The sequence below is a fragment of the Mesorhizobium sp. LSHC420B00 genome, from assembly GCF_000503055.1.
GTDB lineage: Bacteria > Pseudomonadota > Alphaproteobacteria > Rhizobiales > Rhizobiaceae > Mesorhizobium.
Genome location: NZ_AYVY01000002.1, coordinates 342393 through 397037 on the forward strand (window position 1 = coordinate 342393; position 54645 = coordinate 397037).

59 protein-coding genes, 1 tRNA gene and 1 pseudogene (1 of these 61 cut by a window edge) are annotated in these 54645 nt (G+C 63.0%); 27 read left to right on the top strand and 34 right to left on the bottom strand.

The window, feature by feature from the left end; translation table 11 throughout:
- Positions 1 to 229 precede the first annotated feature (229 nt).
- Positions 230 to 1297 (top strand): aldo/keto reductase, encoded by a 1068-nt coding sequence (locus tag X760_RS45500; protein ID WP_023717412.1) that lies wholly within the window; start codon positions 230 to 232, stop codon positions 1295 to 1297.
- Between the two features lie 48 nt (positions 1298 to 1345).
- Positions 1346 to 2610, top strand: a pseudogene (locus X760_RS45505) (cysteine desulfurase-like protein).
- Positions 2611 to 2628: 18 nt separating this feature from the next.
- On the opposite strand, the gene X760_RS45510 reads toward X760_RS45505, so the two are convergent.
- From X760_RS45510 to X760_RS45530, 5 genes are all read right to left on the bottom strand, one after another.
- Positions 2629 to 3660 carry a histone deacetylase family protein gene (locus tag X760_RS45510; protein WP_023717413.1) on the bottom strand — a complete coding sequence of 344 codons (1032 nt, stop codon included), beginning with the start codon at positions 3658 to 3660 and terminating at the stop codon, positions 2629 to 2631.
- A complete protein-coding gene (locus X760_RS45515; protein WP_031193521.1) occupies positions 3657 to 4166 on the bottom strand; it encodes a GNAT family N-acetyltransferase in 510 nt (169 codons plus the stop codon). Before X760_RS45515 ends, X760_RS45510 begins: the two co-directional genes overlap by 4 nt.
- Before the next feature lie 193 nt (positions 4167 to 4359).
- Complete coding sequence (locus tag X760_RS45520; protein WP_023717415.1) at positions 4360 to 5289, bottom strand: 3-keto-5-aminohexanoate cleavage protein; 930 nt, start codon at positions 5287 to 5289, stop codon at positions 4360 to 4362.
- A gap of 10 nt (positions 5290 to 5299) precedes the next feature.
- Entirely contained in the window at positions 5300 to 6667 is a 1368-nt protein-coding gene (locus X760_RS45525) for an aspartate aminotransferase family protein (protein WP_023717416.1), read from the bottom strand.
- Between the two features lies 1 nt (position 6668).
- Positions 6669 to 8309, bottom strand: coding sequence for a N,N-dimethylformamidase beta subunit family domain-containing protein (locus X760_RS45530; protein WP_023717417.1), 1641 nt, complete (start codon positions 8307 to 8309; stop codon positions 6669 to 6671).
- A gap of 156 nt (positions 8310 to 8465) precedes the next feature.
- Between X760_RS45530 and X760_RS45535 the strand changes: the two genes are divergently transcribed.
- The 5 genes from X760_RS45535 (at position 8466) to X760_RS45555 (ending at position 11229) form a co-directional block, all read left to right on the top strand.
- Positions 8466 to 8714: a ParB N-terminal domain-containing protein gene (locus tag X760_RS45535; RefSeq protein ID WP_023717418.1), complete on the top strand. Its 249-nt coding sequence runs from the start codon at positions 8466 to 8468 to the stop codon at positions 8712 to 8714.
- A gap of 123 nt (positions 8715 to 8837) precedes the next feature.
- A complete protein-coding gene (locus X760_RS45540; protein ID WP_023717419.1) occupies positions 8838 to 9323 on the top strand; it encodes an SRPBCC family protein in 486 nt (161 codons plus the stop codon).
- A 24-nt stretch (positions 9324 to 9347) separates the two neighbouring features.
- A complete protein-coding gene (locus X760_RS45545) occupies positions 9348 to 10304 on the top strand; it encodes an alpha/beta hydrolase (protein ID WP_023717420.1) in 957 nt (318 codons plus the stop codon).
- A gap of 195 nt (positions 10305 to 10499) precedes the next feature.
- The gene (locus X760_RS45550) at positions 10500 to 10898 is read left to right on the top strand and encodes a GFA family protein (RefSeq protein ID WP_023717421.1); all 399 of its coding nucleotides are present in this window, start codon (positions 10500 to 10502) and stop codon (positions 10896 to 10898) included.
- A 118-nt stretch (positions 10899 to 11016) separates the two neighbouring features.
- Complete coding sequence (locus X760_RS45555; RefSeq protein ID WP_023717422.1) at positions 11017 to 11229, top strand: hypothetical protein; 213 nt, start codon at positions 11017 to 11019, stop codon at positions 11227 to 11229.
- 13 nt (positions 11230 to 11242) lie between these two features.
- Here X760_RS45555 and X760_RS45560 read toward each other — a convergent pair whose 3' ends face one another.
- Positions 11243 to 12157, bottom strand: a complete 915-nt coding sequence (locus tag X760_RS45560; RefSeq protein ID WP_023717423.1) for a hypothetical protein — start codon at positions 12155 to 12157, stop codon at positions 11243 to 11245.
- 251 nt (positions 12158 to 12408) lie between these two features.
- Between X760_RS45560 and X760_RS45565 the strand changes: the two genes are divergently transcribed.
- Entirely contained in the window at positions 12409 to 13428 is a 1020-nt protein-coding gene (locus X760_RS45565; RefSeq protein WP_023717424.1) for a GH25 family lysozyme, read from the top strand.
- An 88-nt stretch (positions 13429 to 13516) separates the two neighbouring features.
- Positions 13517 to 14503: an IS5 family transposase gene (locus X760_RS45570; protein ID WP_023717425.1), complete on the top strand. Its 987-nt coding sequence runs from the start codon at positions 13517 to 13519 to the stop codon at positions 14501 to 14503.
- Positions 14504 to 14672: 169 nt separating this feature from the next.
- Here the strand turns inward: X760_RS45570 and X760_RS45575 are convergent, their stop codons facing one another.
- From X760_RS45575 to X760_RS45605, 7 genes are all read right to left on the bottom strand, one after another.
- Positions 14673 to 14879 (bottom strand): type II toxin-antitoxin system HicB family antitoxin, encoded by a 207-nt coding sequence (locus X760_RS45575; RefSeq protein ID WP_023717426.1) that lies wholly within the window; start codon positions 14877 to 14879, stop codon positions 14673 to 14675.
- 1 nt (position 14880) lies between these two features.
- The gene (locus tag X760_RS45580) at positions 14881 to 15084 is read right to left on the bottom strand and encodes a type II toxin-antitoxin system HicA family toxin (RefSeq protein WP_031193524.1); all 204 of its coding nucleotides are present in this window, start codon (positions 15082 to 15084) and stop codon (positions 14881 to 14883) included.
- Positions 15085 to 15090: 6 nt separating this feature from the next.
- Positions 15091 to 18855 (bottom strand): vitamin B12-dependent ribonucleotide reductase, encoded by a 3765-nt coding sequence (locus tag X760_RS45585; RefSeq protein WP_023717428.1) that lies wholly within the window; start codon positions 18853 to 18855, stop codon positions 15091 to 15093.
- A gap of 657 nt (positions 18856 to 19512) precedes the next feature.
- Positions 19513 to 20001 carry an NUDIX hydrolase gene (locus X760_RS45590; protein WP_023717429.1) on the bottom strand — a complete coding sequence of 163 codons (489 nt, stop codon included), beginning with the start codon at positions 19999 to 20001 and terminating at the stop codon, positions 19513 to 19515.
- Between the two features lie 200 nt (positions 20002 to 20201).
- The gene (gene gpt, locus X760_RS45595; RefSeq protein ID WP_023674762.1) at positions 20202 to 20702 is read right to left on the bottom strand and encodes a xanthine phosphoribosyltransferase; all 501 of its coding nucleotides are present in this window, start codon (positions 20700 to 20702) and stop codon (positions 20202 to 20204) included.
- 127 nt (positions 20703 to 20829) lie between these two features.
- Entirely contained in the window at positions 20830 to 21663 is an 834-nt protein-coding gene (locus X760_RS45600) for a universal stress protein (RefSeq protein ID WP_023717430.1), read from the bottom strand.
- 95 nt (positions 21664 to 21758) lie between these two features.
- Positions 21759 to 22490 (bottom strand): competence/damage-inducible protein A, encoded by a 732-nt coding sequence (locus X760_RS45605; protein WP_023717431.1) that lies wholly within the window; start codon positions 22488 to 22490, stop codon positions 21759 to 21761.
- 146 nt (positions 22491 to 22636) lie between these two features.
- Between X760_RS45605 and X760_RS45610 the strand changes: the two genes are divergently transcribed.
- Positions 22637 to 23623: an alpha/beta hydrolase gene (locus X760_RS45610; RefSeq protein ID WP_023717432.1), complete on the top strand. Its 987-nt coding sequence runs from the start codon at positions 22637 to 22639 to the stop codon at positions 23621 to 23623.
- A 97-nt stretch (positions 23624 to 23720) separates the two neighbouring features.
- Here X760_RS45610 and X760_RS45615 read toward each other — a convergent pair whose 3' ends face one another.
- From X760_RS45615 to X760_RS45650, 8 genes are all read right to left on the bottom strand, one after another.
- The gene (locus tag X760_RS45615; RefSeq protein ID WP_023717433.1) at positions 23721 to 24614 is read right to left on the bottom strand and encodes a carbohydrate ABC transporter permease; all 894 of its coding nucleotides are present in this window, start codon (positions 24612 to 24614) and stop codon (positions 23721 to 23723) included.
- A gap of 1 nt (position 24615) precedes the next feature.
- Positions 24616 to 25566, bottom strand: coding sequence for a sugar ABC transporter permease (locus X760_RS45620; protein ID WP_023717434.1), 951 nt, complete (start codon positions 25564 to 25566; stop codon positions 24616 to 24618).
- Between the two features lie 86 nt (positions 25567 to 25652).
- Entirely contained in the window at positions 25653 to 26978 is a 1326-nt protein-coding gene (locus tag X760_RS45625) for an ABC transporter substrate-binding protein (RefSeq protein WP_023717435.1), read from the bottom strand.
- A gap of 33 nt (positions 26979 to 27011) precedes the next feature.
- Positions 27012 to 28097 (bottom strand): sn-glycerol-3-phosphate ABC transporter ATP-binding protein UgpC, encoded by a 1086-nt coding sequence (gene ugpC / locus X760_RS45630; RefSeq protein ID WP_023717436.1) that lies wholly within the window; start codon positions 28095 to 28097, stop codon positions 27012 to 27014.
- Between the two features lie 164 nt (positions 28098 to 28261).
- The gene (locus tag X760_RS45635) at positions 28262 to 28501 is read right to left on the bottom strand and encodes a DUF2188 domain-containing protein (protein ID WP_023674770.1); all 240 of its coding nucleotides are present in this window, start codon (positions 28499 to 28501) and stop codon (positions 28262 to 28264) included.
- Positions 28502 to 28529: 28 nt separating this feature from the next.
- Positions 28530 to 28823 (bottom strand): DUF982 domain-containing protein, encoded by a 294-nt coding sequence (locus X760_RS45640; RefSeq protein ID WP_031193527.1) that lies wholly within the window; start codon positions 28821 to 28823, stop codon positions 28530 to 28532.
- Positions 28824 to 28885: 62 nt separating this feature from the next.
- Entirely contained in the window at positions 28886 to 29203 is a 318-nt protein-coding gene (locus tag X760_RS45645) for an SH3 domain-containing protein (RefSeq protein WP_023717438.1), read from the bottom strand.
- 112 nt (positions 29204 to 29315) lie between these two features.
- The gene (locus X760_RS45650) at positions 29316 to 30419 is read right to left on the bottom strand and encodes an NADH:flavin oxidoreductase/NADH oxidase (protein WP_023717439.1); all 1104 of its coding nucleotides are present in this window, start codon (positions 30417 to 30419) and stop codon (positions 29316 to 29318) included.
- A 153-nt stretch (positions 30420 to 30572) separates the two neighbouring features.
- Between X760_RS45650 and X760_RS45655 the strand changes: the two genes are divergently transcribed.
- On the top strand, positions 30573 to 31151 hold the full coding sequence (locus X760_RS45655) for an NUDIX domain-containing protein (RefSeq protein WP_023717440.1): 579 nt from the start codon (positions 30573 to 30575) through the stop codon (positions 31149 to 31151).
- 64 nt (positions 31152 to 31215) lie between these two features.
- Here X760_RS45655 and X760_RS45660 read toward each other — a convergent pair.
- A tRNA-Leu gene (locus X760_RS45660) sits at positions 31216 to 31301 on the bottom strand.
- A gap of 279 nt (positions 31302 to 31580) precedes the next feature.
- Here X760_RS45660 and X760_RS45665 point away from each other — a divergent pair.
- Positions 31581 to 32033 carry a cupin domain-containing protein gene (locus tag X760_RS45665; protein ID WP_023717441.1) on the top strand — a complete coding sequence of 151 codons (453 nt, stop codon included), beginning with the start codon at positions 31581 to 31583 and terminating at the stop codon, positions 32031 to 32033.
- Positions 32034 to 32120: 87 nt separating this feature from the next.
- Here the strand turns inward: X760_RS45665 and X760_RS76175 are convergent, their stop codons facing one another.
- A complete protein-coding gene (locus tag X760_RS76175; protein ID WP_156948018.1) occupies positions 32121 to 32336 on the bottom strand; it encodes a hypothetical protein in 216 nt (71 codons plus the stop codon).
- Positions 32337 to 32593: 257 nt separating this feature from the next.
- On the opposite strand from X760_RS76175, the gene ade reads away from it, so the two are divergent.
- A complete protein-coding gene (gene ade, locus X760_RS45670) occupies positions 32594 to 34405 on the top strand; it encodes an adenine deaminase (RefSeq protein ID WP_031193529.1) in 1812 nt (603 codons plus the stop codon).
- Between the two features lie 261 nt (positions 34406 to 34666).
- On the opposite strand, the gene X760_RS45675 is transcribed toward ade, so the two are convergent.
- From X760_RS45675 to X760_RS45685, 3 genes are all read right to left on the bottom strand, one after another.
- Positions 34667 to 35830 carry an alpha/beta hydrolase gene (locus X760_RS45675; RefSeq protein ID WP_023717443.1) on the bottom strand — a complete coding sequence of 388 codons (1164 nt, stop codon included), beginning with the start codon at positions 35828 to 35830 and terminating at the stop codon, positions 34667 to 34669.
- A gap of 132 nt (positions 35831 to 35962) precedes the next feature.
- Complete coding sequence (locus tag X760_RS45680; RefSeq protein WP_023717444.1) at positions 35963 to 37036, bottom strand: alpha/beta hydrolase; 1074 nt, start codon at positions 37034 to 37036, stop codon at positions 35963 to 35965.
- A gap of 103 nt (positions 37037 to 37139) precedes the next feature.
- Positions 37140 to 38534: a hypothetical protein gene (locus X760_RS45685; protein WP_031193531.1), complete on the bottom strand. Its 1395-nt coding sequence runs from the start codon at positions 38532 to 38534 to the stop codon at positions 37140 to 37142.
- A 126-nt stretch (positions 38535 to 38660) separates the two neighbouring features.
- Between X760_RS45685 and ilvA the strand changes: the two genes are divergently transcribed.
- A complete protein-coding gene (ilvA, locus tag X760_RS45690; protein WP_023717446.1) occupies positions 38661 to 39917 on the top strand; it encodes a threonine ammonia-lyase IlvA in 1257 nt (418 codons plus the stop codon).
- Positions 39914 to 40486 (top strand): DUF1697 domain-containing protein, encoded by a 573-nt coding sequence (locus X760_RS45695; RefSeq protein ID WP_023717447.1) that lies wholly within the window; start codon positions 39914 to 39916, stop codon positions 40484 to 40486. The genes ilvA and X760_RS45695 overlap by 4 nt, the downstream gene beginning before the upstream one ends.
- Positions 40487 to 40494: 8 nt before the next feature.
- Here the strand turns inward: X760_RS45695 and X760_RS45700 are convergent, their stop codons facing one another.
- Positions 40495 to 40788: a DUF2218 domain-containing protein gene (locus X760_RS45700; RefSeq protein ID WP_023717448.1), complete on the bottom strand. Its 294-nt coding sequence runs from the start codon at positions 40786 to 40788 to the stop codon at positions 40495 to 40497.
- Between the two features lie 77 nt (positions 40789 to 40865).
- On the bottom strand, positions 40866 to 41306 hold the full coding sequence (gene gloA, locus X760_RS45705) for a lactoylglutathione lyase (RefSeq protein ID WP_023717449.1): 441 nt from the start codon (positions 41304 to 41306) through the stop codon (positions 40866 to 40868).
- A gap of 237 nt (positions 41307 to 41543) precedes the next feature.
- Here gloA and X760_RS0137115 point away from each other — a divergent pair, with 237 nt between their 5' ends.
- From X760_RS0137115 to X760_RS45725, 5 genes are all read left to right on the top strand, one after another.
- Entirely contained in the window at positions 41544 to 42119 is a 576-nt protein-coding gene (locus tag X760_RS0137115) for a cold-shock protein (protein ID WP_348633207.1), read from the top strand.
- Positions 42120 to 42138: 19 nt separating this feature from the next.
- On the top strand, positions 42139 to 42702 hold the full coding sequence (locus X760_RS45710) for a DUF192 domain-containing protein (RefSeq protein WP_023717450.1): 564 nt from the start codon (positions 42139 to 42141) through the stop codon (positions 42700 to 42702).
- A gap of 20 nt (positions 42703 to 42722) precedes the next feature.
- Positions 42723 to 43490, top strand: a complete 768-nt coding sequence (locus X760_RS45715; protein ID WP_023717451.1) for an alpha/beta hydrolase — start codon at positions 42723 to 42725, stop codon at positions 43488 to 43490.
- Positions 43491 to 43623: 133 nt separating this feature from the next.
- A complete protein-coding gene (locus tag X760_RS45720; RefSeq protein WP_156948019.1) occupies positions 43624 to 43995 on the top strand; it encodes a hypothetical protein in 372 nt (123 codons plus the stop codon).
- Between the two features lie 67 nt (positions 43996 to 44062).
- Entirely contained in the window at positions 44063 to 44563 is a 501-nt protein-coding gene (locus tag X760_RS45725) for a GNAT family N-acetyltransferase (protein WP_023717453.1), read from the top strand.
- On the opposite strand, the gene X760_RS45730 is transcribed toward X760_RS45725, so the two are convergent.
- Complete coding sequence (locus X760_RS45730) at positions 44560 to 45180, bottom strand: hypothetical protein (RefSeq protein WP_023717454.1); 621 nt, start codon at positions 45178 to 45180, stop codon at positions 44560 to 44562. The genes X760_RS45725 and X760_RS45730 overlap by 4 nt on opposite strands.
- A 161-nt stretch (positions 45181 to 45341) precedes the next feature.
- On the opposite strand from X760_RS45730, the gene cysE reads away from it, so the two are divergent.
- On the top strand, positions 45342 to 46190 hold the full coding sequence (gene cysE / locus X760_RS45735) for a serine O-acetyltransferase (protein ID WP_023717455.1): 849 nt from the start codon (positions 45342 to 45344) through the stop codon (positions 46188 to 46190).
- A 213-nt stretch (positions 46191 to 46403) separates the two neighbouring features.
- Entirely contained in the window at positions 46404 to 46607 is a 204-nt protein-coding gene (locus X760_RS45740) for a DUF3126 family protein (RefSeq protein WP_023674799.1), read from the top strand.
- Positions 46608 to 46830: 223 nt separating this feature from the next.
- On the opposite strand, the gene X760_RS45745 is transcribed toward X760_RS45740, so the two are convergent.
- Positions 46831 to 47118 carry a GIY-YIG nuclease family protein gene (locus tag X760_RS45745; protein WP_023717456.1) on the bottom strand — a complete coding sequence of 96 codons (288 nt, stop codon included), beginning with the start codon at positions 47116 to 47118 and terminating at the stop codon, positions 46831 to 46833.
- A 237-nt stretch (positions 47119 to 47355) separates the two neighbouring features.
- Positions 47356 to 48087 carry a hypothetical protein gene (locus X760_RS45750; RefSeq protein ID WP_023717457.1) on the bottom strand — a complete coding sequence of 244 codons (732 nt, stop codon included), beginning with the start codon at positions 48085 to 48087 and terminating at the stop codon, positions 47356 to 47358.
- 117 nt (positions 48088 to 48204) lie between these two features.
- On the opposite strand from X760_RS45750, the gene X760_RS45755 reads away from it, so the two are divergent.
- Entirely contained in the window at positions 48205 to 48549 is a 345-nt protein-coding gene (locus tag X760_RS45755; protein WP_023717458.1) for a hypothetical protein, read from the top strand.
- 18 nt (positions 48550 to 48567) lie between these two features.
- A complete protein-coding gene (locus X760_RS45760) occupies positions 48568 to 49095 on the top strand; it encodes a gamma carbonic anhydrase family protein (RefSeq protein ID WP_023717459.1) in 528 nt (175 codons plus the stop codon).
- Positions 49096 to 49225: 130 nt separating this feature from the next.
- Here X760_RS45760 and X760_RS45765 read toward each other — a convergent pair whose 3' ends face one another.
- The 3 genes from X760_RS45765 to X760_RS45775 all read right to left on the bottom strand — a co-directional run bounded on the left by X760_RS45765 (position 49226) and on the right by X760_RS45775 (position 51426).
- Positions 49226 to 49831, bottom strand: coding sequence for a transglutaminase-like cysteine peptidase (locus X760_RS45765; protein WP_023717460.1), 606 nt, complete (start codon positions 49829 to 49831; stop codon positions 49226 to 49228).
- A 222-nt stretch (positions 49832 to 50053) separates the two neighbouring features.
- Positions 50054 to 50671: a PilZ domain-containing protein gene (locus X760_RS45770; protein ID WP_023717461.1), complete on the bottom strand. Its 618-nt coding sequence runs from the start codon at positions 50669 to 50671 to the stop codon at positions 50054 to 50056.
- Positions 50672 to 50787: 116 nt separating this feature from the next.
- Entirely contained in the window at positions 50788 to 51426 is a 639-nt protein-coding gene (locus tag X760_RS45775; RefSeq protein ID WP_023717462.1) for a PAS domain-containing protein, read from the bottom strand.
- Between the two features lie 392 nt (positions 51427 to 51818).
- On the opposite strand from X760_RS45775, the gene X760_RS45780 reads away from it, so the two are divergent.
- The 3 genes from X760_RS45780 to gatB form a co-directional block, all read left to right on the top strand.
- Positions 51819 to 52589: a rhomboid family intramembrane serine protease gene (locus X760_RS45780; RefSeq protein ID WP_023717463.1), complete on the top strand. Its 771-nt coding sequence runs from the start codon at positions 51819 to 51821 to the stop codon at positions 52587 to 52589.
- Positions 52590 to 52683: 94 nt separating this feature from the next.
- On the top strand, positions 52684 to 53115 hold the full coding sequence (locus X760_RS45785; protein ID WP_023717464.1) for a CBS domain-containing protein: 432 nt from the start codon (positions 52684 to 52686) through the stop codon (positions 53113 to 53115).
- A gap of 190 nt (positions 53116 to 53305) precedes the next feature.
- Positions 53306 to 54645, top strand: partial view of an Asp-tRNA(Asn)/Glu-tRNA(Gln) amidotransferase subunit GatB gene (gene gatB / locus X760_RS45790; protein ID WP_023717465.1) — the 5' portion only. It continues 160 nt past the right edge of the window; only the first 1340 of its 1500 coding nucleotides appear in the window; its start codon is at positions 53306 to 53308; its stop codon lies beyond the right edge, outside the window.

The following is a 54645-nucleotide window of genomic DNA, read 5'->3' on the forward strand; positions in this document are numbered from 1 at the left end:
CGTCAGTGCCGGCATTTGGCCGGTTTTTCCTCGCCATTCCTGGCGAACTTCCGGACTGCATGCACATGCAGTCCGGCTTTTTATTGGCCGTGGGGATAAACCCCGTTCGCCGGCATCCTGGGAAAGTCGCCTGGCCTGCCGGCGGCGGGCTTGGAAGCGGCCGGCGCTTTCCTGTATGCTATTGCTTCCTCCTCGCGCAGCCGCGCAAAATTCCCGCCGGAGAACCTCCATGCACAAACGCCGCCTCGGCCAGACCGATCTTTTCGTGTCGCAGATCTGCCTCGGCTCGATGACCTGGGGCCAGCAGAACACCGAGGCGGACGGTCACGCTCAGATGGATTTGGCGTTTGCGCGCGGCGTCAATTTCATCGACACCGCCGAACTCTATCCGATCCCGCCCAAGGCCGAGACGCAGGGCCGCACCGAGACAATCATCGGCAACTGGATGAAGGAGAAGCGCAATCGCGGCCAGGTGATCATCGCCTCGAAAGTGGTTGGCCGCACCGCCAACACCTGGTTTCGCGGCGACCGCCCGTCGAAGCTGGTGCGCGCCGACATCTTCGACGCTATTGATAAGTCACTCGCCAGGCTCAACACCGATTACATCGATCTCTACCAGATCCATTGGCCGGAACGCGACGTACCGTGGGGCGCCAATCCGAACCGCATCGGCGCCGTGCCGCGACGCTCCGATGCCGCCGGCGTGCCGGAGGGCGAGACGCCGATCGCCGAGACGCTTGGTGTGTTCGACGAGCTGGTGAAGGCCGGCAAGATCCGCCACTTCGGCCTGTCGAACGAGAATTCCTGGGGCGTCATGCGTTTCATTGCCGAAGCCGACAAGGGCCTCGGCCCGCGCGTCGTCTCGTTGCAGAACGCCTATAATTTCGTCAACCGCACCTTCGAGGTGAACCTTGCCGAAGTCTGCGAGCGCGAGCAGGTGTCGCTGCTTGCCTATTCGCCGCTGGCGCAAGGCTATTTGACCGGCAAATACGATCATGGCGCGCGGCCGCAGGGCTCGCGCTCGCAGTTGTTCAACCGCGGCCAGCGCTACGAGACGCCGAATGCTGCCGAAGTGCAGCTCGAATACAACCGGTTGGCGCGCACCTTCGGCATGGAGCCGGCCCTGTTTGCCAATGCCTATGTCTCGAACCGGCCCTTGGTCACTTCGAACATCATCGGTGCCACCACCATTTCGCAACTCGAAATGGCGCTCTCTTCCGCCAACGTGGTCTGGACCGAGGACATGCAGAAAGCCGTCGATGCGATCCACCAGCGCGTCGGCAATCCGTGCCCGTGAGGCGTCGAGACGTGATCGTCCGATGATCATAAGGGGAGGGGAACAGCCATGGACTTCCGGATCGACGCGGTGCGCGCAAAATTTCCGGCCTTGTCGCTGACCGACAAGGGCCGCAGGCGCATCTATCTCGACAATCCTGCCGGCACGCAGGTGCCGCAGGCGGTGGCGGACGCGGTGTCACGCTGCCTGCTGACCACCAATGCCAATCTCGGCGGCTTCTTCGAGACCACCATCGCGGCACAAGACATCGTCGACGAGGCCCATCTGGCGATGGCGGATTTCCTTGGCGCGGCAAGTCCGCGGGAAATCATCATCGGCGCCAACATGACGACGTTGACCTACCACATGTCGCGAACGCTTGGCCGTACGATGAAACCCGGCGACGAGATCATCCTCACCCGCATGGACCATGAGGGCAACATCTCACCCTGGCTGCAACTGGCTGAAGACCTTGGCCTTGTCGTGCGCTGGCTACCTTTCGACCAGCAGAGCTGGCAGATCGAGGAGGCGGCGCTCGCCGCGCTGCTTTCCGAGAGGACGCGGCTCATCGCGCTCAACTACGCCAGCAATCTCACCGGGGTCGATCAACCGGGTGAAGGCGTTGACCCGCACTGCCAGGCAGGCCGGTGCGTTGGTCTACGTTGATGCCGTGCAGTTCGCCCCGCATGGCCTGATCGACGTCCAAAATCTCGGCTGTGATTTCCTGATCTGCTCGGCCTACAAGTTCTTCGGCCCACATATGGGAATTTTGTGGGGCAGGCTGGACGTCGTCGATGCGCTGAAGCCGTACAAATGCCGTTGCTCGTCCAATGCCTTGCCGGAGCGCTTCGAGCTCGGCACGCCGCAAATTGAATTGATGGCCGGCCTGTCGGCGGCGGTCGATTATCTTGCCGAGCTGGGCGCGGCGGCCGGCGATCAAGCATCGCGCCGCCAGAAAATAACCAAGGCCTTCGAATTGTCGATCGCTTACGAGAACCCGCTGGCGCAACGGCTGATCGACGGTCTGTCGGATATTGCCGGCCTGACCATCCACGGCATCACCGATCCGAAGCGGATCAATGAGCGCGTGCCGACGGTGTCCTTCACCGTCCAAGGCATCGTGCCGGAGGCGATCGTGCGGCAGATGAATGCGGAAAACATCCCTATGGTCCGGCCACAACTACGCCTGGGAGATTGTGCACCAGCTCGGCATTCCGGCCGACCAGGGCGTCGTGCGCATAGGCATCGCTCATTACAACACTTCAGCCGAGATCGACGAGACGCTGGAGAGTGTGCACCGCGTTGTCGCCATGCTGAGGCAGGAACGATCCTGAGCGCGCCTCGCGGGCCGATCATCGCTTGTGGGCGCCGCCAAAACCGGTGAGGAAGGCGGTGAGATTGTCGCCGAGCTCGTCGCAGAGATAGCCGCCTTCCTGGACGATGACTGTCGATAGGCCGAGACCGGCGATGGCCTCGCCAATGCGCGAGAAACCGGGCGTGCTCACCGACAGCCCACCGAACGGATCGCCCTCGAAGGCGTCGAGGCCGAGCGCCACCACCAGCGCTTCTGGCGCAAAGGCGCGGATACGCTGGAAAGCCACGTCCAGTGCTTCGAGGAATGCGGCGTCGCCGGATTTGCGCGGCAGCGGCAGGTTGAGATTGTAGCCGAGGCCGGCGCCTTCGCCGCGCTCGTCGGCATGGCCCCAGAAAAACGGATAGAAGCGCACCGGGTCGGCATGCAGCGACACGGTGAGCACGTCCGGCCGGGCATAGAAGATGCCCTGCGTGCCATTGCCGTGATGCAGGTCGACGTCGAGGATCGCCACCCGCGCCGCTTGCTTGCGCAGAACCCGTGCGGCGACCGCCGAATTGTTGATGAAGCAGAAGCCGCCGGCGACCTCGGCAAAGGCGTGATGGCCGGGCGGACGGCAGAGCGCATAGGCTGAAGGCACGCCCGACATCACCGCCTCGGCTGCTTCAACCGCGCTCCAGGCGCTCCACAGTGCGCTCTGCCACGTCTCGCCGGAGATCGGGCAGGCGGTGTCGGCCATGTGGTAGCCGGCCTGGCCGACTGCCGAGGCAGGATAGGAGCCGTGCCGCGCGATCGGATGGATGTTGGGAATGACCTCGGCAGAGGCACCCTCGATGCGCTGCCAGCGCGCGAAGATATGCTGGAGGAAATCGAGATATTCGGGCGTATGCACCGCCGCAATCGGGCCGAGCCCGTGATCCCGCGGCCGTTCGATCGTGCAGCCGGCAGCCTTTGCGCCGGCTAGCAATCGCTCGACCCGTTCCGGCTTTTCCGGATTGGGCTGCGGCGCGCCGCTTGAGAGGAACGCCTTCGGGTCGTGGCGCTTCTGTTCTTCGGCATAGAAGGCTTTCATGTTGGCTCCTCCGGTGCATCGGCGAAGGCGAAAAAGGCGTCGCCGACGATCTTCTGCACCTGCTCGTAACTCGACCAGGCAATGCCCAACCGTTCGTAAAAAGCCTTGGCGGTCTCGTTGTCGGTATCGACGGACAGCCTGAGATAGACGCCGCCTGCCTTCCGGCACTGCGCCGCCACCCGGCGCAGCAGGCGCTCGCCGATCCTGCGGCCGCGAAACCGGTCCTCGACGTAGAGGTCCTGCACATAGACGCCGGCTCGTCCCATCCATGTCGAGAAGATCGGAAAATGCAGGCAAAGCCCGGCAAATTCGCCGCCGACTTCGGCGATCAAGGTCGAGAAGGCAGGCTTTTCGCCAAAGCCATAGGTGCGGAGATCCGCAGCTGTCGAGGTGATCTCCTGATGTGCGCCGACATGCGCGCCGAGCCGTAGGAGTGCGGCGTGGATGGTTTCGACGTCCTCCACCCGGCCGGGGCGGATAAGCACGTTTGTGGATGGCGTACTCACGGCAGGCAGGGCGCCCAGGCACCCCCCTCTGTCCTGCCGGACATCTCCCCCTCAAGGGGGGAGATTGGATGTCGCGCCGGGTTTCGCCATTCACCAACGTTGCAGGGTGGGCAGCGAGATCGAAGCTGCCGATCTCTCCCCTTGAGGGAGAGATGGCCGGCAGGCCAGAGGGGGGTGTGCCGGAGCGCAACCATCAGAACGCCACACGGTCGCCGCCCTTGAGCGCCAGCATCTGCCGCGCCTCGGCCGGCGTCGCGACGTCCAGCGACAGCCCGTCGAGCACGCTGCGGATACGGCGGACCTGGTCGGCATTGGACTTGGCCAGTTGGCGCCCGTCGTAGAGGCTGTCCTCCAGCCCGACGCGGACATTGCCGCCCATCGCCGCCGCAATCGAGATCATCGGCATCTGATGGCGTCCGGCGGCCAGCACCGAAAACTGGTAGCTGTCGCCGAACAGTTTGTCGGCGATGCGCTTCATGTGGATCAGGTTTTCGGGATCGGCGCCGATGCCACCGAGGATGCCGAACACGAACTGGATGAACAGCGGTCCCGACACCAGCCCGCGGTCGCGGAAATGCGCCAGCGAGTAGAGGTGGCCGACATCGTAGCACTCGAATTCAAAGCGCGTGCCGCAACCACGCCCAAGCTTCTCAAGCACCGTCTCCATGTCGGCAAAGGTGTTCTTGAAGATCGTGTCGCGGGTCGCCTCGAGCAGCTTCGGCTCCCATTCGTGCTGCCACTCCCGCGGCCGCTCGAGCATGGGGAACAGCGCGAAATTCATCGAGCCCATGTTGAGCGAGCACATTTCCGGCTCCGCCCTGAGCGGGGCGGCCAACCGCTGGTCGAGCGTCATCAGCGAGGAGCCACCGGTGGTGATGTTGATCACTGCGTCGGTCGCCTGCTTGATGCGCGGCAGGAACTGCATGAACACCTCGGGGTCGGCGGTCGGCCTTCCATCCTTGGGGTCGCGGGCGTGAAGATGCAGGATCGAGGCACCGGCTTCGGCGGCGGCGATCGCGTCGGCGGCGATCTGGTCCGGCGTCACCGGCAGATGCGGCGACATCGATGGTGTGTGCACCGACCCGGTGACGGCGCAGGTGATAATGATTTTTCGCGGCGCCATGGTTCGGCCCTCAGCCTTCGACCGGCAGGTCGAGTTCACCGGCCAGCACTTCGAGCGAGTCGCCGATGATGGCTACGATCTCGCCGATCTGCGCGGCGGTGACGATCATCGGCGGCGCGACCATGAAATTGTCGCCGTCGACGCCGCCCTTGACCTTGCGTCCGTAGATGATCAGTCCGCGCTCATAGGCGAGGTCGAGCAGCCGCTGGGTGGCCTTCTTTGCCGGCTCGATCGGCCTCAGCGTATCTGGGTCGGCGACCATTTCGGCACCTGTGAGCAGGCCCTTGCCGCGGACGTCGGCGATGAACGGAAACCGCTTCGCCAATCCCTTCAGCTCGTCCATCAAAAGCTTGCCCATATCGGCCGCATTGGCGATCAGGCCGAGACGGTCCATCTCGCCGAGCACGGCGAGCCCGGCGGCGCAGGCGAGCGGGTTGCCGGCATAGGTATGGCCATGCTGGAAGCCGCCCGATGCGAGCAATGGCTGCACCAGCCGCATCGGTGCCGCCAGCGCGCCGAGCGGCGCGTAGCCCGAGCCCAGCCCCTTCGACAGCGCAACGATGTCGGGCTTGCAGTTCCAGTGGTCGCCGCCGAGGAATTTTCCGGTGCGACCGGCGCCGCTCATCACCTCGTCATGGATGAGCAGGATGCCGTAGCGATCGCAGATCTCGCGGATGCGCGGATAGTAGCTGTCCGGCGCCACCAGTGCTGCCGTGGCAGCGCCGCCGACCGGCTCCATGATGAAGGCGAGCACGCTGTCCGGCCCCTCGGCGAGAATCTTCTCCTCCAGCATGTCGGCATAGCGGATGCCGCGCTGTTCCATCGAAAGATTGTCGCGGTCGCGCCAGGCGATGGGCGCCGGCACGGTCGGCATCACTTGCATCATCGGCGCAAATGTTTCGGCCAGCGCATCGTCGCCGGTGACGGCGAGCGCACCCAGCGTGCCGCCATGATAGGACGGAAAACGCGTGATCACCTTCCAGCGGCTGGGCTGGCCGGTGGCGACCGCCCATTGCCGCGCCAGCTTGACGCAGGATTCCGTTGCCTCCGAGCCGCCGGAGACGAAAAAGATGCGGTCCAGGCCCTCGGGGAGTTTGGCCGCCAGTTGCCGCGCGAGCTCCTCGGCCGGTTCGTTCTCGAAATGCAGGCGGTAGGCGAAGGTGGCGCGGTCCATCTGCCGTTTCATCGCGTCGAGCACGTTGCGGTTGGAGTGGCCGATATTGGCGACCATCGGCCCGCTCGATCCGTCGATGAAGCGGCGGCCATCCTGCGTCCACATGTAGATGCCTTCGGCGCGGTCGATCAGCGGCCGACGCAGGCTGGACAGATAAAACAGATGCGAGGCTTCGCGGGCTTCCGGGACAGGGGGCTTCAGCATGTCATGGCTTTCCAAGATAGCGGTCGAGGACATTTCTGGTGACGCGCTCGACCATCGCGTCCTGCCTTAGCAGGCCGGCGACCCATTCGCAGCTTCCTGCGTGAAACACCTCGCCCTTGCCGCGCGGGAAATTGACGATCATGCCGTTGCCGCGTTTGACCTTGTCGAGATTGGCGTCGCTTGCCTCGCCGAACAGCGTTTCGGCGGTGAAGCGACCGTCCTCGTCGCCGAGGAACTGGTCCTCGAACGGAATGTCGGCGCTTTCCTCGACCTGGGCAGCCATGCCGACCGCGAGCACCTGCAGGCCGTCCGGTGCGCCGCTGTCGGGCGTGGGGTAGGGCAGGCCGCCGCGGATCTCGAAATCGAGCCCGTCGACCTCGTAGCCATAGACATGGCTGTCGGCGCCGAGCAGGTCGCCATAGTAGATGCCGGTGCCGGCAAACGCCCAATGCTCAGGCCGGTAGACCGGAAAGCCGCGTACGCCGCGCGGCGCGCAGCCGCCCCAGCCCGCATAGACGCCTCTTGTCGCGTTGAGGCCGAAGGTCGCCGCACCCGGCCGGCCGATTTCCGGCGCTTCCCAGGAATTGGTGGCGCGCCTTATATCGCCGCCGCGATAGGCCGGGTCCTCTGCGCGAGCGCGGTATTTGTAGCAGACCTGCCGGCGGCCTTCGTCCTCCAGCCTGGTCTGCCACATGAAATTGCCGGCGAAGCGCGCCGCTTGGCCGCCGCGCTCGACATAGGTGTCGACCGCATCGCGCATCTCCCAGGTCCAGTATTCGTCGTGGCCGACGAAGACGACGCAGTCGTAGCCGTCGAGAATGTCGGGCGAAAAATGCAGATCGTGCTGGCTGGCAAGATCGACGGCGTAGCCGGCACGCTCGGCGAAGCGGAAGAAATGGCTGTCATAGCTTGCCCAGCCGGACGAGGCGTATTTCTTCGAATGGCCGGTGGCAAACGCCCATTCCATATGCGGATAGCGCGGCACGGTTTTCGGCGGCACGGCGACTTCGAGCGGCACGCGCGGCGCGTCCCTGGGCAGCACGACGAAGCCGCGGCACCAAGGCCGCTGCGTCGACACTATTCGTGCATACTGGTCGCGGCCTGGCCCGGTGATGCCTTCGTAATGGTTGGAACCGCCCCATGTGTTGTAGGCGAGCCAGGTGCCGGTGGCCGCGACCTGCAGCACGCGACCAAGCTTCTTGCCGGGCTGCGGCGCGACGATGAAAAGATGGTGGTAGCGGATCGGCTTGCCGTCGCGAGCGTCGGCTTCAAGCGTGACGCGATAGGCGCCGGACGGCCAGTCGTCGCCGATGCAAAATTCGAACGATGCTTCCCAGCCGCAGCCCTCGACCGAACACTGATCAGGCGTATCCTGCCAGCGCGCCGCGATCCCGGTCCTTTCGAATATCGTCGTTTCCGTACCGCCGTCGCGGACGATCGCGATGCCGAAACTGGCGGCCGTCGAGCTGACATGCAGCGCCACCATCTCGCCGGGGTGGTAGGAAAAACGGTCGCTGTAGCACCAGATTTCGCCGCGCCCGCCATCCATACCCGGCCATTCCCAGTAATGGCTGCGCACCGCCTGGCGTCGCTGCTCCGGCGTCAGTCCGAAATCGGGAAACTCGGTCGGCAGATGGTTCATGGACACCGCTAAGGTCGAAGGCCGCCATTTCGGCCATCCGCCGGCCAAGCGTCAATTGGAAACGATCGGGCCAGTCATCGCCGGGCTGCTCCCTTGGCCTTGCCGGACAAACAGACTATCTCACAAAACGCGGCCTTGTCCGCCACGGGAGCCGATATGCTGAGAGTGCAAAAGGTTAGGGTCAACGACATTTACGTGCCGACCGCGCGCAAGAAGACGCTGCATCCCGAGACCGTCCGCCATCTTGCCGAGGACATTCTGGAAAACGGCATGAATACGCCGATCCAGGTGCGCCATGACGGCAAGCGCCATATCCTGGTCGAAGGCCTGCATCGGCTCGAAGCGGCCAAGTGGCTCGGCGAGACTGAGATCGACGCCTATCTGGTGCAAGCCAAGCGCCACTGAAGCCACTCGGTTCCGTCGTTCGAATCTCCGGTTCCGCGGATTTTTTCTCGTGGACCGTGTCGGCTTGCGTCTTGTCGGTTCGTCCTAGACACGAAAGCCAAACCCGACATGTGAGGAAACACCATGACCACCAAGCTCGACATCGCCCCCAACTCCGACCGCGAGCTGGTTCTCGCCCGCATCATCGATGCACCGCGCGAGAACGTCTATCGCTGCTGGACCGAGCCGAAGCTGTTGACGCAATGGTTTGCGCCGAAGCCGTGGACGACGCCGCGCGCTGAGATGGACGTTCGCGCCGGCGGCACCAGCCTGGTCGTCATGGCCGGTCCCGACGGCAACGAGTTTGCGAACCCCGGCGTCTTCCTCGAAGTCGTGCCGGGCAGGAAGCTCGTCTTCACCGATGCCTATACCAAGGCGTGGGAGCCTTCCGCCAAACCGTTCATGACCGGCATTGTGACACTCGAGGACGAGGGCACGGGCAAGACCCGCTACGTCGCCCGGGTTGCGCATTGGTCGGTCGCCGACCGCGAACAGCACGAGAAAATGGGTTTTCACGAGGGCTGGGGCCAGTGCGCCGAACAGCTCGAGGAAGTCGCAAAGCGACTTTGATGCAAACGGGAGAGGGAGACTGACATGTCCAGATCGATATTTTTCGCCATTTTCGCTTCGGCCGCCGCGCTGTTTGCGGCGCCGGGCACCATCAACGCTGAGGAGGCCAAGCCCGCCATGACGACCGCAACCGCAACATTGCCGAAGCCGGAAAAATCCGGCCTGCTGCCGATCAACGGTTTGAACTATTATTACGCCGTCTATGGTAAGGGCGAGCCGCTGCTTCTGCTGCATGGCGGGCTCGGCACGACGGATATGTTCGCGCCGATCCTGCCGAAGCTTACCGAAAACCGCACCGTCATCGGCGTCGACCTGCAGGGCCATGGCCGCACCGCACTCGGCGACCGGCCGCTCAGCCTGGAGGCGATGGGCGACGACATGGCGGCGATCGTCAAGGCGCTCGGCTACGACAAGGTCGACGTCATGGGTTATTCGCTGGGTGGCGGCGTCGCCTTCCGCATGGCCGTGCAGCATCCCGAGGCGGTGCGCCGGCTGGTGCTGGTCTCGACCCCCTACGCCGCGGACGGCTTCTATGCCGAGATGCGTGGCCAGCAGGCACAGGTCGGCGCGGCGATGGCTGACATGATGAAGGACACGCCGATGTACAAATCCTACGTCGCCGTTGCGCCGCATCCGGAGGATTTTCCGAAACTCCTCGATCAACTTGGCGCCTATATGCGCAAGGACTACGATTATTCCGCCGACGTGCCGAAGCTGAAAATGCCGGTGATGCTGGTGTTCGGCGACAGCGACATGTACCGGCCCGAGCACGAGATCAAATTCTACCAGATGCTCGGCGGCGGATTGAAGGACGCCGGCTGGATGCGCGAGAACCTGTCGCAGAACCGCCTGGCGATCGTGCCGAACCGCACCCACTACGATGTGTTCTTCGCGCCGGAGCTCACAGCTGCCGCGCTGCCGTTCCTCAATGGCGAGACCAAGGTCAAGACCTGGGACGAAGTCGTCAACGAAACGAACTGACACGCAGTCAATTGTCTGCCGGCCGTCTCCCGCGAGACGGCCGGCATTTCGTCAATGAGGCCTTGGCGCGGCGCATCGGCCAGTCGTGTATCGGTCGCATCACAGCTATAGATGGCGCCATCAAAGCTTTTCAATTGACGCTACCGCGCCTATCGATAGGTATGCCGCCTATCCTCACAGGCAGGGAAACGGGCGATGGCTGGGTATCAGGGCGGGTGTTTGTGCGGCGCGGTGCGCTACCGCGCCGAGGCAGCACCGATCAATGAGCGCGTCTGCCATTGCCGGTTGTGCCAGAAGGCGCTGGGTGCCGCCTTCAACGCGCGCATGCTGTTCCGTATCGACGATGTGACGGTCGACGGACCGCTGGCGATGGTGAATTCCTCGCCCGATCTCAAGCGCGGCTTTTGCCCGCGCTGCGGCACGACGATGTTTTCCCGGCGCGATTCCGCCGGCATCATCGGCGTCACCACCGGCTCGCTCGATGACCCCTCAGTGTTCAGGCCCGAGATGCATATCTGGACCGCCTCGAAGCAGCCCTGGGTGCAGATCGACGACGGCCTGCCGCAATATGAAGGCGCGCCACCTCCGGTTTGAGGTGAAATCTGGACAAAATTTAATCCAAAGCGACACGAGATAGCCGGCAAAGCGTCATTGGCGGGCCATCATTGCTGCCTATCTATTGCGTGCGGGCGGCAGTCGAGGAGGCGACGGAATGAACGACAGCATCAACACCCTGGACGAACTCTTGAGCGATCCGATGATCAAGCTGGTGATGGAGCGCGACCGCGTGCAACCGGCAGAACTTCGCACGCTGCTCGAAGAAAAGGTCCGCCGGGCGGACGATGATGTGGCGGTCAACGATCGTTTTGTACCGCCGGCCCACCTGATGGCCACGACCTGCCACAAGCTGTGGCTGTGCGGCTAGGGTCTTGAAGCGGTTAGCCGGAATTTGCCGGCAAATAGCTGTAATGGCTGCGGAAATAAGCGAGTTTGAAGCCGAGACGTGCATAGTTGCGATAGGCCGGCCCGTCGCGTTCGGCTTGCGGCGCCTCGATATGGGCCACGAACAGTTTTGCACCGGCCGCAAGTCCGTCGCGCACCATCGCTTCGCCGAGCATTGCATCGAGATCGAAGCTCGGCGCCATGATGCCGGGCACCGGCGCGTCGATGCCGCTCCAGGCCATGCCGTCGGCGCCGATGAACATCGAGCGCACCGCCGCCACCGCGCCGTCCCGCCGCAGCATGTAATGGCGCCAGCCGCGCCGGCCGGCCAGCGCCAGTAACCACGGTGAGGTCGGCAACCGGTATTGGCTGTCGATGAACCCAGCCCATTCCCTTGCCGTTGCCGGCGTCACCCGCTCGACCGAGACATCCTCCGTCGGGAAAAGCGGCTCCGCTGGCAACGGCGTGGCGTCGCGAAAGATGCGTTCCCAGCCTCCCTGACGCTGCAGGCCGCGCGCCTCGAGCCAGCAGCTGAGCGTCGCGGGCTCGGTGTGTGGGTTGGTGTAGAACCAGGGCCGCAGAATGCCGGCGTCGCGATAATGCCTCAGAAGCGTATCGAGCCGGCTCTCGGTGGCCGCGCTATCGACACCAAGGTTCTTGACGCAGTTGAAATGGATGAACGGGATCGTCGTGCAGGTGGTCCAGACGAGATCGCCCTCTTCGGCGATGGCTAGGCCTTGCCTTGCGGCAAAGTCTGCCGGGGCGGCGCGATAGAGATCGAGCCAGGCATCGACCTCAGCGCGTTCGATGACGCGGCTGAGATCGCCGGATATCTCGTCGATCCCGATGGCGGGCGAGCGTGGCTCCGGCGTGACTAAGGGCTGCAATTCTGACAGGGCGGCGGGCTGCATAACTTCCTCCCAAGTAGTGCCTTACACCGTAAGATTAGTAGAGACTAATCTCATGCCATGAGTTGTCAAGCGGAGGCAGCGACATGGCCAAACGTTGGAGGGATAGCGCGCCTCCGTCCCGCCGACGTCTCGACGAGAGCCCTAATAATTCGATTCAAACTTTGTTGGTAGTTTCTTGTTAGGAATCCAGCTTGGTTTGTCCGGCGGCGTTGTCCTGCCTTCGGTCTGTTGTGTTTTGCGTACAGGTCCAGATGCGGTTATCAGGCGTCGTCATCTTCTCGATCGCAGCGCTGTGCCTTGCCGGCTGCACGTCGACCTCCAGCGTCGATGCGCTGCAAGTGCCGTCCAGCGAGACCACCAGCTCGGTTGTGCGGCCACCCGCGCCGATCGCCTCGGCAGCGATAGCTGACGCCGCGCCCGCCTTCGCGCAACAGGAGCAGGACGAGCAGCCGGTTGCTTTGGCGGCGCCCGACCAAAGCATCGAACCGCCGGCCGAACCAATTGCCCTGGTATCGCCGCCGAAGCGGCCGACACGCGCAGCACCGGCAATGCTTGCCGAGCCGGTCACGCGCTATGGTTTTCGCGACGCCAAGCCGATCAATTTCGGCAAGTCCTCCTCGCCAAGGCGCCTTGCCGTCCATGGCGTCGACGTTTCGCGCTGGCAGGGCAATGTGAACTGGCAAAAGCTGCGCGCCCAGGGCGCCAATTTCGCCTACATCAAGGCGACCGACGGCGGCGATCATATCGACCCGATGTTTACCAGGAACTGGCGCAATGCCGACGCCGCCGGCCTGAAGCGCGGCGCCTATCATTTCTTCTACTGGTGCCGCACCGCCGGCGAGCAGGCGGACTGGTTCATCCGCAACGTGCCGAGGGTCGAGGGTGCGCTGCCGCCGGTGATCGACGTCGAGTGGAACGGCGAATCCAGCTGCAAGCGCCGCCCGTCCCGGCAAAAGGTGCTGGAGAAGATGCAGGTGTTCATGGACAAGCTCGAGCGCCACTACGGCCAGCGGCCGATCATCTACACCGCGCCCGACTTCTACCGCGACAATCTGCGCGGCGCATTCCCAGATTATCCATTCTGGCTGCGCGCCGTGGCGGCGCATCCGTCAAAGGTCTATCCCGGCCGCAAATGGCTGTTCTGGCAATATTCCGGCTCCGGCCTGTCGCACGGTGTGAGAGGCCGCATCGACCTCAACGTGTTCCATGGCGACGAGAGGGCCTGGCGCGACTGGACTGGCGGACGGCAGATGGTGGCCGACGCGGAGTAGCGGCAGCTCCTTCCTTCTCCCCTTGTGAGGCCTTTGCACAGAATCGGATTGGTGATTCTGTGGCGTGGTCGCTACGGGAGATTCGCGGATGGTTGATCGTGTGCTTGGTCAATTGAGCTTGGCGGACGGCCTTGCGGTGTCGGATGAGACGATCTTCGATCTTGTTGCGAAGGAGATCGACTGGGGTCCGATCGACGGGCTTTTGGGCGCACGCAGCGGAGCCGGGCCGGGCACGGCCAGCTATCCGGCGCCAGTGCTGATGCGCTGCCTTTTGTTGGGCGCATGGCATGGGCTGAGCGATCCAGCGCTTGAGGCACAGATCCGCGACCGGCTGTCGTTCCGCCGCTTTGCCGGCTTCAGCCTTTCGGACCGCACGCCCGACCATTCGACGCTGTGGCGCTTCCGCGAGGAGCTGACGCGCGAGCGGCTGATCGACAAGGTGTTCGAGGAGATCAACCGCCAGCTTGAGGACAAGGGCCTGATCGTCAAGCGCGGCACGCTGGTCGATGCCTCGTTCCTGCAAGCTCGCGGCCGCCCGCCGAAACAGCCCAAGAAGGGCCACCAGGGCCCGGTCAAGCCATCGGCGGACAAGGATGCGCGCTGGGGTAAGAAGGGCAAGAAGAGCACCTTCGGCTACAAGATGCACATCGGCGTCGACCAGGATCATACGCTGATCCGGCGCGTCGAGGTGAGCGACGCTTCGGTCACCGACACCGAGCCGGCCGACGCACTGATCAGCGGCGATGAAAGGGCGGTCTATGGCGATCAGGCTTATTATACCCACGCCAGACATGCCCGGCTGGTCGAGGCAGGCATCAAGGACCGCCTGATGCGGCGGCCCAACAAACATCATCCCGAGTTGCCGCCGCGCCAGAAGCGGCGCAACCAGCTGATCGCCAAGGTGCGGGCGGCGGTCGAGCGACCCTTCGCCGTGTTCAAGGAGAGCTATGCCATGCGGCGCCTGCGCTTCTTCAACCTCGCCGCCAACCGAACGCAGTGCATGCTGGCGGCCTGCGCCTACAACCTGCGCCGCATGGTCAGCACCCTCCATCCGCCTGGCGAGAAGCCGGCATAAGCAGGAGTCCGTCCGTAATCGGCCGGATGAGCCGATTATCCTGAAAAATGCCGCGCTGAACGGCCAAGCAGCGCTCTCCGACGCTCAAAAAAGCATATATGCCTCAAATCGCATATCTATGCGCCTTCTCTGCAAAGGCCCCACAAGGGGAGAAGGGAATACGCAGCTTCTACGCCTCTACATATTCCGCCAGGCTGACACCTTTGGGCACATCCAGTCCATCGGCACGCAGGCCTTCGATATGAAAGCGTATTGCGTCGCGGATTTCGGCTTCCACTTCAGGCACAGTTGCAGCGGTGGCGATGCAGCCGGGCAGATCCGGCACATAGGCGGAAAAATTGTTTCCAGCTTTTTCAATCACCACCGCGTATCGCATGTCATCGCTCCTTCAGACCGGACTGTTTGAGGATGCTGTTCAGTGTACCTGGCGCAACCTCTTCAGACGGCTTGCCGGCCACGGTGACGCGACCGGCTTTGATTTCATGCTTATATTGGCGATGACTGCCCTTAGTTGCAATCAGATACCAGCCATCGGTCTCCAGCAAGCGAATGACTTCGCGGACCGTGAGCCGAGGCGGCATCTTTCCTCAGCTACACCCGCTCGTCGCCCCACAAGTGTCGCACTTCTCGCAAGTCCCGTTCCTCACCATCGTGAAATTGTGGCATTCCGAGCATTCGTTGCCGGTGTAGCCCTGCATCAATGATTGCTGGCGCCGGTTGGCGGCGAGCGCTTTGGCTTCGGCTGCTTCTTTCGCCGCCTCGTCGGTGAACAGCTCCGTCGGGTCGGACGCTTCCGCGTAGACGATGTCCTCGACCGGTTCCCTGGCGCGTTCCTCATAGTCGCGCTTGTAGGCGATGGCTTCGTCGCTTGCCGGCTTCAGCGTCAGCACGTTGGAGCCGGAGAAGGCGGTCGGTGCAGTACGGGCCGGAATTCCGGAGCCCGAACCGGCAAAACCCTTGGGCTCGGCGCCCATGCCCGACACCAGCTTGACCGGCGAGGCACCGCGGGTGAGACCCTTGGAGAAGGGCGTCGCCTTGCCTTCGTTGATGCCACGCCCGAGTGCGGTCTTGTCGAAATCCGACTGGTCGACATGGGCGAGGTCGTGGCGGCCGAGATAGGAGACGGCAAGTTCGCGGAACACGTAGTCGAGGATCGACGTGGCGTTCTTGATGGCGTCGTTGCCCTGCACCATGCCGGCCGGCTCGAACTTGGTGAAGGTGAAGGCCTCGACATATTCGTCGAGCGGCACGCCATATTGCAGGCCGAGCGAGATGGCGATGGCGAAGTTGTTCATCATCGCCCGGAAGGCGGCACCTTCCTTGTGCATGTCGATGAAGATCTCGCCGATACGGCCGTCGTCGAACTCGCCGGTCCTGAGATAGACTTTGTGGCCGCCGACGACCGCCTTCTGGGTATAGCCCTTGCGGCGGTTCGGCAGTTTTTCGCGGTCGCGGTAGAGACGCTCGACGACGCGCTCGACGATCTTCTCGGTCACCTGAACGGCGCGCTGTGCGGCCGGTGCCGCGATCAGCTGCTCGACGGCTTCGTCGTCGTCCTCTTCACCATCGGCGAGCAGCGAGGCATTGAGCGGCTGCGAGAGCTTCGAGCCGTCGCGATAGAGCGCGTTGGCCTTCAGCGCCAGCTTCCACGACAGCATGTAGGCGCCTTTGGCGTCTTCCACCGTCGCGTCGTTCGGCATGTTGATGGTCTTGGAAATGGCGCCGGAGATGAAGGGCTGTGCCGCCGCCATCATCATGATGTGGCTGTTGATCGACAGCGAACGCTTGCCGATCTTGCCGCACGGGCTGGCGCAGTCGAACACCGGCAGGTGTTCGGCCTTCAGGAACGGCGCGCCTTCCAGCGTCATCGCCCCGCAGACATGGATGTTGGCGGCCTCGATGTCCTTCTTCGAGAAACCCAGCGCCGGCAGCATCTCGAACGAGAAATCGTTGAGCTGCTCATCGGTGAAGCCAAACGTCTCCTTCACCCAGTCGGCGCCCAGCGTCCACTGGTTGAAGACGAACTTGATGTCGAAGGCCGACTTCAGCGCGGCATTGAGTGCTGCGATCTTGTCGTCGGTAAAGCCTTTTGCCTTGAGCGAGCCGGGGTTGATGCCCGGCGCCTGGTTGAGATTGCCGTGGCCGACGGCATAGGCCTCGATCTCGGCGATCTGGCTCTCGGAATAGCCGAGCGTGCGCAGCGCTTCGGGCACCGCACGGTTGATGATCTTGAAATAGCCGCCGCCGGCGAGCTTCTTGAATTTCACCAGCGCGAAGTCGGGCTCGATGCCGGTGGTATCGCAATCCATCACCAGGCCGATCGTGCCGGTCGGGGCGATCACCGTTGCCTGCGCATTGCGGTAGCCATGCTCCTCGCCGAGCTCGATGGCGCGGTCCCAGGCAGCCTTGGCATGGTCGGCAAGGTCCTGCTGCTTGAGATCCGAGGCGACCAGCGGCACCGGGTTGACGGCAAGCTTCTCGTAGCCGTCCCTTTCGCCATAGGCAGCGCGGCGGTGGTTGCGCATGACGCGCAGCATGTTCTGCGCATTGCGGTCGTAGTCGGGGAAGGCGCCGAGCTCGGCGGCCATTTCGGCCGAGGTGGCATAGGCGGTGCCGGTCATGATCGCGGTGAGAGCGGCGCAGATGGCGCGACCCTCGTCGGAATCATAGGGAATGCCCGAGGTCATCAGCAGGCCGCCGATATTGGCGTAGCCGAGGCCGAGCGTGCGGTACTCGTAGGAAAGCTTGGCGATCTCCTTCGACGGGAACTGCGCCATCATGACCGAGATTTCCAGGACCATGGTCCACAGCCGCACCGTGTGCTCGTAGGCAGCGATGTCGATAGTGCCGTCGGCGTTGCGATAGGGCAGTAGGTTGATCGACGCCAGATTGCAGGCGGTGTCGTCGAGGAACATGTATTCCGAGCACGGATTGGACGCCCGGATCGCCCCGGCCGAGGCGCAGGTGTGCCAGTCGTTCATCGTCGTGTTGAAATGCAGGCCGGGATCGGCCGACGCCCAGGCGGCATAGCCGATCTTTTCCCAGAGATCGCGCGCCTTCAGCGTCTTCAGCACCTTGCCGTCCTTGCGGGCGGTGAGATGCCAGTCGCCATCCTGCTCGACGGCGCGCAGGAAATCGTCCTTCAGCGACACCGAATTGTTGGAATTCTGGCCGGAAACGGTGAGATAGGCGTCCGAATCCCAGTCGGTGTCGTAGGTCTTGAACGACATCGAGGTGTAGCCCTGCCTGGCGAACTGGATGACGCGGTAGATGTAGTTCTCCGGCACCGCGTCTTTCTTGGCTGCCTTGATCTCGCGCTTCAGCGCGGTGTTGACCGCCGGGTCGAAGCAGTCGTCGCCATTGCCTTCGCAGTTGATGCAGGCCTTCATGATCGCTTCGAGATGCTTCTTGACGATCTTCGAGCCGGTGACCAGCGAGGCGACCTTCTGCTCCTCATTGACCTTCCAGTCGATGAATTCCTCGATATCGGGATGATCGGCGTCGACGATGACCATTTTCGCGGCGCGACGCGTCGTGCCGCCCGACTTGATGGCGCCCGCCGCGCGGTCGCCGATCTTGAGGAAGCTCATCAGCCCCGACGAGCGGCCGCCGCCCGACAGCTTTTCGCCTTCGCCGCGCAGGAACGAGAAGTTGGAGCCGGTGCCGGAACCGTATTTGAACAGGCGCGCCTCACGCACCCACAAATCCATGATGCCGCCCTCGTTGACGAGGTCGTCCTGCACGCCCTGGATGAAGCAGGCATGCGGCTGCGGATGCTCGTAGGACGACTTCGACTTGGTCAGCTTGCCGGTGAACGGGTCGACATAGAAATGGCCCTGGCTCGGACCGTCGATGCCATAGGCCCAGTGCAGGCCGGTGTTGAACCATTGCGGCGAATTCGGCGCGACGCGCTGGGTGGCCAGCATATAGGCGAGCTCGTCGCGGAAGGCGCGCGCGTCTTCCTCCGATTTGAAGTAGCCGCCCTTCCAGCCCCAATAGGTCCAGGTGCCGGCAAGCCGGTCGAAGACCTGGCGGGCGTCGGTCTCGGAACCGTAGCGCTCGGCTTCCGGCAGCTTGGCCAGTCCGGCCTCGTCGGCGACGGAGCGCCACAGGAAGGAGGGAACTTGCGTCTCTTCGACCTTCTTCAGCCGTGCCGGGACGCCAGCCTTGCGGAAATATTTCTGCGCCAGGATATCGGCGGCAACCTGGGAGAACTGAGCCGGCACATCGATGTTGTCCAAGCGGAACACCACCGAGCCATCCGGATTCTTGATCTCGGAAAGCGCCTTGCGGAATTCGATCTCCGCGTAGGCGGATTGTCCTGGCTTGGTGAAACGACGCTCGATGCGCATTGGTCCGGTCCCTTTTGTCTATATATAGCGCTTTTCCCAGAGGATTTCTGCCCTCTTGACGAAACGCGCGTGTCCGCCGTCTGCCGGCGTTCGAAAACCGCCCGGCTCTCATCCTCACAGTCTCCGCCGCCCTGCCGGTCGAGCCTCTTGCGAGGTCGCTGTCCAGCGCGCTCACGGACCCTGTGGGTCCCTCAAAACTGAAAACTTTTTGCAACACCCTCAATCGAGGGAAATTCACATTATCTAGCGTCGAACCTACCTGCAAACACTAAATATAGTATTAACAGACAATTTATTCAAGTCCGACAATCCTCCCCTTTCGCCACCCAAGGCTTCAAAATCCCACGCCTTCGCCGGCCTCGTAAACAGGCGGGAATGCGGCTCAAAACGCACATATTCCGGGAAAAAGACCGGCCTCGAAACTTTTCCGGTCGCACTCTCAACAGGAGCGCATGGCCTATAAAAGGCGACTCGTTTTGCGCCGTCAAGGATTCGTTTGCGTAGCTTTTATGACCCCAACATCTTGTGTGTCACATATGTGGATAACGGGGACAGAAGCGCGCTGATTTCCGTTTTTGCAGCCACAAGCCTGGTGCCGACGCTCGAAGGCCCTTGGCCGCAGCGAAGACCATGCCGACTCGGAAGCCATGTGCCGACTCAGTTGAAGCGATGCGGGTCGGCACCGAAATGGGCGATGATCTGACAGAGGTCAGGCTCGTTGACCATGCGTACCGCCTCGGCGGCGCTGACCCATTTGCGGATGCGCGCCCGCTTTTCCTTCCACCGGTCGGCGACCTTGTCGACGTGCAGCGGAAACACCAGCACCTCGCAGGGCACTTCCTCGCCGGAGGCCAGCACCTTGGCATAGAAATAGCGGCCGGCCTCATGATGCGAGATCGTGCCGCGCAGCCCGGCCTCTTCGCCGGCCTCGCGCGCCGCTGCTTCGCAAAGCGGCTCCTTTGCTTCCGGCCAGCCCTTGGGAAGCACCCAGCGGCCGGTATCGCGGCTGGTGATCAGCATGATTTCGACGCTGTCGCCGCTATCGCGCCAGGGCAGCGCTGCAACCTGAAGGCGGCACGGCGCCGTGCCGAAGAGCCGCCGGACTCTTTCGGCCAGATGGTTGTGCGTCGTTGGCCTCGTCAACATCGGAGAAGCTTGCCCCAGCTCCCAGAATCATTTGCCGTCTCGTGAATCTTACGGCTAATCATAAGCAATAAAAGTAAAAAACTTCATGTGGACTGGTTAACCACTCCAATGGGGGTCGATTAAGGAAATATCGTGTGCCGGGGACACTCCTTCAAGGAGTGCTCGACGCTGTCTTCCGACGGAAGCGGCGTTACCGCGAATCAGCCGGCGTGGTCGTCGGCGATCGGCTTTTGGTAGGTGAAGCCCATGTCCCAGGGAAAATAGATCCAGGTGTCCTGGCTGACCTCGGTAACGAAAGTGTCGACCATCGGCCTGCCTTTCGGCTTGGCATAGACGGTGGCGAAATGAGCCTTGGGCATCATCGCGCGCACGATTCCTGCCGTCTTGCCGGTGTCGGTGAGGTCGTCGATGATCAGCACGCCGGCGCCGTCATCGGCGAGCAGCGCTGGGGTGACCTCCTTCAGCACCTGCAGCTGCCCCTGGCTGGTATAATCGTGATAGGAGGCAACGCAGACCGTCTCGATGATGCGAATGCCGAGCTCGCGCGAAATGATGGCGGCCGGAACCAGGCCGCCGCGCGTGATGCAGACGATTGCCTTCCATTGCCCCTTGTTGGCGCCGGCAAGCCGCCAGGCGAGCGCGCGTGCATCGCGGTGGAACTGGTCCCAGGAGACCGGGAAGGCTTTTTCGGGCAGGGACATCTTTCGCGCACTCCGCAAAGCGCGCATCGCGCGCAGACACTATGGAATGCGGGCGGAATTAACTGGAAAGGCTTGGCCTTGGCAAGGGCGCGGCAAAGCGATTGTCCAACCCGTGATCTCTATGAACTTACCGCGACAGGAAAGCCGCCACCGGCGCGGTGCGCAGCACCGTTCGCGTCACCCCGCCGAACAGCAGCTGGCGCAGCCAGGAATGGCTGTAGGCGCCGAGCACGAGCAGGTCCGCGCCCGATTCGGCGACCCTGGTCTGGATGATGTCGTCGACCGAGGCGCCGCCGGACCTCAGCACCGAGACGCTGACGGTGGCGCCGTGCCTGGACAGCGAGGCGGCGATCTCGGCGCCGGCCGTTTCCGGCGCCTCTTCGAGCGTATCCGGCGGGTCGATGACGACGATGTCCGTCTTCTCGGCCTCGATGATGAAGGGCAGGGCATCGAAGGCCGCGCGCGCGGCCTCCTTGCTGCCGTTCCAGGCGAGCAGCACGTGCTTGAAGCTGGTGACCAGCGGACCCGAATGCGGCACCACCAGCACCGGCCGGCCGGCATCGTAGACCAGCGTGTCGACGTCGGCGCTCGGATCGCCGCTCGATTCGCGCTGCGCGGCGATGATCAGGTCTGCGGTGCGAACGGTCGAGATGCCGGTCAGCGCACTGTCGCCGGAAAAACTCTCGAGGCTGCGCCACTCGAACGACAGGCCGGAATTCTCGACGCGCTTGTGAAAGGCCGCCTGCAACTTCTCGGCGCGCTCCCGGTTCATGTCGGCCGAAACCTGCAGGAACTCGGTGTCCGGAAAGCCGGTGGCCGAGGTGTAGGGCACGGGCAGCGCCTCGGCATGAATGCCGATCAGATGGCTCTGGAACCGGCTGGCCAGCGGGATCGCGCAGTCGAGAACGCGCTCGGCGTCCTGTTCATTCTGCAATATGGCGACGATGGTCTTGAAGCGCATGGCAATCCCTCAGTTTTACGGCGATCCCACTCGTGACAAACGTCACTGCGCGATGCTGGTTCCGTCAAGCCGGCCGATCAGCCTACCCTGCTTGCTCAGGTCAAGCTCGCCACCATAGCCTCTACGTCGGCGCGTGCGGAGTCCAGCGCCTGCTGGCTGCGGGCGCGCACCACCAGTTCCGTCCAGAACTTGCCGTCGCCATATTTCGGATAGGAGCCGATGATCGTGTCCGGATGCGCCTTCTGGATGTCGCCCAGCGGCCCCCCGATCAGGCCTTCGCCGAACGGACATTCCACGGTGGCCGACAGCATTTTGGTGCCGGCCCGCAACGTCGGCACGACATTGTCGAGCATCGCCTGGAAAATCGCCGGCACGCCGGCCATGACATGGACGTTGCCGATGCGAAAGCCCGGCGCAACCGACACTGGGTTGTCGATGTGGTCTGCCCCGCGCGGCATCCGCGCCATGCGCTTGCGCGCTTCGGTGTATTCGATGCCGCGGGCAGCATAGCTTGCCTCCAGCAGGGCGTAGGCCCTGGCGTCGTATTCGCACGGCACGCCGAAGGCCTTGGCGATGGAATCGGCGGTGATGTCGTCATGCGTCGGGCCGATGCCGCCGGTGGTGAAGACATAGCTGTAGGGGGTGCGCAGCGCATTCACCGCAGCGACGATCTCGTCTTCCTCGTCCGCAACGATGCGCACTTCCTTCAGGTCGATGCCGATCGCCGTCATGATGTCGGCGAGGTGGCCGATGTTCTTGTCCTTGGTGCGGCCGGACAGAATCTCGTCGCCGATGACGAGCATGGCGGCGGTGACGATTTCGGTCATGGCAGGCTCCGGCAACGGGTCGCCTGAGATAGCGCGGCGAACGGCCGGCAGCAATGCCGCCAAACGACGGATCCGCCTGTGCCACCTCCCTTGCAGTGGAACCTTCGGCGGGTGATGCTGCGCCGGTTTGGGCCATGAGCAAGAACATGCCGGTATCGATTCTTCTATGGCTGCCCGGCGCGCTGTTTCTGCTGGCGCTCGTCGTGGCAGCTTATCCTGTGCTGGCGACGCTGCGGATTGCGGCGAAAGCCGAAAGGCTGGTGCCGGCCAGCGGTAAATTCATCGAGATCGACGGCAATCGCATCCATTATTTCGAGATGGGCGAGGGGCGGCCGATCGTCTTCCTGCACGGCCTTGGCGCGCAGCTTCATCAATTCCGCCACACGCTGTTCGGACGGTTCGGCCCGAACTATCGGCTGATCGCGCTCGACCGTCCGGGTTCCGGCTATTCGGTGCGGGCCAGGGGCGCCAGCGGGCGGCTACCCGAGCAGGCCGAGATCGTGCGGCATTTTATCGAGGCGCTTGGACTGCAAAAGCCGCTGATCGTCGGCCATTCGCTGGGTGGCGCCATCGCGCTGACGCTGGCTGTCGAGCATCCCGAGGCGGTTTCCGGTATCGCCTTGCTGGCGCCGCTGACCCATCTGGAGCCGGACGCGCGCGAGAAGTTCGGCCCGCTATACATTCAGTCGCCGCTGCGGCGCCGGATCATGGCTCACACGGTGGCGATCCCGGCGGCTCTCAGATACGCAGAACGCACGCTGGCCTTCATTTTCGCGCCGCAGGCGACGCCGGCCGACTATATGGTCGAGGGCGGCGGCTGGTGCGGGCTCAGGCCAAGCCATTTCTATGCAACGTCGACCGATGTCGTGGCCATCGAGCACGACCTTGGCCGTATCGAGCAACGCTATCGCGAGATCACCATGCCGGCTGGCATTCTGTTTGGTGCTTCCGACGTCGTGCTGGGCATCGATATCCATGGCTGGCCGCTGATGGAAAAGATCAGCGGGCTCGATTTCGAGCCGGTCGAGGGGCTTGGCCATATGCCACAATTCGTCGGGCCGGAACGGGTCGTCGCTTTCATCGAACGCATTGCCGACCGCGCATTTGCGCCGAAGTCCGACACCAGCAGCTGACACCCTCCCGGAACCTCACGCAAAGGTGTGCAACCCGCCGCAGCCTCGGCCGGCAGGGTGCCTCGGGACATCCCGGCCGCTGGGAATACCTCCGAACTTATTCCTTCACGGCTCCGGTCATCGAGGAAACATAGTGCTCGACAAAGAACGAATAGAGCACCACCACCGGCAGCGAGCCGATCAGCGCTCCCGCCATCAGCGCCCCCCATTCATAGACGTCCGAGCGCACCAGTTCGGTGAGCACGCCGACCGGCACAGTCTTGTTTTCGGACGACTGGATGAAGGTCAAGGCGTAGATGAACTCGTTCCATGACAGCGTGAATGCGAAGATGCCCGCGGAAATCAGGCCCGGCACCGACAGCGGCAGCACGATCTTGGTGAGGATCTGCCAGCGGCTCGCCCCGTCGATCAGCGCGCATTCCTCCAGCTCGAACGGGATCGAGCGGAAGTAACCCATCAGCAGCCATGTGCAGAACGGGATCAGGAAGGTCGGATAGGTGAGGATGAGCGCGAAGGGCGTGTCGTAAAGCCCAAGGTTGAACACCATCACCGACAGCGGAATGAACAGGATCGACGGCGGCACGAGATAGGCCAGGAACACCGCGAGGCCGACCTGCCGCGCCCCGGAGAACCGCAAGCGTTCGATCGCATAGGCAGCGAACACTGCTGCCAGCAGCGACAGGAAAGTGGCGGCGGTCGAGATGATGATCGTGTTGAGCAGCCAGCCCGGATAGGACGTCTCGAAGAGAAGATAGCGGATATGCTCGAGCGTCGGATGCACCACCCAGAATGGATTGAAATTGGCGTAGTCGGTCATCTCGAGGTTGGGCTTAACCGCCGTGATCGTCATCCAGTAGAACGGAAACAACAGCACGATGACGAATATCAGCAACGGCAGGTAAACCGTCACCACGCGGCGCGGCACACTCTGCAGGTAGCCCATGCCGCCTTCGTCGAGTTCGGGGCGTTTGCTCGTTTCGATCGCGGTCATGTCAATCTCCGCCGCCCTGCTGCCATTTGCGGCGTTGCAGGCCAAAGTAGCTGAACAGGATCGCCGCCAGCAGGAACGGGATCATGGCGACTGCGATCGCGGCGCCTTCGCCAAGCTGGCCTCCGGAAATGCCGCGCTGGAACGACAGCGTCGCCATCAGATGGGTGGCGTTCACCGGCCCGCCGCGCGTCAGCACATAGATCAGCTGGAAATCGGTGAAGGTGAACAGCACCGAAAACGTCATGGTTATGGCGATGATCGGCGTCAGCAGCGGCAGCGTCACATAGCGGAACAATTGCCAGCGGCTGGCGCCGTCGAGCGTGGCGGCCTCGTAGAGCGACTGCGGAATCGTCTGCAGGCCGGCAAGCAGCGTGATCGCCACGAAAGGAATGCCGCGCCAGACATTGGCGGCGATGACCGAAGCGCGCGCATTCTCCGGATCGCCGAGGAAGTTGATGCGATGGTCGATCAGGCCCATTTCCATAAGCGCCCAGGACAGGATCGAGAACTGCGAATCGTAGATCCACCAGAAGGCGATGGCCGACAGCACCGTCGGCACCACCCAGGGCAGCAGGACGATCGCGCGGAAGAACGACTTGAACGGCAGGTTCTGGTTGAGGATAAGCGCCAGCCAGAGGCCTAGCGCAAACTTCAGGATCGAGGCGCTGATCGTGTAGAGCAAGGTGTTGAAGACGGAGAGCCAGAAGACGGCGTCATCCCACAGATATTCGTAGTTCTCGATGCCGATGAAGATGCCGGGGCGGCCGATGCGGGCATCGGTGAAGCCGAGCCAGACGCCGAGCCCGAGCGGATAGGTCAGGAAGACCAGCAGCAGCGCCGCCGCCGGCAGCATGAAGCCGAAGCCAAGCGCGTTATGACTTTCAGACACGAACGTCAAAATGCGCGACAGCGTCGACCGGGGTGGCTGAGCGGCAGCGGAGGTCACGGCCATGGGTCGGCTCCTCTAAGTCTCATTGATCGGCCAGGCGGCCATGCGCGATTCGAAGCCGGGCAGCATGGCTGCCCGGCTGAATCCGCTCAAACGCGATAGTAGCGGTTTGCGCGCTTCTCGGCTTCTGCCATCGCTTCTTGCGGCGTCGCCTGGCCTGTCACCGCCTTGGCGAACATGTCGACCAGCACATAGTCGGCCATGGTCGCCGCCGAAGCATAGCCGAGCGGGCCGGCATAGCCGTTGGGCCGCAGCGTCGCCGAGGCCTTGGCGTAGGCGGCATTGTTCGGATCGGCCGTCCACACCGGGTTGTTGTCGAAGGCTTTGAGCGTCTGGCAGCAATAGCCCGCCGAGGACGTGATCCACTGCGACATTTGCTGTTCCTCGAACATGAACTGCAGATAGGCTTTGGCCGCATTGGGATAGGGCGTGTAGTCGAAGATCACGGCCGTGGTCACCTGGAACAGCTCGACGGATTTCCCGACAGGACCGATCGGCAGGTTGGTCGTGCGCGTGTCCTTGGCGATTTCGGTCAGTTTCGGATCCTTGTCCTTGTTGATCTTGGCGGTGTTGTAGGCGGAAATGCCATTGGCGATCACGCTCAATTCGCCGGCCAGGTAGGCGCGGTTGTTGTTGACGTCGAGCCAGCTTTCGGTACCGGGAATGAAGGTCTTGTAGAGCTGTTGCGCGTATTCGATCGCCTTCAGCGTCTCGGGGCTGTTGATCGTCACCTTGCCGCTCTCGTCGACCATCTGGCCGCCATGGCTCCATAGCAGCCAGTGGGCGTAGTTGTTGCCGTCGCCGACGCCGTGGCCATGCGTGAAGCCGGCCGGGTGTCCCTTCGCCTGCAATGCCTTGCAAAGCTCGAGCAAGCCTGCCGTGTCCTTCGGAAATTCGGAGAAGCCGGCCTCCTTCACCCAGCTTTCACGATAGACGATGGCATTGCCGATGGTGGCCAGCGGCAGGCCGAGGAATTTGCCTTGCCGTGTCGCATATTGCTTCGGTCCATCGTGCCAGCCGCCATATTTCGAGCCGAGATATTCGCCCAGTTCCGTCACGTCATGCAGCTTGTCGGGATATTGATGCGGGTCGTCGAACCAGACCAACATCAAGTCCGGGCCGGAGCCGACATTGGCGGCGACCGCTGCCTTGGGACGGATGTCCTCCCAGCTTTCCTTGTCGACGCGGACCTCGACACCGGTCGCTTCGGTGAAGCGCTTGGTGTTGGCCAGCCATTGATCCTCGTCGCCCTGCACGAAGGGCGACCAGCGCAGCAGCCTGAGCTTGGCGCCGTCCTCGGGCTTGTACTTGAATCCCTCCTGGGCAAAGGCGGGAGAGCCGATGAGCCGGCTTCCCAAGGCTCCCGCCGCAGCGCCGGCGGTGGTGCGGATCACGTCGCGTCTGGTGAATTTCATGCTCGCTTCCTCCTGCTTATTGTCCGTGCCGTCCTACTGCTTGATGGGTGTTTCGAACCGCTGTCCGGTTTTGCCGTGAAAGAGATGGATGAGGCCAGGCTCGGCCGTAAGCCGGATGGTTTCGCCCGGCGTGAAGGAATGCCGTTCCCGGAAATTGGCGACGATCTCCTCGCCGCCGGCGGTTCGGCCGATGAGCTGCACTTCGGACCCTGTCGGCTCGACCACCACGACAGTGACCGGAATGCCCTGATTGTCGGATAGCCGCAAATGCTCGGGCCGTATCCCCAGCACGACCGGCTCACCATTGCCGATGGAAAGTGCCGAGGCCAACGGGACCGAAATCCCTCCGGCGCCGCGAAACGACGGCGAGCCGTCGCTTACGATCTCGCCCCTCAGCATGTTCATGGCGGGCGAGCCGATGAAGCTGGCGACAAAAAGATTGTTCGGCCGGTCGTAGAGTTCGAGCGGCGGCCCGATCTGCTCGACGATGCCGTCGTGCATGACGACGATCTTGTCGGCCATGGTCATCGCCTCGATCTGGTCGTGGGTGACGTAGACCGTCGTCGTCTTCAGGCGCTGATGCAGTTCCTTGATCTCGGCGCGCATCTGCACCCTGAGCTTGGCGTCGAGATTGGACAGCGGCTCGTCGAACAGGAAAACCTGCGGGTCACGTACGATCGCCCGGCCCATGGCGACGCGCTGGCGCTGGCCGCCGGAAAGCTGGCGCGGATAGCGGTCGAGCAGCGGCACCAGTCCCAGGATTTCTGCCGCGCGCCGCACGCCGGCATCGCTCTCCGTCTTGGGAACGCCCTTGAGCATCAGCGAGAACGCCATGTTCTCGGCGACCGTCATATGCGGGTAGAGCGCATAGTTCTGGAAAACCATGGCGACGTCGCGCTCTTTTGGCGCAACGTTGTTGACGATACGTTTGCCGATCGCGATCTGGCCGCGCGAGATCTTTTCCAGGCCGGCGATCATCCTGAGCAGGGTCGACTTTCCGCAACCCGAAGGACCGACCAACGTGACGAACTCGCCGTCGTTTATATCGACGCTGACCCCGTGCAGGACCTCGACGGTCCCAAATGACTTGTAGACATCGCCGATTGCGACAGACGCCATCGATCTCCTCCCGACTGATTCCTGCAACGACTTCGAAGGAAACCGCTTTCTTGCCTGGCCCGCGACAGCGCCCAGGCTCCTCCCCGGTCACGCGCGATGTGAGACGGTAGCGCTACCAAACCGACCTGTAAAGCACGCCGGCATCACCTGGATATCGACACACCCTAATCCGAAACCTCGGTCTGCGGCCGGTCGCGGCCGTCGGCGAGCTCGTCGTGCCATTTGCCGTCGGCGTCCTCGTACTGGATGCCGTCGGTGTTGCCGGCGACCTGCTGTTCGGCGGAAGCGATCTCGGCGGCGCGCAACGCGTCCTGATGGGTGGGGAACGTTTCGGAGAATGTCGAGCCGACCTTGTAGGCCCAGCCTCCATCATGCTCGACGATCTTGTAGGTCAGTTTCGCCATGAAACCCTCCGGTTGAAAGCCCGTTGCCTCAATGCAGCCTGTCATCGGCCAGTCTGTCGTCTGGCGGCTTGTCGTCCGTAACCAGCACGTCCGATTCCCTGGCGGCTTCGATCAGTGCCCGGCGTGCATCGGCCGTCGAACGATAACCTTCCAGCACTTTTAGGCAAGTGTCGAGGGCATCACGATGACGCGGCCCGCGATTGAGTGGCCAGACCGTCATCAGGCACTCCGCCGCCTCCTGGGCGCTGCGGATATGCCGATATTTGCCGACATGGCCGAGTTCGACCACGACCGGCTTTTCAAATGGCTTGCTGTCCATCATCGCCGCCAACGCGGAGCGGCCGATTTGGTTGCAACAGCTATTTTAGCTCGGGCGAAAATACCTCAATAGCCGCAGTCGTTGCGCAGCCAGCGCGCATTCGCCCAGCCGGCGCGGCCGCCGAAATCGACCTGGTACCAGTTTCCGCGACGGTCAAAGATCTCGGTTTGGTCGCCGTTGAACAATTGCCCGATCATGCGCGACGACGAGTTCGGCCGGGCCCGAACGGCGAGAAAGCCGCTTCCCGTTGCCAGATTGTAGTGCCTGGAAAGACCGTGCACCGTGCCTTCGCAATATTGCGCCCCGGCCGGCGTCGATGTGGCAAACGACAGCCCGGCCAAAACCGCGGCAGCAGCCGCAATGGAAATCCCCCTGAACGACATGTCTCTGCTCCCCCAACCTGCCGCGCCCAGCCGCGGCCCTCGCCACTCTACACCGGCAGAGGATCAAAGCGAAGCTATGGTTCCCTGTCCAGCGAGGTGAGAACCCGCCGCGTCAGTTCGCCGCCTTCATCCAATGCTGCATCGTCGTCACCGAGCGGGCAAGCTGCGGCGCCGGGTGGATTTTTTCGCCGAAGGTGGCCGCGGCGCGCCAGCCCCAGCGCGGATCGGCAAGGAAGGCGCGCGCCAGCGCCACCATGTCGGCGCGCCCATCGGCGACGATCGCCTCGGCCTGTTTCGGATCGTCGATCAGGCCCACGGCCCGCGTCGCGATGCCGGCGCCCTTGCGCACCGCTTCCGCCAGATGCACCTGGTAGCCGGGTCCGGACGGCAGCTTCTGCAACGGCGAATTGCCGCCGCTCGAGCAGCAGAGATAGGCGACGCCGACTTCCTTCAGCGCTTTTGCCGCTTCGATCGCATCCTCGACGTCGAAGCCGCCATCGACCCATTCCTTGATCGACAGCCGCGCGCCCAGCATCAGCCTGGGCACCGCCTTCTTCACCGCCTTGGCGATCTCGACGGCGAAACGCATGCGGTTTTCCAGCGAGCCGCCCCAGCGGTCGGTGCGCCGGTTGGAAAGCGGCGACAGGAACTGGAAGATCAGATAGCCATGCGCGGCATGCAGCTCGATGAAGTCGAAGCCGGCCCGCTCGGCCCGCCGTGCCGCTTCGGCGAAGCGTTCGATGATTTGCAGGATCTCGTCATCCTCCAGCGCCCGCGGCACCTGCCAGCCGGTGTCGTAGGCGATTGCCGAGGCCGACACGATCGGCCACGGATCCTGATCGGCATTCAGCGGTCCGCCGCCCTCCCAGGGTTTCCGGTTGGAGGCCTTGCGGCCGGCATGGGCAAGCTGAGTGCCGAATTTCGTGCCCGGCGCGGCGACGCGCTTGGCTGCATTCAGCGTGCGCCGCGCCGCCGCCTCATTGTCCTCGGAGTAAAGGCCGAGGCAGCCATGCGAGATGCGGCCGCGCCGTTCGACCTCGGTCATCTCGACGGTGACCATGCCGGCACCCGACATCGCCAGGTTCATCCAGTGATAGAGGTGCCAATCGCTGGCCGAGCCGTCCTCGGCCGAATACTGGCACATCGGCGCGACCGCGATGCGGTTGGGGAAGGTGAGGCCGTCGAGGATGATCGGCTGGAAAAGAGATGAGGTCATAAAAAACTCCGGAAAGGGTTGCCGCTATTTAGGCAGGCACTTGCAGATGCGCCAGACACGAGAGGGTGAACCGGCGCACTGGACCAATTGGTAGCCGGATTGCAAGAACCGCCGTTCGCGGCTACGCCTTGCCGCGGCAGCAGGGAGTCCACCATGGAAGATCGCATTCGCATCCGCTCGGAGGAAGTCCTGTCCGACGAATGGGCGGTTTTGAAAAAGACCGTCTTCGACTACCGCCGGCGCGACGGCAAATGGGAAACGCATACCCGCCAGACCTACGATCGCGGCGACGGCGCGGTGATCCTGCCTTTCGATCCCGAGCGCTCGACTGTGCTTCTGGTGCGGCAGTTCCGCTACCCCGCCTACGTCACCGGCCACAAGGAGCCGCTGATCGAGGCCTGCGCCGGCCTGCTCGACGAAGACGATCCCGAAACCTGTATCCGCAAGGAGGCCGAGGAGGAACTCGGCTATCGGCTGAAGGACGTGCAGCGGCTGTTTTCGCCCTATATGAGCCCCGGCAGCGTCACCGAGCGGCTCTGGTTCTTCGTCGCTCGCTACTCGCCCGCCGACCGCATTTCCGACGGCGGTGGCGCCCATGACGAAGGCGAGGACATCGAGGTTCTCGAAATGCCGCTCGACGAGGCGCTGGCCGGCATCCACGACGGTCGGATCATCGACGCCAAGACCATTATGCTGATCCAGCATTTGAAGCTGAACCCGATTGGGGTGTGAGGGGCCCAGAACTGGGTCGAGCGCCCGGTCTCCAGTTACGGAGACTATCAAACGAGACCAAATCTGGTGCGGACGACGGGAATCGAACCCGTACGATCAGAGATCGAGGGATTTTAAGTCCCTTGCGTCTACCAATTCCGCCACGTCCGCAGGCCAGCCCTTTTCAGCCGCCAGCCAAAGGCCGTCAAGCCGTCTTCTGCCGTCGACAAATCTGGCACTGGAAGCTAGCGAGGCCGATCACCTACAGTGATACAAACAAAATCGTTTCACCTGGAAATGTTTTTAGCGGCAGCTTCCGCGGCTACCGCGAATGCGCGTCCCCCGTTCGCAGGATGCGTTCGGGCGCTCTGCCCTGGTAAGGCTCGAAGTGGCAAGTGGATCGGCGCTCCGATACTCGACGCCATCCTCTACAAACACTGGGAGATTGTCATGCTCAAGCTTGCCTCTGCCCTGGCACTGCTGCTTGTTGGGACGGCGCCTCTGTTTGCCGATGAGATGCCGATGAACGCCAAAGACATCAAATGGGGTCCTGCTCCTGCTGCCATTCCCGCTGGGGCGGAAATGGCTGTTGTCGCGGGAGATCCCTCAAAGGACGGCGCCTTTGTGCTGCGGTTGAAGACACCCGCCGGCTACAAAATTGCCGCACATAATCATCCCACCACGGAATACGTAACGGTGCTTTCCGGCAACTTCCATGTTGGAATGGGCGATAAGTTCGACGAGGCGAAAGGCGTCGAACTGACTGCTGGCGGCTTCGGCGTCGCGCCGGCCGGAATGAATCACTTCGCCTGGACGACAAGCGAAACGATCATCCAGGTTCATGGCGAGGGGCCATTCAAGATCACCTACGTCAACCCGGCAGACGATCCGAGCAAGAAGTGACAGTTCGCGATCGAATTGATTGAACCGGCCGAAGGCTCGAACGATGGAGTGCGTCAAACTCCGCGAGCGTCGATTCAGAAGGATCCTCTAACGAGACGAAGGCTGATTGGCCGCAACGGAATCGTATTCCGCCTGGGCCATTTGCCATGAATGGCGCAATAACAAAAAAAACCCGCCTCGGGAGGACGGGTCGTTGGAGCCAATTGGCACCATACCCAAATTAGTAGCATAGCTGCCGGCACAAAGCAAGAACAAAGTTGCTGCGGCCGGCACAAAATGCCCTTGGCGATTGGCGAAAGCCATGGCGCATCGATCTCCCTCCTTGAGGGGGAGATGGCAAGTTGTGGCAAGAGGGCAGGCCAGGGGGGTCGTCGCGCGTCGAGCGCCAGCCTGTTTTGTTCGCGGTAAAGGTTCGCGTCAGGATGTCCCGACCCCCTCTGTCGCCTTCGGCGACATCTCCCCCTCAAGGGGGGAGATCTGCAACTTCGCCGTCGGCGCTTACTTCCTCGCTGGTCAAAATCCTCGCGGCTTGGCACAGTCGGGCAAAGAGGAGCCTGTTGATGCCGAAGACCGCCAGTGCGACGAAACCAAAACCCTGGGCCGAGATGGCGACGCATCTGGTCGATGTCGCCATGGGCCGCAAACCCGCCGATCTCGTCATCCGCAACGGGCGCTGGGTCAACGTCCATTCGGGCGAGATCATCGCCGGCACCGACATCGCCATTGCCGGCGGCCGCTTCGCCTATTGCGGGCCGAATGCCGGCCATGCCATCGGCCAGGGCACCAAGGTGGTCGATGCCGGCGGCCGCTATCTGGTGCCGGGGCTTTGCGACGCGCATATGCATGTCGAGAGCGGCATGGTGACGGTGACGGAATTCTGCCGCGCGGTGATCCCGCATGGCACCACCTCGATGTTCATCGATCCGCACGAGATCGCCAATGTGCTCGGCCTGCCGGGCGTGCGGCTGATGCATGACGAGGCGGTCGCCATGCCGGTCAACGTGCATGTGCAGATGCCGTCCTGCGTGCCGTCGGCGCCGGGGCTGGAGCATGCCGGCGCCGAGCTGACCGTCGCCGACGTTGCCGAGGCGATGACCTGGGAAAACATTATCGGGCTCGGCGAGGTGATGAATTTCCCCGGCGTCGCCGCCAATGATCCGGTGATGTCGGGCGAGATCGCCGCGACGGTGAGGGCCGGCAAGACCGTCGGCGGGCACTATGCCTCGCGCGATCTCGGCCTGCCGTTCCACGGCTATGTCGCCGGCGGCCCCGAGGACGATCACGAAGGCACGCGCGCCGAGGATGCCATCGCCCGCGTCCGCCAGGGCATGAAGGCAATGCTGCGGCTGGGCTCGGCCTGGTATGACGTCGCCTCGCAGATCAAGGCGGTGACGGAGAGCGGGCTCGACCCGCGCAACTTCATCCTGTGCACCGACGACAGCCATTCCGGTACCCTCGTGCATGAAGGCCATATGGACCGGGTCGTGCGCCACGCCATCAGCCAAGGGCTGAAGCCGGTGACGGCGATCCAGATGGCGACGCTCAACACCGCCCAGCATTTCCGGCTGGAACGCGAGATCGGCTCGATCGCACCTGGACGGCTCGCCGATCTGCTGATCGTCTCCGACCTGGCCGAAATGACCATCGACGAAGTCTATGGCCGCGGCGTCAGGCTGGCCAAGGGCGGCAAGCTCGAAGTCGACATTCCGGCCTATAATTATCCGCGGACGGCGAAGAACACCGTCAAGCTCGGCAAGAAGCTCAAAGCCGGCGATTTCGACATCGCGGCACCCAAGGGCGCCAACGAGGTGCGGGTGCGCGTCATCGGCGTCATCGAGAACCAGGCGCCGACGCGGGCGCTGGAGGCCGATCTTGCGGTGGAGGACGGGCTGGTCGCCATGGACCGCCGCAACGATGTCTGCCAGATCGCGCTGGTCGAGCGCCACAAGGGCACGGGCGGCGTCACCAACGCCTTCGTCTCCGGCTTCGGCTATATCGGCGACTGCGCCATGGCCTCCAGCGTGGCGCACGATGCCCACCACATCATCGTCGTCGGCACCAACAAGCAGGACATGGCTCTGGCCGTGAACCGGCTGGGCGAGGTCGGCGGCGGCGTCGTGCTGTTTTCCAACGGCAAGGAGCTGGCGCTGGTCGAAATGCCGATCGCCGGGCTGATGTCGAACGAGCGGGCGGAAATCGTCGCCGCCAAGGCGGACAAACTCAGCGACGCCATGCGCCAGATGGGCTGCTCGCTCAACAACGCCTACATGCAGCACTCGCTGCTGGCGCTGGTCGTCATCCCCGAGCTCAGGATTTCCGACGTCGGCCTGATCGACGTGACGACGTTCCAGAAGGTTGATCTGTTCGTTTAGGGTTGCTGCGGTGTGGAAACCTTTTGATGCCGGCGGGACAGCGCCCCCCTCTGTCCTGCCGGACATCTCCCCCACGAGGGGGGAGATCGGCAGCTTCGCCGCCGGCTCGTTCAGCAACGTTGGCGATTGGCAAAAGCCGAGGTGGCGGCCAATCTCCCCCCAAGTGGGGGAGATGTCCGGCAGGACAGAGGGGGGCGCGAAGGATCGCTGCCGTGCGCTTTGTTCCGAACTGACGTCAACAGTGACCGCTCAGCGGCCGCCTCACCCGCCGGTGGCGATGGTCAGCACCTTGAACGGCGTGGTGATGACGATCTCGGCCACCGAGCCGACGGCCTTGCCGAGGCCCTGGCCGAGATTGTCGAGCTGGGCCGGCGCGGTCTCTTCGGAGGCGAGGCCGGCCGGGGCGCGCAGGCGGTCGCCGAGCAACTGCACCAGGAACGGGTTGTCGGCGAATTTGGCGTGGTTCAGCCGGTCGCCGCCCTTGGTCTTGGTCAGGTCGACCACCGAGACGCCATAGCTGGCGAGGTCGGCCGCGTCGCCATAGTCGCCGACACGTGGCTTGTCGCCGGAGATCAGGGTCGACAGCCTGAGCGCCCGGTCGTCGCCCGAAAGCAGCACGGCGAACGGCTTGTCTGGCTTGCCGTAGCGGATCATCTGCTTCTTGAACACGTCGACGTCGATGTCGGGGGAAGCCAGGATGACGTAGCCGAGCTTGCCGCCAAGGTCGCGGTCGCCGGTGATGGCAAGCTGGCGCAATGCTTCCATGGTCACCCAGGTCCCCATCGAATGGGCAATGATGTCGATGCTCTTGGCGCGGCTCTTGGCGAGCATGCGCAGCGTCGCTTCGAGATCGTCGCGCGCCGCATTGGCGCTTTCCTTGTCGTAGATGTAGCCGGTCGTTTTGCCGCTCGAGGCCCACGAAAACAGCACCGGCGTGCCGGGATATTTCGTGTCATGCGCGATCTGCGTCAGCCGGTAGATGCCGTCGTCGAAGCCGTTGTTGAAGCCATGCACGAAAACCAGCGCCCGGTCGCCGCGCATGGCGATGTCGGCGCCGACCGCCTTGGCGAATTGCGGCGCGCCTTCGTAGAAGGTGACGGCGGTCGCCGTGAAATCCTTCGCCGGATTGCTGTTGGCCGAGCCCTTGACCCGTTCGATGGCGCCGACCTGGTGGACCTTGGGAACGGTCACCTCGACGCTGGCAAAGCTGGTGGTCGGCGAGCGGTCTCCGTCGAATACCTGCCGGGGCTCTTTCGTCGCCTTTTGCCGGGTTGTGGCGACGAAGATCTTATGCGTCGCCGCGATATCGGCAGCAGGCACCGTGATCGTCGTCTTGTTGAGCAGATCGTGCGTGTTCTGGCCGGCGCAGCCTGCCAGCGCGAGCGCGAACGCAACGACGAGAAATATCTTCGAAGGCACGGTCACGCGGGCTCCCGCAACGGGCGACGTCGAGCCGGAGACGTCTTGGCCTATTCGATAGAGGCAGAGGCCGGCACGGTCCAGTTCAAACTGTTCCGATGGTGCGGCATGGTCAACAATCACTGCTGCGCAATGCAGCTATTGTCCGACCGAGGCGATGCGGTCGGTCACCTCGCGGTCGCTGGCAAACCCGTCATCCTCGCGCAGCTTCTGGCCAATCAACTGCACTAATTCCGGGTTGTCGGCGAATTTGGTGTGATTGAAGCGGTCGGCGCCCTTGACGCTGGAGAGATCGACGACCGACACGCCATAGCTGGCGAGGTCGGCGGCGTCCTTGTAGTCGCCGACCCGCGGCCGCGCGCCGGCGATCAGGCCGGACAGCCGCAGCGCCCGGTCGTCGTCGGAGAGCAGCAGGATGAACGGCTTGTTCGGCTTGCCGTAGCGGCGCATCTGGCTCTTGAACACGTCGACGTCGATGTCGGGCGAGGCCAGCACGACGTCGCCGAGCTTGCCGCCGAGATCGCGGTCGCCGGTGATGGCGAGCTGGCGCAGCGCCTCCATGGTGACCCAGGTCCCCAGCGAATGGGCGACGATGTCGATGCGCCGCGCGCCGGTCTGCGCCAGCATTCTCAGCGTCACTTCCAGCTGGTCGCGGGCAACGCTGGCGCTTTCCTTGTCGTAGACATAGTCGGTGGTCTTGGCGCCCGACGCCCAGGAAAACAGCACTGGCGTGCCCGGATAGCCGGAATCATGGGTGATCTGGGTGACGCGATAGACGGCGGCGTCGAAGCCGGTGTTGTAGCCGTGGACGAAGACCATGACGCGGCCGCCGCGCGCCGCGATGTCGGCGCTGAGCGCGCTGGAGAATTTCGGCTGGGTGTCGTAACCGACGACCTCGGAAGCCATGAAGTATTTGGCCGGATCGTCCGACTTGCCGCGCGAGCGCCGCTCGATCTGGCCTGTCTTGTGGATGCCGGGCACGGTGACGTTGACGCGGGCATAGTTCAGCGTCGCCGAGCGCTCGCCGTCGAAGACCTTGTTGGGATCGTCGGAGCGCTTGCGCGTGGTGGCGATGAAGATCGAGTGGTTGCCGGCGATTTCCGTCACCGGCACCGCCATCATGGCGCTGCCGAGCAGTTCCTCGGTTTGGCGGCCGCCGCAGCCGGCGAGCAGCGCGGCAAGGACAATGATGCAAATCGTCTTCAAGGGCACTTAAGCAATTCCACTCCGGCCTAACCAAAGGCCCATCCACCTCCGCCGCATCTCCCGGACAGCCGAAGTGCGGCGGAAGTAAGTCGCAGGCGCCGAAATGCGCTCAGCGCCGCTCGACTGCCATCGCACTGTTGCGCGAAAGCCAGAACGGCGGCAGGAAGGCCGGAATGTTGGAAAAGGGCAGCACTTCCGGCTTCAGCCTTATGCCGAGCACGTCGGTCATGAAGGCGCGGCGCGCCTCGATGCGGTGCCAGGCTTCGGGATAGCGCGCGGCGATCTCTTCGCGCAGCGCCTCGTCAGCCAGCGCGATGCCGTCCTCGATGTTGGTGGTGAAATAATCGGTGCCGGTCGCCGGGATGATGTCGACCTGGAAGGCCATGCCCGACTTCAATCTGATGTCGGAGCCGGAAAATATCGGCGAATGCATCCATTCGTCGATATGGATGAGATGGCCGGGATTGAGCGACACGCCAAAGAACGGAGCGCCGATGCGATCGTGCACCGCTTGCCACAACGCGCCGCCGGGAACGCCGATGCCGACCGTCTCGTACCAGTCGACGACGGCACAGAAATAGGGCGCGACCAGCTTCTCGACATAGTCCTGGATGCCCCTTGGAAGCTCGGCCGCGTCCTCGACCAGAAAACCGGCGCGGGCATTGAGCGAGCCCTGGATGCCGTAGGCCATGGTGATCGGGTCGCCGCGCTTGATGATTTCGAGGCGCGGGCTCGGCAGGCCATAGGCCGCACGCCTGCCGGCCGACAGCATCGGGTGACAGCATTGCGGCAGGCCGTTGATGCCCATCAGCCGCGCCGCCTGCAATTCGGTCATGCCGGGTTCGATGCCTTGCAGGACATTGCGCAGGCCTTGCGAGGAATAGGTCGCGGCGAATTCGAACGCGGCCAGCTGGTCGGCCTCGTTGATGGCGCGCAGGCCGTCGGCAGGGTTCATCAAAAGGTTAGCCGCGTTGGCAACCGCCCCTTTATCGCCGGCAAGCGTGCGCAGCGTGTCGGCGATGAAGGACGGCAGGTCGAGCGTCGTTTCGCCAAAACCGGCATCGCCGGGGCCGAACGGCTTCCAGCCGATGGCGCCGATGCGCTGGCCGGCCTTCAGGCCGCAATCGACGAGGATGTCGGCCAGCGCTTGCGAGCGGTCGCGCGGCTGCGCCGGCAGCGAAAACGTCTGGTAGAGCACGCGCTCGTACGGCCCGTCGCAGATTTCGGCATAGCCCCAGCCCTCATTGCCGACCAGCAGTTTCGGCGACTTGCCGGGAACGATGACCAGCAGCGTCTCCTCGAAGCGCGGATCGTAGCCGCAGAGATAGGCGACATTGGCCGCATGTTCGCGGTCGCCATAGACGACCAATGCATCGAACCCGCCGCGCGCGACCAGTGCCGCGATGCGGGCCTCATAGGTGGCGCGCGTAACCAGCGGCATCACCGTCGGCTCGCCGAACTCCGGCAGCGACACGGTTTTCCGGGCCACCGATGCGACAGGCATGAACAGACGCTCCTAACGGCCAACGAGGTTTTGGGAACACCCTTTCGGGTGGCCGGACAATGGCTTCGCGAGGCCGGATATGCAATAGCGGGACCGAATTCGGCTAGCCTGTGGGGTGCTCTTGCCATGACCAGTTTCTCCTCTCGCGTCGCTGCCGCCGCTGCCGCGATCCGCGAGATCTTTCCGGAAACGCCGCTGCAGGAAAACGACTACCTGTCGAAGAAGACCGGCGCGCGGGTGCTGCTGAAGCGCGAGGACCTGACGCCGGTGCGCTACTACAAGATCCGCGGCGCCTTCAACTTCTTCCGCAAGTCGCTCGCCGCCGGCAACAATGCCGAGCTGTTTGTCTGCGCTTCGGCCGGCAATCATGCGCAGGGCTTTGCCTTCGTCTGCCGTCATTTCGGCAAAAAGGGCGTCGTCTTCATGCCGGTGACGACGCCGCAGCAGAAGATCGACAAGACGCGGCTGTTCGGCGGCGAATTCGTCGAGATCAGGCTGGTCGGCGATTTCTTCGACGACTGCTATCGCGCCGCACTCGAATTCACCGAAACTGCCGGCGCACACATGGTGCCGCCTTTCGACCACAAGGACATCATCGAAGGGCAAGCGACCGTCGCCTATGAGATATCAGGCCAGATGCCCGGCGCACGCATGGCTGATATCGTCATGCTGCCGGTCGGCGGCGGTGGCCTGGCCGCCGGCGTCACCCATTATTTCGCCGACCAGCAGCGTGAAACACGCTTCGTCTTTTGCGAGCCGGCAGGCGCCCCGAGCCTGAGCGAGAGCCTCGCCGCCGGAAAGCGGGTAAAGCTCGCCAAGGTCGACAATTTCGTCGACGGCGCGGCGGTGGCCGAGATCGGCCGCGAGCCGCTGCGCCACCTCAGGGAGTTTGCCGCCGACGCAGTGCGGCTGATTCCGGAAAATCGGCTCTGCGCGACCATGATCGAAATGCTCAATGTCGAAGGCGTCGTGCTGGAGCCGGCCGGCGCGCTGGCGATCGACGCGCTGAAAGATTTTCCCAAAAAGGAAATCAGGGGCAAGACCATCGTTGCCGTGGTGTCCGGCGGCAATTTCGATTTCGAGCGGCTGCCGGATGTGAAGGAACGGGCGCTGCGCTTCGAGGGCTTGAAGAAATACTTCATCATCCGTTTTCCGCAGCGGCCCGGCGCGTTGCGCGATTTCCTCGAATTGCTTGGCCCCGACGACGACATCGCCCGCTTCGAATATCTGAAGAAATCGGCGCGCAATTTCGGTTCGGTTCTGATCGGCATCGAAACCAAGGACCGCCGCAATTTCGACCTGCTAAAGGCGAATTTCGACGCCGAGAGCGTCCACTATCACGACATTACCGACAACGAGACGCTCGCCGGGTTCATCATATGAGCAGCAACGATCTTCCGAGCGCTCAGGGAAAGGTTTTTGTCGCGCTGTTTTCCGGCATCAACGTCGGCGGCAATCGCATCGTCAAAATGGCAGAACTCAGGTCATTCTTCGAGGAACTCGGTTTCTCAGATATCGCCACCTATGTGCAGAGCGGCAACGCCGTCTTCCGGTCGCCAGATGGCGATGCGGCGATGCTGACCAGGCGGTTGGAAGCGGAATTCGAAAAGAAATGGAGATTCCACTCGCGCATCATGGTGCGCGATCTCGGCTGGCTCGAGCGGCTGGCGGCGGAAAATCCCTATCCGGAAGTCGCGGGCGAGCCGACCAAGCTGCACGCCTATGCGCTGGAGCGCCAGCCGACCGCCGACGAGTTCGCCCGGCTGGCGGAAAAATGCACTGGGCCCGAACGCTTCGAGATCAAGGGCGACGTGCTTTACCTGCATGCGCCCGACGGGCTCGGCAAATCGGTCTTTGCCAATCTCATCCCGCGCGTTCTGAAGGTGCCCGGCACGGCGCGCAATTGGCGCACCGTGCTGATGCTGCTGGAGATGGCCAAGGCCGGCGGTTGATAGGTCGTCTACGCGGCCGGAGCGCGTTTCCAGTCGAATGCCAGCTCCTCACGGAAGGCGAAGCGCTTGATGTGCTCGGCGACGACCGTTTCCAGGCGCTCCAGCGAGCTGGCCTCATCAGTCGTCACCGCAATGTGCAGCACCGCCGGGTCGGCATCGAGAACCGTGCGGCCGAGCGTCAGATCGATGCTGCCGTGGTTCGGGTCGAATTCGACGGGAAACTTGTGCGCCCAATGCTTGCACAGCTGCTGCAAATAGCGGCTGGCATGTTCGGTGGCGACGTCGACATGGCTGGTCGGCATGAATGAATTCTCCTTGGGAATGCGGACGCGAAACCGAACCAGGGCCAGGCGACGTCCGCTCAAGATGGCGTGATCGGTTACCAGCTTCCGGTGTTCGGCATCGACGCCCAGGGCTCGGCCTTCGGCTTTGCCGGGCCTTTCTGCAACAGCTCGATCGAGATGCCGTCCGGCGATTTGACGAACGCCATGTTGCCGTCGCGCGGCGGCCGGTTGATGGTGACGCCATTGTCCATCAGCCGCTGGCAGGTGGCGTAGATGTCGTCGACCTCATAGGCGAGATGGCCGAAATTGCGGCCGCCCCTGTAGTCTTCCGGATCCCAATTGTAGGTCAGCTCGACCAGCGGCGCTTTCTCGCTGATGCCGCTTTGCTCGTCTTGGGGCGCGGCGAGGAAGATCAGCGTGTAGCGGCCTTGCTCGCTTTCGTGGCGGCGCACTTCCTTCAGGCCAAGCTTGTTGCAGTAGAAATCGAGCGAAGCATCGATGTCGGCGACGCGGACCATGGTATGCAGATAGCGCATGGATTTCCTCCGTATGTTGCGTTGCGGCGCAACATAAGGGCGGCCCGGCCAAAGGGCAATTGGCCACGCTTGCCGGCGCCGGCAAACGACAAATCCGCTATTCCTGTACGGAACCGTGAAAAAAGGCACGTCAGGTCTTGCACACACCGGAAGCCGCGGTGTTAATCTGGCGTCAAGAATCAGTTGCGGTGTTTCTTGAAAAAAGGGGGCGTTCTTATGGGGGAAAAGGCCTCTTTCATGGGGCGGGACGGGGCCGGTAACGATGCGTTGAAGCGGGATGAGAGCGCCGATACGGCCGATCTCGTCGAAATCGCCGGCGCCATCAAGTGGTTCGACGTGGCCAAGGGCTACGGTTTCATCCTTCCCGATGATGGTTCTTCGGGCGACATCCTCCTCCATGTGACGTGCCTTCGAAAGGACGGTTTTCAGACCGCCCTGGAAGGCGCCCGTGTCGTCTGCCTGGTCAAGCAGGGCGAGCGCGGGCTGCAGGCTTTCCGCGTGCTCTCGATGGATGTCACCACAGCGGTGCATCCGGCAGAGCTGCAGGAGCAGCGCACCCATGTCGCAGTGACGCCGGAAAGCGGTCTCGAACGGGCGCTGGTGAAATGGTTCAATCGCACCAAGGGGTTCGGCTTTCTGACCCGCGGCGAGGGCACCGAGGACATTTTCGTCCACATGGAGACGCTGCGCCGCTACGGCATCACCGAACTCCGTCCGGGCCAGGTGGTGCTGGTCCGCTTCGGACGCGGCGACAAAGGCCTTATGGCTGCCGAAATTCACCCCGATATGGGTACCTTGCCGGTCTCGCATTAGTTCCGGCCGAGGATTTCATATGGCTCACAGGAACCGGCTGACGGCGGGCGCGCTCTACGCCGGGATTTTCCTCATCGTCGCCACAAGCGCCTTCTTCTATTTTCAGCAATCGAGTTCGGCCGACGGCAAGGCGATGATCCTTCCCGTCGACCCGGCGCCGCTGGTCGCGGTGACGAAGGCGGGCGAGCGTTCTTTCTCCGTCGAAATCGCTGACACGCCCGCCGAGCGCGAGGCCGGCCTGATGTTCCGCCGCCACATGGCCGACAATCACGGAATGCTGTTCGTCTTCGGTGCGCCGCAGCATGTGAGTTTCTGGATGAAGAACACGCCGCTGCGGCTCGACCTGATCTTCGTCGGCCAGGACGGCCGGATCCGGGCGATCAAGCAAGGCGAGCCGCAGTCGGAGGCGATCATCTCGCCGGACGAACCGGTGCGCTTCGTGCTCGAGCTCAAGGCAGGAACCGCCGCCAAAAAGGGCATCAAGGACGGCGACCTGCTGCGCCATCCGGCCATCGGCACGGCGGCGGGGCCAGCCATGCCGCCGCCCGACAAGGGCGATGCGCCGAATGTCGATTCCGACTGAACGGGCAGGATCTTCGGCCGATGCAGTTCTTCTCCCATGACGGTTTCGAGCTTGCTTTCCTTGACCGCCAGCCAGCATCGGGGCAGGGCGATCCGGTGCTGATGATCCACGGCTTTGCCTCGAGCCACTACGTCAACTGGGTGTCGCCCGGCTGGTTCAAGACGCTGAACGATGCCGGCTACCGTGCGATCGCCTTCGACAATCGCGGCCATGGCTCGTCGTCGAAAAGCTATGACGAAGCAGACTACACGCCGGCAAAAATGGCGTCCGACGCGGCAGCGCTTTTGAACCATCTCGGCATCGAACGCGCCCATGTCATGGGTTATTCGATGGGCGCGCGCATATCGGCCTTCCTGGCGCTCTCCGAGCCGGACAAGGTGGCGACGCTGGTCTTCGGCGGTCTCGGCATCGGCATGGTCGACGGCGTCGGCGACTGGGATCCGATAGCCGACGCCCTCTTGGCCGAGGATCCCGCAGGCACCAGCGACCCGCGCGGCCGCTCGTTCCGCGCCTTCGCCCACCAGACCCGCAGCGATCGCCGGGCGCTCGCCGCCTGCATCGCCACGTCGCGCGAATTGCTGAGCGAGGCCGACATTGCCCGCATTGCCCAGCCGACCTTGATTGCGGTGGGAACCAAGGACGACATCGGCGGCTCGCCGGATGAACTCGCTGCCTTGATGCCGAACGCCAGGGCATTTCATATCGAAGGCCGCGACCACATGCTGGCGGTCGGCGACAAATCCTTCAAGCAGCGTGTGCTGGAGTTTTATGGGGAGCATCCGCTTTGATGGACGGCTCCCAAAGCGGCCATAGGGCCTGAAGCTGGGTTCTTAGCGGTTTTGCAACGATACAGCAGTAAATAAGCGCGACTTGTGGATCGGTTCAAACCCGCCACGCGCTGAACGAGGGCAGGGGGGTACGATGGCACAATGGGGAAGAAGCGACGCCGCTTTGCCGGGCGTCGTTGCGAAAAGCAGGTTCGGCGAATGGTCCGTTGTTCTAGCGGTGGCCGCATTGGCGACAGGGGCGATTGCGATCACCGCGTTGATAGCAATGCCGAGCGACGCCTCCCCACTGCTCCAGAACAGTGCGACGGGCTTCTTCGCTGCGGTATTTTTTATGGCCGGCCCTTTGGCACATCTTATCGGCGTGGTCTTCGGCTTGATGGCCGTGGGGCGCCCAGACGACAATCGTGTGCTCGGCCTGGCTGGCATCGTGGTCAATGGCGCGTCGCTTGCGGCCGGGGGGGTCATGCTGTGGGCAATGGCATCGACTTTTGGCGCATTCACCTGATCTCGACAAGCCTCCGGCAGGCAAGCGACCGACGCGACCCCTCAGCTTCAAATCTGCGCGAGTTGCCATGGTCGATCTTGTCGTCACCTATCTGGAGATGACCGAGCCGCCGTCCGGCGGCGGCTTTGCCGCACCCGCACCGGGCGCGGCGGTGATGCGCGAAACGCTTGGCGTCGCTGATTACATCAGCCTCTACCGCGCCGTTGGCGAGCCTGTGCAATGGGATCAGCGGCTGCGCATGCCCTTGGGCGACCTTGAGCGCCTTCTCGCCAGCCCGTCGACGCATATCCATGTCCTGCGCGTCGACGGCGAAGCAGCCGGCCTATGCGAATTCACGGGCGTCGGCGAGCCGGTTGTCGAATTGGCCCATTTCGGGGTCGTTCCGGCTCTTCAGGGCCGCAAGCTTGGGCCGTACCTGCTCGACCGGGCGCTGCGCGCCGTCTGGTCGCATGAACCCGAAAGGGTTTGGCTCCACACCGATACCCACGATCATCCGGGCGCGCGATCTGTCTACGGGCGAGCCGGTTTCAAGGCCTATGCGCAGCGCATGGAGACGTTTCCGGATTAGGATTTGTCTGAGCTGAGGTTATCGCCAAGCGCCCTGAGCGAGCGCGCCATGTTTTGCCGGGCCTGGGTTTCGAAGCGCCGGCGGAATTCCTCGCTATGGAAGATATGCGGACGCGCGAGGAAGCCCTTTAGGACAGCGGCACGGCCGGCCCGCCACATCGGCTCATCGACCCACTGATATTCGCGGCGAACCGCCTGTTCGTAAGCGTCGAACACGTCAGGCGCAGCACCCAGGATCGCCAGGTCCATGTCGAGGAACAGCGCCGCGTCACGAACGGCATGCTGGTCGCCAAGGGACGGCAATTCGTGGCCGGCGGTGGCAGTGATCATCGCCGCGATGCGACGGATGCGTTGTGCATCGGCGCGGCCGGCGAGCTTTGTCTCGGCAAGTGCGGCACTCCTCGCCTCATTGTCCTTGGCGCGGCCGTCGTAGATCGCGTCGTGGAACCAGATCGCCGCTTCGACTGCTTCAGGATCATGCAGCAATGCCTTGTAATCGTTGGCTAGCGCCAGCATCGCCTCGATGTGGCCAAGGTCGTGGTAGTGGCGATCCGCGGCGTCATACAGCGCGGAAAGCTCGCGCTTCAGCGTCTCGTCCATCAAGGTTGCGTTTTCCATGGCTGCTTGAAATTCCGCCAACCAAATCCATTTGACGAAGCACTAAGGAAAATTGAGTTCACCCGTGCTATGATCTGGCTTATAGGTGCGGCCGGAGAATAGGCAAGCCGCCAAGCCGAGACATTGGATGGCCTGAGACATTGGATGGCCGGAGACAGCAGATGAACAGCGTTACGATTTCCCGTCCCACCAGGGTGCAGCCGGTAGATCCGATCTGGCGTTCGATCCGCGATGAAGCAATGGAAGCGGTCAACCGCGATCCGCTGCTGGCGGCGTTCCTCTATTCGACCATCCTCAATCAGGAAAACCTGGAAGAAGCGGTTATCCACCGGTTGGCCGAGCGCCTCGCCCACCAGGACATCGGCTCCGACCTCATCCGCCAGACATTCAAGGCGATGGCGGCCGACGACAAGGACTGGTCGACGACGGTGCGCGTCGACATCCAGGCCTATTACGACCGCGATCCGGCCTGCGACCGCTTCATCATGCCGGTGCTCTACTTCAAGGGTTTTCATGCCATCCAGACGCACCGGCTGGCGCATTGGCTGTGGAACCAGGGCCGCCAGGATTTCGCGCTGTATTTGCAGAGCCGATCGTCCTCGGTGTTCCAGACCGACATCAATCCGGCCGCCCGCATCGGCAAGGGCATCTTCCTCGACCACGCCACCGGCCTCGTCGTCGGCCAGACGGCGGTGATCGAGGACGACGTGTCGATCCTGCACGGCGTCACGCTGGGCGGCACCGGCAAGGCCGGCGGCGACCGTCATCCCAAGATCCGCTATGGCGTGCTGATTGGCGCCGGCGCCAAGATCCTCGGCAACATCGAGATCGGCCATTGCTCCAAGATCGCGGCCGGCTCGGTGGTGCTGTCGCCGGTGCCGCACAACAAGACGGTTGCCGGCGTGCCGGCCCGCGTCGTCGGCGAGACCGGCTGCGACCAGCCTTCGCGGCAGATGGACCAGCTGTTGCCGTCGCAGACGATGGACCACGTCGTCAGCTTCGACATCTGAGTGCTCGAGCAGGGGGCTGAATTCCTGCCCTCTATGCCGGCTTGCCTTTACATGGCCATTGTCGACGTGCCAGAAGCGCGCTCACCAATGCATGTCGCCCAATAGTGCCCAGCTGTTTTGGGATAGCGACATGCATGAAGCAAGATTTAAAGCGCGTCGCATCGATCTCTTCAGACGCGACGCACTTGAGCAAGCGACGATCGGAGAAGACTGTTGAAGCCGGACGAAATCAGAAAGCTGGACGCCTATTTCAAACGCACCTTCCAGAACCCCAAACTCGAAGTGAAGGCGCGGCCGCGCAAGGAAGATTCGGCCGAGGTCTATGTCGGCGACGAGTTCCTCGGCATCGTCTTCAAGGACGAGGACGACGGCGACTATAATTTCTCGATGGCGATCCTCGATATCGATCTGGCCTGAGCCGGGAATTTGGTGCTGGCCGGACCTGCTTGTTGCAGGCGGGACCGCCTGATGGCGGAGCGCAAACCTCGGAGACTGGCTGGAGCATCCCTCCCTTCGTCATCCCAGGGCGGAGCAAGGAGCGAAGCGACGCGGCGCAGACCCTGGGAGCCATGCCGTTACCTCGCGGCAGTGCTCCGCTCTGACCAGAATCGAATGCTTCTTGGCACCGGCTGGGCGTCCTCTACCAACCAGTCCCGCGAAAAAGTTCGAACCACTCTGGATTGGTCTTCTCGATCAGCTCGATCTTCCACCGGCGTGGCCAGCGCTTCAGCGACTTCTCGCGCTGGATGGCGTCGCGAATGTCGAAATGGTCCTCGTACCAGACCAGACGCTGTACGCCGTAGCGGCTGGTGAAGCGCGAGCCTTCGCCAGATTTGTGCTCCGGCATGCGGCGGCCGAGGTCGTTGGTGACACCGATGTAGATCGTGCCGCGCTTCTGGCTTGCAGTCATGTAGGCATAGCCCGTCATGGCTGAAGGGTAGTAGGCATTGTTGCGGATGCAAGCACCGTTCTGAGCCGCTGCATTCTTCGACTGGCGTAACGGCATGGATCCTAGGGTCCCCCGCGACGTCGCTTCGCTCCTGCTCCGCCCTAGGATGACGAAGGCGTGGTGGGCCCACAGCTAATCGCAAACCCTGGAGATTGGTAGCCCGATTGGCCGGGGCTCCAGCCCTCAGCCCTTCAGGGTCGGTCAAAGGATCAAGCCCTATCGCCCTGCCTTCAGCACACGCGTTGCCTCGCCAGAAATCGCTGCGTCGAGCGCCTGCCAGTCGCCCAGGAATTCCCGGGGGAAGCGGTAGGTAAGGCTGAGATTGTCGCCGACCAGGATGTCGCGTTCGCAGGGCGCCAGCGATTCGTCCGCGCTCGGCCCGCTCAGGCAGCGGGCAACGAACGGATCCTTGCCGGGGCGGTTGGCGACCGCCAGCACTTCGTTGAGATAGCCTGATTTTTCACTGAAGGCGTAAAGCAGCGTCCCGCCAGGGCCGGGCGTGCCGGGCTGGGCGATCAGCGCGCTGTAGATCGGCGCGAAGCGGCCGCTCATGTCGCGCGACATCATCTGCGGCTCGAACGACAGGAAAACGATGTCCTTGCTGGCTCCGGTGTGGTTGAAGTCGTTGCGGGCAACCTCGCTGTAGCCGTCCATCTCGGGATAGCGCAGATAGAGGTCGAGCCGCGAGGCGATACCGTCGCGCCGGGCCTGGGCAAAGCGGATGACATTGGCCGGCACGGCGATGATGTTGTTGCCGATGACGACCTTGTGGACCGTGGTGTCGTCGGTGTACCCGGCCATGGCGATCGAGCGGCCGAACCATTCGCCGCCAAGGCTGATCGCCACCGAAAGCAGCGCCAGCGTCGCGAACGCATAAAACACCCGCTTCATCAGCGTCGAATCGACGACGCTGAGTTGCGGGCCCTCTGTGGCGGCTGCCTGCTTCATCGCGATCCTCGTTGCCGTCCCATCGGTGTGCCTGAACGGCACATCTCGGCGCGGCACGGCTCTTGCTACGCAGCTTTGCAGGCGACTGTGCGATTTCATGGTAAACGGAGGGTAAAGATGAGCCCGGTCGAACAAATCATATTCAGTTTTATGGCTGGGCTGACGGCTTGCGGCCTGGCCGGATCGGCGATGGAACTGGTCGCCGGCCGCAAGCTTGCCTTCGTCCAGCCCTATGTATCGTCGAAGCACATGCTGCGCTCGCTCGCCGCGACGGCTTGCGCCGGGCCGCTGATGTTCGTCAACGAGGCGCTGGACGCCTGGCGGGAGCGTCGCATCTCGGTGCTGGGGCTGATCTCCTGCGGCTGTACGGCGACCATCTGGGCGCTGGCGCTGGGCATGGTGGTGATCGCCATTGCGTCGTGGGCGGCTTCGCTTCTAGGGTCTGGCAGCTTGTCGGTGTGAGACGATCTGGAGACAGCGATGCCGATCTACGCGATTGACGGAAAAGCGCCCGCCTTCGAGGACGCCGACAGCAACTGGATCGCGCCCGACGCCACGCTGATCGGCAATATCAGGATCGGCCGCAATGCCGGCTTCTGGTTCGGCGTCGTCGCCCGCGGCGACGACGAGCCGATCGTCATCGGCGCCGACACCAACGTGCAGGAGCACACCATCATGCACACCGACGCCGGCTTTCCGCTGACCGTCGGCCAAGGCTGCACGATCGGCCACCGTGCCTTGCTGCATGGCTGCACGATCGGCCACAACAGCCTGATCGGCATGGGCGCCATCGTGCTGAACGGCGCGAAGATCGGTAACAACTCGCTGGTCGGGGCTGGTGCACTGGTCACCGAAGGCAAGCAATTCCCCGACAATTCACTGATCGTCGGCTCGCCCGCGCGCGTCGTCAGGACGCTCGACGAAGCCGCAATCGCCAGGCTGCGCGCCTCTGCCGCGCATTATGTGGCCAACGGCAGGCGGTTCAGGGCTGGGTTGAGGAAAGTGTAGCGCCGGTCAGTGAAGGCCGCCTATCGCAAGCCCAGAAATGGTGGAGCCGGCCCGGGGACGGGGCCGGCTCCTAAACCCGGTCGTTGGGGACGGGGAGGGTGGGGACTCGACCGGGTTTTCCGTCGCGTCCTCAGCGGACGCTGGCGACCGCGTCGGAGCGGCCGTCGTTGATCGTTACCCAGGCGCCGGAATTGCGGTCGGACTGGCGCTTCAGGTAGGTGTAACTGGTCTTGGTCCAGGACAGCACCTTGGGCTGGAGATTGTCGAGGATGAACTCTCCAAGGCTGGTGCGCACGGTCAGCACCGCATGGCCGTCGCCGTTGCGCTGGCGCACCACCGTCATCAGCAGATCGCCGGCCGGCACGCCCATGCTCATCAGTTCGCGGCGCTTTTCCAGCGCATAGTCCTCGCAGTCGCCGAAGCCTTTGGGAAACGACCAGACTTCTTCCTTGCCCCACATTTCCATGTCGGTGCGCGGCGCGACCCTGCTGTTGACCGAATTGTTGATCTTGACGATCGTTGCCCACAGCTTGCGGGTGAGTTCGACCGGTGCGCGGTTCGGCGTCCTCTGATTGCATTCCTGCGGAATCTGCCGGCACAATTCGTAGTGACCGACCGGCTGCGTGGTGCGGCCGCCGGTATGCATGAACGCCGGCTCCGCCGCGCTTGCAATCCCCCAGCCGAAAAGCTGCATCGCTATTGCCGCCAGCAACAGCTTGCCCCTCATCCTTTTCATTATTCAGTCTCCCCGTTTGAGGAGACAATGACACGGCTGGATTTATTTGACGCAAAAGCGCGAAGTAGACATTAAGTAAAACTCCAATAGAATAAACATAAAATTTGATGAAATTGAGTATAGAATTATTTAAGGATTCTAGCCGGGTGTATTCCCATGCTTCGTCGCACCGTTCGAACTGCTAGGATGGCAATCCTTCGCGATGGTGCTAAAACTTCCGCGTCAGCCGCGCGGCGAGCTGAATTCGGTGTCGAGCGTTTCCGGCCGCTGGACGACGGCGAACTCGATGGCGACGCCATCTTCGAAATGGCGAACAACCTGGCCGCGCATGGTGCCCAGCGTCACCTGGACGCCGATGGCCGGCTTGACGTCGATCTCGATCGCGGCACCCGACAGCGACAGATCGATGATGCGGCACTGGTACTGCCGTCCGTCAGCAAGTTGCAGCACGCTCGTCGGGTTGCGCGGTGCCACGCGTTCATGGCGGCGGTCTTCCGGCAGGTCGAGCTCGTGCTTATTGGCAAGCCAGGTCAGTTGCGCGGCGAGCTTGTCCCTCTTGCGGTCCGACGCGATGACGGTCATCGCAAAGCCATCCTGCAAAGTGCGGGTGATGACGCCTTCGATGCGGCCGATGTGATCGATGTAGGCAATGACCTTTTCACCCGGCAGGCCGGCGCGCTCGGTGCGCAGTGCGACGTTGCCGGGCGACATGTCGACCACCTGGCAGGGATGTTCGGTGCGGTCTTCCAGCATGAAACGTCCGTAAATCTTCACGCGGACGCGCTGAAAGTTACGCCTTTCAGCTTGGGACGGCGCATGGTCGACCGCCGCTGACCTCATGACTGCCATACCCCGTTCGGCATTCCGCGCATGGATGCGGGGAATTTCAGCGGAAAACTACAACAAAGCAGGTTAACAAAGGGGAAAGCCCGGCACTGTTGCTTTAAGCTTTGGCATCATTCTTCGCGTCCGCCGTCGAAGACGACCAGGTGACGGATGCGACGGGCCTGGCCGAGCGCCGAAATCGTCTCGGGCGGGTCGAATTCCGATGGGGCGAGCGAGGGAACTTCGATCGCCGGGCGGTTCTTCAGGAACATCGGCTCCTTGTCGGGATCGACGACACGGATCGAATCGATCAACGCGTCGAGAACCGGGTCGGCGCCCAGCCAGAAGGGCTTTTCAACGGCGCTTATCACGCCGAGGCAACGCGGACTCTCGACACCGCCGTCGAGCGGCAGTGCGAGCAGCTCGAACCTGTTGGAACGGCCGTTGCGGCTGAAACCCTCATAGGTGATGAGCACCACCGATTTCAGGTCGAAGACGCCATCGGTCAGCTTCGAGATCAGCCGCTGGTCCTTCTCGCGCCACAGCGAAGGGAATGAAAACCCCTTGAGTTCACGGCCATAGACTGCGCAAAGCCTGGTGCCGGCCAGCCGGAACACCGCTTCGCCGCGCGTGTCCTTTTCCAGGATGAACGTGTCGGCCAGCAGCGACTTGATGTCGGCCGGTTCGACTTCCGAGCGCTTCGGGGCAGGGCGTCCGTCACGCAATCGGTTCCAATAATGGAACAGCGTGATCGATCCGGTCTGGTTCATGCTAATGCTGCTCCGCGCATTCTGTCTTCTGATGTCCCATCGGTGAACAGAAGGGCGCCCTCCGAAGACCTACATGCGTTGCGGAGCAGGATGCGTGCCAGCATCGTTAATACTTGTTCACGGGTCGGGGCGGTTAAGGTTAACAACTGGTTTACGTTGCGCGCCGGCCAGGCCTGTGGCACACCAAAACCACTCCAGAAGCGGTCGTTTTGCGACGATCGGCAGCACTTCAGTCAAGAGTTCAGGGGGAGCAAGGGGGCTCGACCAGCCGTTCAAGGGAAACCTTGGACGGCTTCTTTTTTGATTCGGAGCTGCTGATTCGCCGTTTGTGATTCGGTTGGCCGTGATCTACATGCTCGCGAAGTCCAATCCAGCGACTGAGTGCAAGCCATATGAGCGACCCAGAAAGCCCACCGGAGATCGAGCAGGGCGAGAGTGGGCCTGCCGCCCGCGAACCGGAGCAACGCCGTGAACCGGTGTTCAACCTGCCGCCCGTGGTGCTGGCGGTGATCGGCATCTGCGTCGCCGTCCATCTGATCCGGGTCTATTGGCTGACCGACGACCAGGACTTCGAACTGCTTGTCCGGGCAGCCTTTGTGCCGATCCGCTATTCCGGCCGCTTCGACCTGGATTTCTTCGCGTTTTCAAGCCCTTTTACCTATGCCTTTCTGCATGGCGGTTTTGCCCATCTTGCCATCAACATGGTGTGGCTCGCGGCCTTCGGCTCACCGCTGGCCAACCGCTTCGGCGCGTTGCGCTTCAGCCTGTTCTTCGCCGCGACCGGACTGGCGGCGGTGGCGCTGTTCTGGGCCATGCATCCGCTTGGCGAAGCGCCGCTGGTCGGCGCCTCCGGCGCGATTTCCGGCATGATGGGTGCGGCGGCGCGCTATGGCTTCCGCATCGACCGCTCGTCGGGCAAGGCCGCCTTCGCCGGCCAGCCTTTGCCGATGGCGGCGGTGCTGCGCTCGCGCGGCGTCGTCACCTTTCTCGCCATGTGGATGGTGATCAACCTGGCGACCGGCCTCTTCGGCCTGGCGCCCGGCATTGACGGCCAGATCGCCTGGGAAGCCCATATTGGCGGCTTTCTTGCCGGCTTCTTCGGCCTGCGGTTCTTCGATCGGCGAGAGCAGGCGCTCCAACAGGCGGACGAGCCGGACACCTGAGACCTCCGCACTTGAAATGAAACCGATCGCGGCGCACCATACTAGGGAAAGCCGGCCAAGGCAGGAGCCGGCAGGAAATGCAGAGGAGGACGTCATGACTGTTAAGGCAATTCTCGAGGCAAAAGGCCACGACGTGGTGACGCTCGGGCCGAACGAAAAGCTCAGCGAAGCCATCCGCATGCTTTCCGAACACAGGATCGGCGCGCTGGTCATCACCAACGGCGATCACAAGATCGTCGGCATTCTTTCCGAGCGCGATGTGGTGCGGGTTCTCGCCAAGGAGGGGGCGGCGGCGCTCGACCTTGCCATCCGCTCGGCGATGACGCCCAAGGTGAAGATCTGCAATGAGAACCACACCGTCAACGAGGTCATGGAGATCATGACCAAGGGCCGCTTCCGCCATCTGCCGGTGGAAAAGAACGGGCTGCTCGACGGCATCGTGTCGATCGGCGACGTGGTCAAGCGGCGCATCGAGGATGTCGAGCGCGAGGCCGAGGAAATCAGGGCCTATATCGCCACGGCATAGGTGAGGGCGGCCGGGTTGCCGGCCATTGAATTTTTTCAAGCTGCTATAGCAGTCCATCGCGGCAGGTGCGGGCCTGTGCCGCGTCGGCGCCCGCGGCTTTGCGCTTGTCTCTCTTGGCGGTTTGCACTAGCGAAGTTGCACATCAAAATATGCGTTCTCGCATATCCGCAATTCCACTATGCAGGCCACTATGACCCTCATCGATACCCGCACGCCCGACGCCAAGCGCCTGGTTCCCGGCGCCACCGGCGACTGGGAGATCATCATCGGCCTCGAGGTCCATGCGCAGGTGACCTCGCAGGCAAAGCTGTTTTCCGGCGCCTCGACCATTTTCGGCGCCGCGCCCAATGCCAATGTCAGCCTGGTCGACGCGGCGATGCCCGGCATGCTGCCGGTCATCAACGAGGAATGCGTCAAGCAGGCGATCCGTACCGGGTTGGGCCTGAAGGCTGAGATCAACCACAAATCGGTCTTCGACAGGAAAAACTATTTCTATCCCGATCTGCCGCAGGGCTACCAGATCTCGCAGTTCAAGCAGCCGATCGTCGGCGAGGGCAAGGTGATCGTCTCGGTCGGCCCGGACCGGCAGGGCGAATTCGAGGACATCGAGGTCGGCATCGAGCGTCTGCACCTGGAGCAGGATGCGGGCAAGTCGATGCACGACCAGCATGCGACAATGTCCTATGTCGATCTCAACCGCTCCGGCGTGGCGCTGATGGAGATCGTCTCCAAGCCGGATATGCGCTCCGCCGATGAAGCCAAAGCGTATGTCACCAAGCTGCGCACCATCGTGCGCTATCTCGGCACCTGCGACGGCAATATGGACGAAGGCTCGTTGCGAGCCGACGTCAACGTCTCGGTGCGCCGGCCCGGCGGCGAATTCGGCACGCGCTGCGAGATCAAGAACGTCAACTCGATCCGTTTCATCGGCCAGGCCATCGACTATGAAGCGCGCCGCCAGATCGCCATCCTCGAGGACGGCGGCAGGATCGAGCAGGAAACACGGCTGTTCGACCCCAACAAGGGTGAGACGCGCTCGATGCGCTCCAAGGAAGAAGCGCATGACTACCGCTATTTCCCGGATCCCGATCTTCTGCCGCTGGAATTCGACCAGGCCTATGTCGATGAGTTGGCAAAGGACCTGCCGGAACTTCCCGACGCCAAGAAGGCGCGGCTGATCTCGTCGCTTGGCCTGTCGACCTACGATGCCTCGATCCTGGTATCGGAAAAGGCGGTCGCCGATTATTTCGAGAAGGTGGCGGCCGGGCGCGACGGCAAGCTCGCCGCCAACTGGGTCATCAACGACCTCCTGGGGGCCTTGAACAAGGCCGGCAAGGATATTGAAAACGCTCCTGTTTCGCCCGACCAGCTTAGTGCCGTCATCGACCTGATCAAGGAAGGCACCATCTCCGGTAAGATCGCCAAGGATCTGTTCGAGATCGTCTGGAACGAGGGCGGCGATCCGCGTCAGCTGGTCGAAAGCCGTGGCATGAAGCAGGTCACCGATACCGGCGCCATCGAAAAGGCGGT

Bases quoted from the DNA above. Each gene is read 5' to 3' on its own strand.
- X760_RS45555 (WP_023717422.1), top strand. From the start codon at position 11,017: ATGAACGACAGCATCAACACCCTGGACGAACTCTTGAGCGATCCGATG.
- X760_RS45590 (WP_023717429.1), bottom strand. From the start codon at position 20,001: ATGTTGACGAGGCCAACGACGCACAACCATCTGGCCGAAAGAGTCCGG.
- X760_RS45620 (WP_023717434.1), bottom strand. From the start codon at position 25,566: ATGGCCGTGACCTCCGCTGCCGCTCAGCCACCCCGGTCGACGCTGTCG.
- X760_RS45550 (WP_023717421.1), top strand. From the start codon at position 10,500: ATGGCTGGGTATCAGGGCGGGTGTTTGTGCGGCGCGGTGCGCTACCGC.
- X760_RS45600 (WP_023717430.1), bottom strand. From the start codon at position 21,663: ATGCGCTTCAAGACCATCGTCGCCATATTGCAGAATGAACAGGACGCC.
- X760_RS45715 (WP_023717451.1), top strand. From the start codon at position 42,723: ATGCAGTTCTTCTCCCATGACGGTTTCGAGCTTGCTTTCCTTGACCGC.
- X760_RS45610 (WP_023717432.1), top strand. From the start codon at position 22,637: ATGCCGGTATCGATTCTTCTATGGCTGCCCGGCGCGCTGTTTCTGCTG.
- X760_RS45585 (WP_023717428.1), bottom strand. From the start codon at position 18,855: ATGCGCATCGAGCGTCGTTTCACCAAGCCAGGACAATCCGCCTACGCG.
- X760_RS0137115 (WP_348633207.1), top strand. From the start codon at position 41,544: ATGGGGCGGGACGGGGCCGGTAACGATGCGTTGAAGCGGGATGAGAGC.
- X760_RS45560 (WP_023717423.1), bottom strand. From the start codon at position 12,157: ATGCAGCCCGCCGCCCTGTCAGAATTGCAGCCCTTAGTCACGCCGGAG.
- X760_RS45510 (WP_023717413.1), bottom strand. From the start codon at position 3,660: ATGAAAGCCTTCTATGCCGAAGAACAGAAGCGCCACGACCCGAAGGCG.
- X760_RS45565 (WP_023717424.1), top strand. From the start codon at position 12,409: ATGCGGTTATCAGGCGTCGTCATCTTCTCGATCGCAGCGCTGTGCCTT.
- X760_RS45720 (WP_156948019.1), top strand. From the start codon at position 43,624: ATGGCACAATGGGGAAGAAGCGACGCCGCTTTGCCGGGCGTCGTTGCG.
- X760_RS45545 (WP_023717420.1), top strand. From the start codon at position 9,348: ATGTCCAGATCGATATTTTTCGCCATTTTCGCTTCGGCCGCCGCGCTG.
- X760_RS45625 (WP_023717435.1), bottom strand. From the start codon at position 26,978: ATGAAATTCACCAGACGCGACGTGATCCGCACCACCGCCGGCGCTGCG.
- gloA (WP_023717449.1), bottom strand. From the start codon at position 41,306: ATGCGCTATCTGCATACCATGGTCCGCGTCGCCGACATCGATGCTTCG.
- X760_RS45655 (WP_023717440.1), top strand. From the start codon at position 30,573: ATGGAAGATCGCATTCGCATCCGCTCGGAGGAAGTCCTGTCCGACGAA.
- X760_RS45525 (WP_023717416.1), bottom strand. From the start codon at position 6,667: ATGCTGAAGCCCCCTGTCCCGGAAGCCCGCGAAGCCTCGCATCTGTTT.
- X760_RS45645 (WP_023717438.1), bottom strand. From the start codon at position 29,203: ATGTCGTTCAGGGGGATTTCCATTGCGGCTGCTGCCGCGGTTTTGGCC.
- X760_RS45650 (WP_023717439.1), bottom strand. From the start codon at position 30,419: ATGACCTCATCTCTTTTCCAGCCGATCATCCTCGACGGCCTCACCTTC.
- X760_RS45640 (WP_031193527.1), bottom strand. From the start codon at position 28,823: ATGATGGACAGCAAGCCATTTGAAAAGCCGGTCGTGGTCGAACTCGGC.
- X760_RS45700 (WP_023717448.1), bottom strand. From the start codon at position 40,788: ATGCCGACCAGCCATGTCGACGTCGCCACCGAACATGCCAGCCGCTAT.
- X760_RS45770 (WP_023717461.1), bottom strand. From the start codon at position 50,671: ATGAGGTCAGCGGCGGTCGACCATGCGCCGTCCCAAGCTGAAAGGCGT.
- X760_RS45755 (WP_023717458.1), top strand. From the start codon at position 48,205: ATGAGCCCGGTCGAACAAATCATATTCAGTTTTATGGCTGGGCTGACG.
- X760_RS45570 (WP_023717425.1), top strand. From the start codon at position 13,517: ATGGTTGATCGTGTGCTTGGTCAATTGAGCTTGGCGGACGGCCTTGCG.
- X760_RS45500 (WP_023717412.1), top strand. From the start codon at position 230: ATGCACAAACGCCGCCTCGGCCAGACCGATCTTTTCGTGTCGCAGATC.
- ilvA (WP_023717446.1), top strand. From the start codon at position 38,661: ATGACCAGTTTCTCCTCTCGCGTCGCTGCCGCCGCTGCCGCGATCCGC.
- cysE (WP_023717455.1), top strand. From the start codon at position 45,342: ATGAACAGCGTTACGATTTCCCGTCCCACCAGGGTGCAGCCGGTAGAT.
- X760_RS45520 (WP_023717415.1), bottom strand. From the start codon at position 5,289: ATGGCGCCGCGAAAAATCATTATCACCTGCGCCGTCACCGGGTCGGTG.
- X760_RS45775 (WP_023717462.1), bottom strand. From the start codon at position 51,426: ATGAACCAGACCGGATCGATCACGCTGTTCCATTATTGGAACCGATTG.
- X760_RS76175 (WP_156948018.1), bottom strand. From the start codon at position 32,336: ATGGCTTTCGCCAATCGCCAAGGGCATTTTGTGCCGGCCGCAGCAACT.
- X760_RS45540 (WP_023717419.1), top strand. From the start codon at position 8,838: ATGACCACCAAGCTCGACATCGCCCCCAACTCCGACCGCGAGCTGGTT.
- X760_RS45780 (WP_023717463.1), top strand. From the start codon at position 51,819: ATGAGCGACCCAGAAAGCCCACCGGAGATCGAGCAGGGCGAGAGTGGG.
- ugpC (WP_023717436.1), bottom strand. From the start codon at position 28,097: ATGGCGTCTGTCGCAATCGGCGATGTCTACAAGTCATTTGGGACCGTC.
- X760_RS45695 (WP_023717447.1), top strand. From the start codon at position 39,914: ATGAGCAGCAACGATCTTCCGAGCGCTCAGGGAAAGGTTTTTGTCGCG.
- X760_RS45530 (WP_023717417.1), bottom strand. From the start codon at position 8,309: ATGAACCATCTGCCGACCGAGTTTCCCGATTTCGGACTGACGCCGGAG.
- ade (WP_031193529.1), top strand. From the start codon at position 32,594: ATGCCGAAGACCGCCAGTGCGACGAAACCAAAACCCTGGGCCGAGATG.
- X760_RS45615 (WP_023717433.1), bottom strand. From the start codon at position 24,614: ATGACCGCGATCGAAACGAGCAAACGCCCCGAACTCGACGAAGGCGGC.
- X760_RS45710 (WP_023717450.1), top strand. From the start codon at position 42,139: ATGGCTCACAGGAACCGGCTGACGGCGGGCGCGCTCTACGCCGGGATT.
- X760_RS45730 (WP_023717454.1), bottom strand. From the start codon at position 45,180: ATGGAAAACGCAACCTTGATGGACGAGACGCTGAAGCGCGAGCTTTCC.
- X760_RS45665 (WP_023717441.1), top strand. From the start codon at position 31,581: ATGCTCAAGCTTGCCTCTGCCCTGGCACTGCTGCTTGTTGGGACGGCG.
- X760_RS45580 (WP_031193524.1), bottom strand. From the start codon at position 15,084: ATGCCGCCTCGGCTCACGGTCCGCGAAGTCATTCGCTTGCTGGAGACC.
- X760_RS45605 (WP_023717431.1), bottom strand. From the start codon at position 22,490: ATGACCGAAATCGTCACCGCCGCCATGCTCGTCATCGGCGACGAGATT.
- X760_RS45685 (WP_031193531.1), bottom strand. From the start codon at position 38,534: ATGCCTGTCGCATCGGTGGCCCGGAAAACCGTGTCGCTGCCGGAGTTC.
- X760_RS45760 (WP_023717459.1), top strand. From the start codon at position 48,568: ATGCCGATCTACGCGATTGACGGAAAAGCGCCCGCCTTCGAGGACGCC.
- X760_RS45575 (WP_023717426.1), bottom strand. From the start codon at position 14,879: ATGCGATACGCGGTGGTGATTGAAAAAGCTGGAAACAATTTTTCCGCC.
- X760_RS45750 (WP_023717457.1), bottom strand. From the start codon at position 48,087: ATGAAGCAGGCAGCCGCCACAGAGGGCCCGCAACTCAGCGTCGTCGAT.
- X760_RS45725 (WP_023717453.1), top strand. From the start codon at position 44,063: ATGGTCGATCTTGTCGTCACCTATCTGGAGATGACCGAGCCGCCGTCC.
- X760_RS45745 (WP_023717456.1), bottom strand. From the start codon at position 47,118: ATGACGGGCTATGCCTACATGACTGCAAGCCAGAAGCGCGGCACGATC.
- X760_RS45635 (WP_023674770.1), bottom strand. From the start codon at position 28,501: ATGGCGAAACTGACCTACAAGATCGTCGAGCATGATGGAGGCTGGGCC.
- X760_RS45535 (WP_023717418.1), top strand. From the start codon at position 8,466: ATGCTGAGAGTGCAAAAGGTTAGGGTCAACGACATTTACGTGCCGACC.
- gpt (WP_023674762.1), bottom strand. From the start codon at position 20,702: ATGTCCCTGCCCGAAAAAGCCTTCCCGGTCTCCTGGGACCAGTTCCAC.
- X760_RS45785 (WP_023717464.1), top strand. From the start codon at position 52,684: ATGACTGTTAAGGCAATTCTCGAGGCAAAAGGCCACGACGTGGTGACG.
- X760_RS45765 (WP_023717460.1), bottom strand. From the start codon at position 49,831: ATGAAAAGGATGAGGGGCAAGCTGTTGCTGGCGGCAATAGCGATGCAG.